We start from the raw sequence: 57,671 nt of genomic DNA on the forward strand, positions 1-57,671 counted from the left end.
CCTTCCCGGATGTGGAATCCCGCTCGATCGTGCGTGATCATCACCGGCAGGTTCACCACCAGCCAGGATGCGACGGCGCCGGCCACCGCCCGCCCGTACGCACGCCAGGCTCCCGCGCGCCAGCACAGCACCAGCAGCGGGCCGAGCAACAGCACCGGGTACAGCTTCGCCGCGGTGGCCAGCCCGATGAGGACACCGGCCGCAAGCGGGCGGCTGCGTGACCACATCAGCATCCCTGCGGCGGTCAGAGCGATCGCCAGCAGATCCCAGTTGATGGTCGCGGTGAGGGCAGCAGCCGGCGCCAGGGCGACCAGGAGGCCGTCCCAGGGGCGTCGCCGGTGGGTGCGGGTCACGCACACCGCGACGACAGCGGCGCAGACCATCAGCATGCCGGCATTGACCAGCCAGTAGAGCTGTTCGCGGTACTGGATATCCCCGCTGTGCGGTGTCATCCAGGAGGCGATCTCCATGAAGGCGCCGGTGAGTACGGGGTATTCGAGGTACTCCATATCACCGGGCAACCGGTCGAAATACGGGAGCAGCCCATCGGCGAAGCCCCGCCCCGCATAGAGATGGGGGATATCGGAGTAGCAGGCGTGGACGTACTGGCTCGTGGCGCCGAAGAACCAGCCACCGTTGTAGCAGGGCAGCTTCTGCACCATGCCCAGCGCGAACATGCCGATGGCGACGAGCGCGATGACCCGTACCGGCGTCAGCCGGCTGGTCCCGAGCAGTGCGCGCCGGCCGATCGGTCCGCCGATCAGCTCGCTGCCGGCCGCCGCCACCTCATCCCGCCTCGTCGGCCGTACCGGCTCGTCCCGTCGCACGCTCGTCATGGCCCCATCCTGCCGTACGACCCTGTGCAGAACACGGCGAAGCCCCCGCCCGGCGTGAGCCGGGCGGGGGCTTTATGGCTCCACGTTTCACGTGAAACAGCGTTTCACGTGAAACGGTCGGTCAGCCGCTCGGGCCGCCGAAGAGGCCTCCACCACCGTTCGCGTCCGTCGGGTCAGGTGTCGGACTCGTGCCTCCGGTGCCACCGCCCGGTCCACCCGGTCCGCCCGGTCCTCCACCGTTGGCCCCGCCGTTACCGGCTCCTCCGCCGTTCTTGCAGTTGATGTCCCAGGGAGAACATGTATCCGTCGGGCTCGGGCTGGGACTGTCCGACGGCGAAGCGGAATCACTGGGAGTCCCCGACGGAGTCTGCGAGGGCGTGTCCGACGGCGTCGGGGTCGGCGTCGGAGAGGGCATGCCGGCCTCGTCCACCCGTCGCCCGATGGGGGTAGCAGCCGGGAACGGCTCCGATGTGACGCCCTTCATCGCCTGCAACATGTACTCGGTCCACACCTCGGTGGGCAGTGCACCACCGTGGATCGAGTCAAAACCACCGACGCCGTTCATGGACAGCTGACGCGGATTCTGTGCGTCCTCACGGAACATGGTGACGGCTGTCGAAAGCTGCTTGGTGTAGCCGACGAACCAGGCCGACTTGTTTTCGTCGGTGGTGCCGGTCTTGCCCGCCGCCGGCATGTGCAGCCGCTTGGCCAAATTTCCCGTGCCGTTCTGGATGACGTTCTCCAGCACCTTGGTCACGTTGTTGGCGATGTTGGAAGCCATCGCCGTCTCCTGCTTGGGCTTGTCGAAGCCCGGCAGGTCTTCACCCTCGAACGTCACCTTGGTCACCGAATACGGCTCCACCTTCTGTCCCGACTGGGCGAAGGTCGCATAGGCATCGGCCATACGGATCGCGCTCGGAGTGGAGGTGCCCAGCGCGAAGGACGGGTTCAGGTTCTTGTCGAAGCTGGCCGGTGCGATGCCCGCGGCCTCCGCCATGTTGCGGACCTTTTTCATCCCGACGTCCATGCCGAGCTGCACGAAGGGGGTGTTGACGGACTGTTCCATCGCCTTCGTCAAGGGGATGTAGCCCCAAGGGTGGTTGCTCTCGTTCTCCTGATAAAAGGGCGAGTTGTCCCGCTTCGTAACAAAGCTGCCGTCGGCGTTCTTCACCTTCAGGTGGTCGTCGCCGTTGTAGCGACTGTCCGGTGAGATCGGCCCGCCACTCCTGGCCGTTCCGTACTTCATCCCCGCGGCGAGCACGAACGGCTTCCAGGTCGAGCCGACCGGTACACCGAAGGTGTCGGCGTTGTTGCTGAAGTGCCCCTTGTCGTAGCCCTCACCGCCGTACAGGGCGACGATCTTGCCGTCTCCCGGCACCACGGAGGCACCACCGAACTGGACGAATTTGTCCTTGGCGCGCTTCTTGGAATCGATATAGCGCTTGTTGACCTTCTTGACCGCGCCCTCGAGCGCATTGGTCTTCTTCGCGTCGAAGGTCGTTCGGATCGTGTAGCCACCCTTGTCGAACTGGGCCTCGCTGAGACCCGCGTGCTTCAGCACGTACTTCTTCGCGGTGTCCATCATGTAGCCGATCTGGCCGCTCTTGCTGGCCACCGGCTTCGGCAGGTGTGGCGTGGGGAAATGACCGCGGTACTTGTCCCGCTGCGTCTTCGACAGGAAGTGGTTCTCGACCTCGCGGTCAAGGATCCAGGACCACCGGGCCTTGGCACGCGCGGTGTTTGCCGCCCGCGTGGCTCCCGGACTGGTGCCGCCCGCGGGGTCATACAGGTCTGCGCCCTTGAGCACGGTGGCCAGGAAGGCACTCTGGTTCGCGTTGAGCTTGGCGGCGTCCACACCGTAGTACGCCTGAGCCGCTGCCTGGATTCCGTAGGCCCCGCGACCGTAGTAGCTGGTGTTCAGATACCCCTGAAGGATCTCGTCTTTGTTCTTCGACCAGCCGACCTTGATCGCGATAAACAGTTCCTTGAACTTGCGGTCAAGCGTCTGCTGCTGACTCAGCATCGCGTTCTTCACGTACTGCTGGGTAATGGTCGAGCCGCCCTGGGTCTCGCCGCCCTTGGCCATGTTGAACACCGCACGCGCGATGCCCATCGGGTCGACGCCCGAGTCCGTCCGGAACGAGGCGTTCTCCGCGGCGATCGCCGCATTCTGCATCGACGACGGAATTTCGGTGATCGTGACGTTCTGCCGGTTCGTCTCACCGTCGCGCGCCATGACCTTGCCATTGGCCCAGAGGTAGACATTGTTCTGCGACTTGGCGGCCAGGCTCTCGTCGGGAACCTGCACCAGCGCCAGCGCGACGCCGGAGGCACCGACGATCAGCCCCATGAAACCAACACACAGGGTCGCGACCTGCTTCCAGGACGGCACAAAGCGCCGCCACCCGACGCGGTTGGCACGCGGGTAGTCGATCAGACGCTTCTTGGCAGGCTTCCCGCTGCCGCGTCCGCGGCCTCCCTCGGGGCCATCGCCCCCGCCACCGCGACGACCTCCGCCACCACGGCCGCCGGCGCCGCCACCGGCAGCCGTCGCGGAGGCATCGGTCGCCCGCCGGCGGCCGCCGCGCTGGGCAGCTCTGCGGGCCTCGGCACGCCCTCCTTGCCGCGGCTCATGACCGGTCGGCTCGGAGTGGGAGGCAGGATCGGCAGCGGAGCCACGCGGAGAGGCGGCACGGCGCCCCGGTGGCTGCTGTGCGGCGCGTCGGGCCGCGGCACGTCCGCCACCCTGCGGCTGTGGCGGTTTGCGACGGTGCTCGCTCATGGAACGAATACTCCTCGGGCAGGCGCGCTATCTCGTCGCCTGAAGGCGGCAATTGTCTTCAGGTCCCCCCGATGCACAGCTCGCTCCTGAGGCGCGAGCCGCACTACACCGAGGATGGGGACGCCAGATATCGGCCCTCGGTTCCCGGCAGTCTGCATGCCGCACAGACTACGCACGGCCAAAACCTGCCCAGTGTTGAAATTCACTCCAAATCAGTCAGGTTGATGAGAACGATTCGGTGATGTGATGCCGTTCACCGTCCCCCCACTTGTTCAGCCCGGGGGACCGTTCTATCGTCTGGATGTATCGAGTCGATACATCAGCACGGCATAAAGAATGCACAGGACCAGGGAGGCGGAGGGTGAGCAGACGTTCCGGCATCCTCGAGTTCGCCGTCCTCGGCCTGCTCCGCGAATCCCCGATGCACGGCTATGAGCTGCGAAAACGGCTCAACACCTCGCTCGGGGTCTTCCGCGCGTTCAGCTACGGCACCCTCTACCCCTGCCTCAAGGCGCTGGTCGCGAGCGGCTGGCTCATCGAGGAGACGGAGGGCGCTACGGAGGGCGTAGCGGCCGCGGCGCTGACAGGGCGCCGGGCCAAGATCGTCTACCGATTGACCGCAGCGGGCAAAGAACACTTCGAGGAGCTGCTCGCCCACTCCGGACCGGATGCATGGGAGGACGAGCACTTCGGCGTCCGCTTCGCATTCTTCGGCCAGACATCTCGGGACGTAAGGATGCGAGTGCTGGAAGGCCGCCGTAGCCGGCTGGAGGAGCGCCTCGAGAAGATGCGTACCTCCCTGGCCAGGTCCCGCGAGCGGCTGGACGACTACACCCTCGAACTGCAGCGGCACGGCATGGAATCCGTGGAGCGCGAAGTCCGTTGGCTGAACGAGCTCATCGAGAGTGAGCGCGCCGGGCGTGACCAGCGCGCACCAGGTCCCGCAGCACAAGACCGGAAGAACCAGTCAGGCGATACGGGCGGCCTGCCCCGGCACCGGGGTGGTTCCCGGCCGGATCCGTCCGATGACACCACCACATGAGGCTCTGCTGTGCAGGTCCTCATCGAGAACACAGGGAGCAACCGGAATGGGTTCGGTTCGCGTAGCCATCGTCGGCGTGGGCAACTGCGCCGCCTCGCTGGTACAGGGCGTCGAGTACTACAAGGACGCCGACCCGAAGAGCCGCGTGCCCGGCCTCATGCACGTGCAGTTCGGCGACTACCACGTGCGTGACATCGAGTTCGTGGCGGCCTTTGACGTCGACGCCAAGAAGGTCGGGCTCGACCTCGCGGATGCCATCGGCGCCAGCGAGAACAACACCATCAAGATCTGCGACGTGCCCAACGCGGGCGTGACGGTCCAGCGTGGCCACACCCACGACGGCCTGGGCAAGTACTACCGCCAGACCATCGAGGAGTCCACCGAGGCCCCGGTCGACGTCGTCCAGATCCTCAAGGACAAGCAGGTCGACGTCCTGGTCTGCTACCTCCCTGTCGGCTCCGAGGACGCCGCGAAGTACTACGCCCAGTGCGCCATCGACGCCAAGGCCGCGTTCGTCAACGCCCTCCCGGTCTTCATCGCCGGCACCAAGGAGTGGGCGGACAAGTTCACCGAGGCCGGTGTCCCGATCGTCGGTGACGACATCAAGTCGCAGGTCGGCGCCACGATCACGCACCGCGTGATGGCCAAGCTGTTCGAGGACCGGGGCGTCGTCCTGGACCGCACGATGCAGCTGAACGTCGGCGGCAACATGGACTTCAAGAACATGCTCGAGCGCGAGCGCCTGGAGTCCAAGAAGATCTCCAAGACCCAGGCCGTCACCTCCCAGATCCGGGACCGTGAACTGGGCGAGGACAACGTCCACATCGGCCCCTCGGACTACGTGGCCTGGCTGGACGACCGCAAGTGGGCCTACGTCCGCCTCGAGGGCCGCGCCTTCGGTGATGTCCCGCTGAACCTGGAGTACAAGCTCGAGGTCTGGGACTCCCCGAACTCCGCGGGTGTCATCATCGACGCCCTGCGCGCCGCCAAGATCGCCAAGGACCGGGGCATCGGCGGCCCGATCCTCTCCGCGTCCTCGTACTTCATGAAGTCCCCGCCGGTGCAGTACTTCGACGACGAGGCACGGGAGAACGTCGAGAAGTTCATCAACGGCGAAGTCGAGCGCTGAGACGCCCGACGCACCTCGCCTGTGCAGGCCCCCGGTATTGCACCCGGGGGCCTGCGGGCTGTGTGAGGCTGTGCCTCATGCATGCTGTGCGCGACCTCCGCGTATTACTCCGGCTACGCGACTTCCGTTCGCTCCTTGCCGCACGGCTCCTTTCCCAGGCGGCCGACGGGGTGTTCCAGGTCGCGCTCGCCGCCTTTGTCGTCTTCTCGCCCGAGAAACAGACTTCCCCCGCGGCCATCGCCTCCGCCATGGCGATCCTCCTGCTCCCGTACTCCCTCCTCGGGCCGTTCACCGGGGTACTGCTCGACCGCTGGCGGCGGCGTCAGGTCCTGCTGTACGGCAATCTGCTGCGCACGGTGCTGGCGATGGCGACAGCGGCGCTGATCGCGTCACAGGCCCCCGACTGGCTCTTCTACGCCTCAGCCCTGTTCGTGACTGCCGTCAACCGCTTCGTCCTCGCGGGGCTCTCGGCCGCGCTCCCGCGTGTGGTCGACGGTGAAGAGCAGTTGGTCATGGCCAACTCCCTGGCCCCCACGGCCGGAACGCTCGCCGCCACCGCCGGCGGCGGGCTCGCGTTCGCCATCCGGCTGGCCGGCTCAGATGTGGACGCGTATGTCGTGCTGCTCGCCGCTTCCCTCTACTTCTGTTCAGCTCTCACCGCCCTGCGCATGGCACCGCAATTGCTCGGCCCCGATGCCGCACACCTCCCACCTCACCTGCGCGAGGCCCTGTTGAGCACCTTGCGGGGACTTGCGGACGGGCTGCGCCATCTCGCCGAGCGGCGCGCTCCGGCACGGGCGCTGACCGCGATGACCTTGATCCGTTTCTGTTACGGAGCCCTGACGGTCACGGTGCTGATGCTGTGCCGGTACTCCTGGTCCCGCACCGAGGCGGAGGGCTTGGCCCTGCTCGGGATCACGGTCGGGGTATCAGGGGCGGGCTTCTTCACAGCCGCTGTGATCACGCCCTGGGCCGTCGCGCGGCTCACCGCGTTCGGCTGGATCGCCTGCTGTGCCGCGATGGGCGCCGTGCTGGTGCCGTCTCTCGGGCTGTTCTTCCTGCCGGGTCCGATGCTGGCCGCCGCGTTCATGCTCGGCCTCGGCACCCAAGGGACCAAGATCGCCACCGACACCATCGTCCAGTCGACGGTCGACGACGGCTTCCGCGGCCGGATCTTCGCCATTTACGACGTTCTCTTCAATGCCGCCTTCGTCGGCGCCGCCGCGGTCGCCGCCCTCATGCTGCCGCCGGACGGACACTCCACCGCTCTGCTCGGTGTGGTGACCGTCCTCTACGCGGTGGTCACCGCGGCGTTGGTCCGCGTCGTGCGCAGCTGAGCTCACATCCGTCACCCCGAGGTGATCAGGGCTCTGCGGTGAGACGTCCGGACCGGATACCTTACGGACGTCCTACAGCAGCCTGTACACATCAATATCGGGGGAGATCCATGACGACGCCGCCTCAGGGCCAGCAGCCATACGGCCAGGCACCGTACGCACAGCCATACGGGCAACAGCCCTACGGACAGAACCCGTATCCGCAGGCACCGCCGGCGCCCCAGGCCCCCTACGGCCAGCCCCAGGGCGGATACGCCTACCCCCCACAGCCACAGGCTCCGTACGGACAGCCTCAGCCTGGATACCCCGCGCCGCCCCAGCAACCCTTCATGCAAGGCGGGGTCCCCGTACCGCCGCAGCAGCCCGCCAAGCGCCGCTCCCCCAAGTCGATCCTGAGGGTTATCGGAGCCGTCCTCGGTCTGATCTTCCTCGCAGTCGCCTGGATCAGCAGCATGGACGACGCGAGCAGCGCCGAGGTCGGCGATTGCGTGAAGAAGTCCAGCAGTTCGCTCGACGATGGCCTTTCAGTGGTGGATTGCGGCACCTCGGAGGCCCAGTACAAGGTGGCCGCGGTGCACGATGACACCTCGGACCCGTCCGTGTGCCCGGCAAATCAGTCCGCGTACACCAAGAACGTGCACCGACGCAGGGGATCCGACACCCACATGGTGCTCTGCCTGACCTCGGCGAAGTAGCGCGCGACAAGCGCCTGGGATGCGTCATGGGGCGGTGTTTCACGTGAAACACCGCCCCATGTTTCACGTGAAACGTAGGGTTCGCCGACCCCGGTTTCACGTGAAACATCAGCCCTGCGTGGCCCACCACTCCTTCAGAGCAGCGATCGCCGCGTCCCGCTCCATCGGCCCGCGCTCCAGCCGGAGCTCCAGCATCTGCTTGTAGGCCTTGCCGACCTCGGGCCCCGGGCGAATGCCCAGGATCTGCATGATGTCGTTGCCATCCAGGTCCGGGCGGATCGCCTCCAGCTCCTCCTCCTCCTGCAGCCGCGCAATGCGCTCCTCAAGCCCGTCGTAGGCGCGCGACAGGGCACTGGCCTTGCGCTTGTTGCGAGTAGTGCAGTCCGAGCGGGTCAGCTTGTGGAGCCGCTTCAGCTGCGGACCGGCGTCCCGTACATACCGCCGGACGGCGGAGTCCGTCCACTCGCCCGTCCCGTAACCGTGGAACCGCAGATGCAGCTCCACCAGACGCGAGACGTCCTTGACCATGTCGTTGGAGTACTTCAGGGCGGTCATCCGCTTCTTGGTCATCTTCGCGCCCACCACCTCGTGGTGGTGGAAGGAGACCCGACCGTCCTTCTCGAAGCGCCGCGTCCTGGGCTTGCCGATGTCGTGCAGGAGGGCCGCCAGCCGCAGCACAAGATCGGGGCCGTCCTCCTCGAGGTCGATCGCCTGCTCCAGGACCGTCAGCGAGTGCTCGTAGACGTCCTTGTGGCGGTGATGCTCGTCACTTTCCAGCCGCAGTGCGGGCAGCTCGGGCAGAACCTGGTCGGCCAGGCCCGCATCAACGAGCAGCCGCAATCCCTCGCGGGGGTGTGCCGACAGGATCAGCTTGTTCAGCTCGTCCCGTACGCGCTCCGCGGAGACGATCTCGATGCGGTCCGACATCGCCTTCATCGCGGCGACGACCTCCGGGGCCACCGTGAAGTCCAGCTGAGCGGCGAAGCGGGCCGCGCGCATCATCCGCAGCGGGTCATCGGAGAAGGACTCCTCAGGCGTCCCCGGCGTGCGCAGCACGCGCGCGGCCAGGTCCTCCAGGCCGTCGTGCGGGTCGACGAACTCCTTCTGCGGCAGCAGCACCGCCATGGCGTTCACCGTGAAGTCCCGACGCATCAGGTCTTGCTCGATGGAGTCGCCGTACGACACCTCGGGCTTGCGGGAGGTGCGGTCGTACGCCTCCGACCGGTAGGTCGTGACCTCGATGTCGAACGATTCCTTCTTGCAGCCGACCGTCCCGAAGGCGATGCCGACCTCCCAGACCGCGTCCGCCCACGGCCGGACGATCTTCAGAACGTCCTCGGGACGGGCATCGGTGGTGAAGTCGAGGTCATTGCCGAGCCGGCCCAGCAGCGCATCCCGGACCGAGCCGCCGACCAGGGCAAGTGTGAACCCGGCCTCCTGGAAGCGACGGGCCAGGTCATCCGCGACGGGGGACACCCTCAGCAGCTCGCTCACAGCGCGCCGCTGCACATGGTTCAACGCGTTCGTCGACAGCGGGGTCCGCTCGGCGGTCGGGGCGGGGAGGTCATTGTTGGCGTTCGGCACAACAAAACAGGGTACGTGGCCGCGCAGTGCAAAGCGTCACGTAATAAAGGGGACAGGCTGGGCCCGGTCAAAGGACAGGCTGGGCACACGGCCTCTGCGCCGAGATCATGTGGAGCAGTCCCTGGCACGCCGTCGCTGCGCGCCTCGTTACCATTCGTGGACGCACATTCCGAACGACCACTGACGACGACGAGGGACGGGCGAGCGCGTGGCCGAGGCGGCAGGGTTCCAGCGGACTGAACGGCCGCGTGGTCGATGGCTGCGAAGGACCGTGACACTGCTCACTGGGGTGCTCCTTCTCGTGGGGCTGCTCCAGGTTCCGCAGGCTTCCTCCGCCCAGGCGGCCCCGACCGGCTCCCGCACGGTCGACGTCACCATCGACTCGATGTCCCCGTCCGCTCCCTCCAAGAGCGACACGGTGACCGTCTCCGGCACGCTGACCAATGACAGCCGCAGCACGATCACGGATGCGCATGTCGGAATGCACCGTGGATCCGTGCTCGGAGGCCGTGGCTCCATCGAGAATGCGTCCCGTCGTACCGGCTATCTGCCAGGCACGGACGGTGAGGAGATCAAGGGGCACACCGAGAAGATCGGCAAGCTGGAACCCGGCGTCAGCCGTCCCTTCAGCCTCAGCGTGCCGGCCAAGGACCTCCACCTCGGCGATAACGGTGTGTACCAGCTCGGCATCTCTCTGTCAGGGAGCTCTCCGTCCGCACCCTCCGGGCAGGTCCTCGGCTTCGACCGGACGTTCCTGCCCTGGCAGACGGCCGGAGACGGGAAGAAGACGCAGCTCACCTACATGTGGCCGCTGATCTCCCGCACCCACCTCACCGCCGAGACCGACGCCGATGCCCAGCAGACACCGGTCTTCCGCAACGACGACCTCGCTGCCGAGCTCGCGCCCGGAGGCCGGCTGCAGCAGATGGTCGCGCTCGGCAAGAACCTCCCGGTGACCTTCGTCATCGATCCCGACCTCCTCGCGACCGTCGATGCCATGACCAAGTCGTACCGGGTGAACGGTCCGGACGGCCCGATGGGCAAGAACCAGGCGGTCGCCAAGCAGTGGCTGCACGACCTCGAAGAAGCGGTCAAGTCGCACCAGGTCGTCGCGCTGCCCTTTGCCGATCCTGATCTGGCCTCGCTCGCGCACCACGGCAAGAGCGTGCCCAGCGCACTCAGTCACCTCGGCCCGGCCACCGACCTTGCCGACAAGACCGTGGACACGATCCTCGGAGTCAAGCCGCGCACGGACTTCGCCTGGCCCGTCGACGGCGCGATCGACTCGTCCATCGTGGATGTCGCGACCTCGGCCGGCGCGCACAACGTGATCACTCGCAGCGACAGCCTGCGGGACGCCGACAGGCTGTCCTACACCCCGACGGCGGCCCGTCCCATCGGCGGCGGCAATACCGCCGTCGTCGCGGACGCGCAGCTCTCACGGGCCTTCGAGGGCGATATGTCGAAGGCCGGAAACTCCGCCCACGCGGTCCAGGAGTTCCTCGCACAGACCCAGATGATCAACCTTGAGGACCCGGGCCGGCAGCGCAGCATCGTCGTCGCGCCGCAGCGCATGCCGTCGGTCCGCCAGGCCCACGCCATGGCGACCGCACTGCGGAGCCTGGACGAGTCCGACAGCTGGACCCAGTCCCTGAACCTCGGCGGCGCGGCCAAGGCCAAGCCCGACCGTGCGGCCACCCGCCATGTGCCGAGTGGCGCCGCCTACCCGTCCTCGCTGCGCAGGCAGGAACTCCCCGTCAACGCCTTCCGGCAGATCCAGGGCACCCAGTCCGCCCTGGACGACTTCCAGGTGATCCTGGCCCAGCCGGAGCGCGTGGTGACCCCGTTCGGCAACGCGATGATGCGGGAGATGTCGACAGAGTGGCGGGGCGATGCCACCGGCGCCACAACGTACCGGCATTCCGTACGCAGCTACCTCGACGGTCTGACCAAGAAGGTCCGCCTGATCCAGAAGTCGGGGGCGACGCTCTCCGGGCGCAGCGCCACGATTCCGGTGACGGTGCAGAACAACCTGGTCCAAGGCGTCAAGGACATGACGCTGAAGCTGACGTCGTCCCAGCCCAACCGTCTGGACGCGGGGAAGTCGCAGCAGATCACGGTGGACGGCGGGCACAGCCAGTCGTTCAAGTTCGACACCACGGCGAACGCCAATGGCCGGGCATGGGTGACCGCCCAGCTCTACACGGCGGACGGGAAGCCCTACGGTGACCCGATGATGTTCCAGGTGAACGTCACGGAGATCACCGCAACGGTGATGCTCGTCATCGCGGGCGGCGTGCTGCTGCTCGTCCTTGCCGGTGTGCGGATCTACCTCCAGCGCAAGCAGGCGGCCGCCCGGCGGACCGACGACGGGTCCGACGGCGACGGCCCCGATGACGACACAGGCACGGACGGCGACAACGGCGGCACCGACGGCGACGAGCCGGAGCAGCCGAGTGACCCCACGCCGGACACCGGATCGGAAAGCTCCGACCCGTCCGGCTCAGGTGAGAAGGTGGACCGTTGATAGATGGCGGGGCCGGATGGCCGGCGACGGATGAGGTGGGGCAGCGATGAATGCGCCGTACGACGGTGACCGGGGCCGGGGCGCCAACGGCGACCCCACGGGACCGGTGCCTCCGACGCCCCCGCCGCCCGCGGAGCAGGACCCGTACGCCCAGGGCCCGTACGCCCAGGACCCCTACGTCCAGGACGCCTACCGCAACGACCCGCACCGCGCCCAGGACCCGACGGCTCAGGATCCGGTGACCGAGGCGCTCTACGACCGCGCCGCGCACCCCCCGCCGCCGCCCGGGCAGCCCGCGCATCCGCTCTACCAGCAGCCTGCTGCGGGCAGCCACCCTCCCGACCCGCAGCTGTGGGCCACACCCCCGGCGCCCGAGCCGCAGGGCCCGACCCGGAATCTCCCGTACGGCGATGCCGCGGCGACGACGCAGTTCGTGGGTGTGGACGACCTGATCACCCAGGCCGCCGACGAACGTCCGGAGCCTGACGCCTTCGCCCATCTCTTCCAGGACCAGCAGTCCTACGAGCCCCGGCACCCTGCTCCCGCGACGGCCGGCCCCTCGGCGCCCGGGGGGCCCGGACCAGAGGCCGTGCCGCAGCAGGCCGCACCGGAGCCGGCCCCCGTGGCGGCGGCCGGCAAGCCCTCCGGCGGCCGCGCCTCCGGCGTGCTCAAGTCCAGCGCGGTGATGGCCGCCGGCACGATGGTGTCGCGTCTCACCGGCTTCGTCCGCTCGGCACTGATCGTCGCGGCCCTCGGCGGTGCGGTGCTCGGTGACTCCTGGCAGGTCGCGTACCAGCTACCGACGATGATCTTCATCCTGACCATCGGCGGCGGTCTCAACTCCGTCTTCGTCCCGCAGTTGGTGCGCGCGATGAAGGAGGACGAGGACGGCGGCGAGGCCTACGCGAACCGGCTGCTGACGCTGGTCATCGTGGTACTCGGCGTGCTCACGGTCCTGGCGGTCGTGGCGGCGCCACTGCTGGTGAAACTGGTCTCCTTCGACATCTCCCGTGACCCGGCGGCCAACGAAGTCGCCGTGGCGTTCACCCGCTACTGCGTACCCACGATCTTCTTCATGGGTCTGCACGTCGTCATGGGACAGATCCTCAACGCCCGCGGCCGCTTCGGCGCGATGATGTGGACCCCCGTCCTCAACAACATCGTCATGATCGCCACCTTCGGCCTGTTCATCTGGGTCTACGGCACGGCGAAGACCTCGCACATCGGCGTCACCACCATCCCCGACGAGGGCATCCGGCTCCTGGGAATCGGCACCCTCCTCGGGCTCGTCGTCCAGGCCCTGGCGATGATCCCTTACCTGCGCGACGCCGAATTCAAGCTCCGGCTGCGCTTCGACTGGCGCGGCCACGGCCTGGGCAAGGCCGCCAAACTCGCCAAATGGACCGTGTTGTTCGTGCTCGCCAACCAGGCGGGCGTCCTTGTCGTCACCCAGCTCTCCACCTGGGCCGGCAACACCGCCAACGACCAGGGGCACCCGGGCACCGGCTTCATCTCGTACGCCAGCGCACAGCTGATCTGGAACATGCCGCAGGCGATCATCACCGTTTCCGTGATGGCGGCACTGCTGCCGCGGCTGGCACGGTCCGCGCACGACGGTGACACCGGCGCCGTCCGGGACGACATGTCGCAGGGCCTGCGCACCTCCGCCGTCGCGATCGTCCCGATCTCGTTCGGCTTCCTCTCCCTCGGCATCCCGTTGTGCACGCTGGTCTACGGCTCGTCCGGCGCCGGCATCCCGATGGGCTACATGCTGATGGCCTTCGGTGTGGGGCTGATCCCGTTCTCGGTGCAGTACGTCGTCCTGCGTGCCTTCTACGCGTACGAGGACACCCGCACGCCCTTCTACAACACGGTGATCGTCGCGGCCGTCAACGCCGCGGCCTCCGGGCTGTGCTTCCTGGTCCTGCCCGCCCGCTGGGCCGTGGTCGGCATGGCGGCCTCCTACGGCCTGGCGTACATCATCGGCGTGGGCGTGGCCTGGCGCCGTCTGAGCAAGCGCATGGACGGTGATCTCGACACCGCTCATGTCGTGCGGACCTACGCACGGCTGGCGGGCGCCAGCATCCCGGCCACGATCATCTCGGGAGCCGCGGTGTACGGAATCATGCAGGCGCTCGGCACCGGTGTCCTCGGGTCGCTGGCCGCTCTGATCGCCGGTGCCGCCGCACTTCTGGCCGTGTTCTACGTGGCTGCACGCAAAATGCGCATCGAGGAACTGAACGCCCTGGTCGGCATGGTCCGGTCGAAGCTTGGGCGTTGATTGAGCACAACCATCGACTGCCACCGTGTGTCGTGCATAGTGGCGGACTGTGGGCACAATTGTCTTGGCTCATTGAGCCTGCAACGGATGGGGAGGCAGGAACGACGGTGGCGGAACGGAGCACGGCTGCCGTCGACGTGGCTGACACAAGCGGTGAGGAACCGCTGACCGCCAAGGCGGGTAAGGCCACGGACGACGGTGCTAAGGCCGAAGAGGTATCCGGCAGGGAAAAAGACGCCGAGGGCACCGACGAGGAGCGTGCCGCGGCGATCGAAGCCCAGCCACCGGAACTGCACAGCGGCCACAAGCTTGCCAGACGCTACCGCCTCGAGGAGTGCGTCACCCGTCTGGACGGATTCAGCAGCTGGCGTGCGGTCGACGAGAAGCTGCGCCGCGCCGTCGGCGTGCACATCCTGCCGGCCGACCACCCCCGGGGCCGGCCGGTGCTGTCCGCCGCCCGTTCCTCGGCGCTGCTGGGTGACCCCCGGTTCGTCCAGGTCCTGGACGCCGTCGAGGAGAACGACCTCGTCTACGTGGTCCATGAGTGGCTGCCGGACGCCACCGAGCTCACCACGGTGCTCGCCAACGGGCCGCTGGAGCCGCACGACGCCTACCAGCTCGTCAGCCAGGTCTCCCAGGCCATGGCCGCCGCGCACCGCGAGGGCCTGTCCCATCTGCGGATCACCCCCGGCTCGGTGCTGCGCACGGAGTCCGGGCAGTACCGCATCCGTGGGCTGGCCGTCATGGCGGCGCTGCGCGGTATCACCTGCGAGCACCCGCAGCGCACGGACACCGAGGCGATCGGGGCGCTGCTCTACTCCGCGCTGACCCAGCGCTGGCCGTACGAGAACGACGCGCACGGCCTCACCGGCCTGCCCAAGGGCGTCGGGCTGATCGCACCCGACCAGGTGCGCGCCGGTGTGCACCGCGGGCTGTCCGAGCTCGCCATGCGCGCTTTGATCAACGACGGGGCCACGGCTTCCCGCCAGGAGCAGCCGTGCACCACCCCTGAGGAGCTGGCCAAGGCCGTGGCGGCCATGCCGCGTATCCGGCCTCCGGAGACCTCCTTCGCCACGCCTCCGCCGTATCAGCGCACGGGATACCAGCAGGGAAACTACCGGCAGCCGTCGGCACGCCCCGCTCAGGCGGGCCATGCGACCCAGCCGGTCGCTTCTCCGCCGCCTCCGCTGCAGAGCCGCACCGGCCGGGCGCTGAAGTGGTCCGTCTCCGCACTGCTGATCGCGGCGCTGGGGCTGGGCAGCTGGCAGCTGGCGGACACCCTGTTGAAGCGCGAGAAGGACCGGGACGATCCGGCCAACTCGCAGCCGAGCAGTGGCTCTGCCAAGAAGTCCCAGGGCAAGCCGATCAAGATCGTGGAGGCAGGGGAGTACTACCCCGACGGCCAGCCGCAGCACGCAAATCAGGCGCGGGACACGATCGACGGGAATCCCAGCACCTACTGGGGCAGCAGGGGCTATCGCGAAGGCCCTGACCTGAATCCGGCCTTCAAGAAGGGCGTCGGTCTCGTCTACGACCTCGGGTCGAAACAGCAGATAAGCGGCGCGTCGATCGGGCTTCACAACACCGGCGCATACACGATCGTGACGCTCTATGCCGCCGATTCGCTCTCCCCTTCGCAGCCGCTCAGCTCCATGCGCCGACTGGGAACGGACAAGACGTCGGGCTCGTCCGCCAAGGTCAAGCTGAAGCAGGCAAAGGCGCGCTACGTCGTGGTGTGGATCACCGCGATGCCGTATGCGCCGGGTGACGGCTACAGCAGCGCCGGGTACCGGCAAGGTGTGACAGAGGTGTCCTTCACCAGCTGAGCAGAGCGCAGGACGGCATGACTGTCCAGGACACGGTGTGGGGCTCCGGTCCGGTTTTCCGGCCGGAGCCCCACGCTCTTGGGCGCCGCTCCGTGCGGACCGTCCATGTGAGGACGGCGCAAATCGGCCACCCGCCTGCACACCGCCGCCTTTCGACAGCATTTACATTCCTGACCTGGCGGGCTTCAATTGGACCGAGATCAGGCAGCTACGGCCGGGGGGCCCGTGTCCACCGAGAGCGACAAGGCTTCGATACCAAGCGACGCCGATCTCCTTGCCCTGCACGTGAAGGGCGACCCCGACGCCTTCGGGGAGATAGTCCGCCGCCATCGCGACCGGCTCTGGGCGGTGGCACTGCGTACCCTCGGTGATCGCGAAGAGGCTGCCGACGCCGTGCAGGACGCCCTGGTCTCCGCCTATCGCGCGGCCCACACCTTCCGCGGGCAGTCCGCCGTCACGACCTGGCTGCACCGCATCACGGTCAACGCCTGCCTGGACCGAGCGCGTAAGGCCGCTTCGCGGCGTACCTCGCCCGTTGCCGAGACCGAGCGGCTGGAGCAGCTTCTCGAACCCGAGGAATCCGCCGCGGCACCCGCCGAGCGCCAGGACCTGCACCGTGAACTGCTCCGTGCCCTGCGCACTCTCCCCGAGGAACAGCGTGCTGCGCTCGTCCTCGTCGATATGCAGGGCTACCCCGTCGCCGAAGCCGCGGCGATCCTCGACATCCCCACCGGCACGGTGAAAAGCCGCTGTGCACGAGGCCGCGCCCGGCTCCTCCCCTTGGTCACCCATCTGCGCGCCGACAACGGGGGTAGCAAACCCACGAGCGGGGGAAGGAACCGGGCGCAGGGGACATCCGTCCCACCGACGGCAGGGCCGAACGACACAGGTGCCGTGAAGGGCGGAGGTGGGCGAGCGTGACGTCGATGACCGGCACGGATGAGCACCCCACAGGAGAGCACCCGGAAGTCTCCGAGCTCTCTGACCTCACCGACGGGCTGCTGTCCCCCTCTCGCAGCGCAGATGTGCGCCATCATCTCGCCGGCTGTCCGTTGTGTGATGACGTCTATGCGTCTTTGGAAGAGATCCGGGCACTGCTCGGCACCCTTCCCGGCCCGACCCGGATGCCGGCCGACGTGGCCGGCCGCATCGATGCCGCCCTTGCCGCCGAGGCACTGCTGGACGCCACCACGCCCGCCGCCGCGGCTCATGTTTCACGTGAAACAGCCACCACCCCGGTCGTGGTTTCACGTGAAACCGACAATGAGCCTCCCCACCGTGTAGGGCCGTCCACCCGGCCTGCCGGACGGCCCCGGGGGGCCTCCGGGCCGGGTCGGCAGTCGACCGGCGGCCGTTCGTCCCGTTCGCGGCGCTGGCCCCGGATTCTGCTCGGCACCGCAGCCGCCGCGGCGGTTTTCAGCTTCGGCGGCCTGCTCATCCAGAACGCCGCTGTCGACGGCTCCCAGGCAGGCCCCCATGACCGGGCCACCGCCACCCCGGAGAAGACCACAGAGGCAGCGGGCCTGACCGCCGCCACGCTTGGTTCGCATGTACACGACCTGCTGGCGTCAAAGGGCTCGCACAAGTCCCCGGACAACGGCACGCGCTCCTCTCCTGAGTCGACGCTGCGCGGCAGCGCGGACACCGTTCCGTCGTGTGTCCGCCTGGGCACCGGGCGGACGGAGGCACTGCTTGCGTCCAGCCACACCCGGTACCAGGGCAAGGACGCCTACCTCGTGGTGCTGCCGGATCCGGCCGATGCACAGCGCGTCTCCGCCTTTGTTGTCAGTTCCTCCTGCGTCTCTGCCACGCCACCGGCTCCCGGAAAGATTCTGCTGTCTCACTCGTACCAGCGAGACTGAGCGACCAGCAGTGCGCTGTGACACTCCGGGAATGCTCGCCCCGTAGGATCCGTTGGGTGGGGTGAGAGTTCCGAGAGCCCCAGCAAGCAGTCGGCAGAGACAAGGAAGACACCCGTGAGCGACGTCCGCAACGTGATCATCATTGGCTCCGGGCCCGCGGGCTACACCGCAGCGCTCTACACCGCCCGCGCGTCCCTGAAGCCGCTGGTCTTCGAAGGTGCCGTCACCGCCGGAGGCGCGCTGATGAACACCACTGACGTGGAGAACTTCCCCGGTTTCCGCGACGGCATCATGGGGCCGGACCTGATGGACAACATGCGCGCCCAGGCGGAGCGCTTCGGCGCCGAGCTGGTGCCGGACGACATCGTCTCGGTCGACCTCTCCGAGGAGATCAAGACCGTCACGGACACCGCCGGCAACGTGCACCGGGCGAAGACCGTGATCGTCAGCACCGGCTCCCAGCACCGCAAGCTCGGCCTTCCCCGTGAGGACGAGCTGTCCGGCCGTGGCGTCTCCTGGTGCGCCACCTGCGACGGGTTCTTCTTCAAGGACCAGGACATCGCCGTCATCGGTGGCGGCGACACCGCGATGGAGGAGGCCACCTTCCTCTCCCGCTTCGCCAAGTCGGTCACGGTCGTCCACCGCCGCGACACCCTGCGGGCCAGCAAGGCGATGCAGGAGCGTGCCTTCGCGGACCCGAAGATCAAGTTTGTGTGGGACAGCGACGTCGCCGAGATCCACGGTGAGAGCAAGCTCTCGGGTCTGACACTGCGCAACCGTAAGACCGGCGAGACCTCCGAGCTCCCCGTCACCGGCCTCTTCATCGCGATCGGCCACGACCCGCGTACCGAGCTGTTCAAGGGGCAGCTGAAGCTCGACGACGAGGGCTACCTCAAGGTCGATGCGCCCAGCACGCGGACCAACCTGACGGGCGTCTTCGGCGCCGGCGATGTCGTCGACCACACCTACCGCCAGGCGATCACCGCGGCCGGTACGGGCTGCTCCGCCGCCCTCGACGCCGAGCGGTTCCTCGCCGCGCTGTCGGACAGCGAGGCGGCCGAGCCGGACAAGACCGCCTCCGTCTGATTCGCGCACCCAGCTTTCCCACCACCCATCCAGTAAGGAGATTGCCATGGCCGGCGCCACGGTGACCGTCACGGACGACAACTTCGAAGAGGTCGTTCTCAAGAGCGACAAGCCTGTCCTTGTGGACTTCTGGGCCACCTGGTGCGGCCCGTGCCGCCAGGTCGCCCCGTCCCTGGAGGCAATTGCCGCCGAGCACGACGAGATCGTCATCGCCAAGCTGAACACCGACGAGAACCCGGCCACCACCGCCAAGTACGGCGTCATGTCGATCCCGACCATGAACGTCTACCAGGGCGGCGAGGTCGTGAAGACCATCGTTGGTGCCAAGCCGAAGGCGGCGATCGAGCGCGACCTGTCGGACTACCTCGCCTGAGTCACGCCACTCCGTTTCACGGGAAACGGGCCTGCCCCACCAAGGGGCGGGCCCGTTCTCTGTTTCACGGGAAACCGCATGCCCTACAACGGTCGCAGGGCCGGTTCCTTCTGCACGGCTCCCAGCAAGCGGTCGAGAGCCAGCTCGACATCTTCCTTCCACGAGATCGTGGTCCGCAGCTCAAGGCGCAGCCGGGGGAAGCGGGGATGGGGCCGTACGGTCTTGAAGCCGACCGCCAGAAGGTGATGGGCGGGCAGCACACACGCCGGCTCGCTCCAGCGGGCATCACCGAAGGCCTCGATGGCTTTGAAGCCGCGCTGGATGAGGTCCTTGGCGACCGTCTGGACCATCACGCGCCCCAGCCCCTGACCTTGGTATCCAGGGATCAGCCATGCCGTCAGCAACTGCACCGCGTCCGGTGAGACCGGGCTGGTGGGGAAGGCCGTGGAGCGCGGCACATACGCCGGCGGGGCGTACATCACGAACCCGACGGGCACCTCGTCGACATAGACCACCCGCCCGCAGGACCCCCACTCCAGCAGTACTGCCGAGATCCAGGCTTCCTTCTCCAGCTCCGGGCGTCCCGCCTTTACCGCGGCCTCGCCGCTGACGGGGTCGAGCTCCCAGAAGACACAGGAGCGGCAGCGCTTGGGAAGGTCCGGAAGGTTGTCCAACGTGAGCGGTACGAGCCGACGGCCCATGGAACCAGGTCCTCGCTTCCCTCGCCTGCCGCACCACGAAGCGCCGTCAGCGCCGCCTGCTCTCTGAGCAGACCACCGACGAATCCTCCGACAGCTGCGAGGCCGAACCCCGCTGCCAACAGTCCGGTGCGACTCACCGATTGCATGGCCCTCTCCTCGGTGTGAGGTCTCTCCACATGGATGCGTGCCATACCCGAACGCATCGTATCCACCCTTTACGGGCACGGGTACCGCAAGAGAGCAAAGGGCGGGCCGTGTTCCGGTATGAACTCCGGAACACGGCCCGCCCAGGAGCCGAGAGCATCAGCTCACTCTTCGTCGTCGTTCTCCTCGGCCAGCGACTGGCCCAGGACGCGCCCCTCACCAGGGGCGAGCGTGCCGAGGATGCGCTCCAGATCATCCATCGAGGCGAACTCGACGACGATCTTTCCCTTCTTCTGCCCCAGGTCGACCTTCACCCGGGTCTCGAAGCGATCGGACAGCCTCGATGCCAGACCCGTCAGCGCGGGAGACACCCGGGTGCCCGCCCGGGGCCCCTTGGCCTTGCTCGCGCTCTGGGGGGTCGACCCCATCAACGTGACGATCTCCTCGACGGAACGGACCGAGAGCCCCTCCGCCACGATGCGGCGCGCGAGATGGTCCTGCTCTTCCGAGTCCTCGACGGACAGCAGAGCGCGGGCATGTCCTGCGGAGAGCACACCTGCAGCGAGCCGCTTCTGCACGGACGGCGAGAGCTTCAGCAGCCGCAGCGTGTTGGAGACCTGCGGACGCGAACGCCCGATCCGGTCGGCCAGCTCGTCATGCGTGCACTTGAAGTCCTTCAGCAGCTGGTCGTAGGCGGCAGCCTCTTCCAGCGGGTTGAGCTGTGCCCGGTGGAGGTTCTCCAGAAGCGCATCGAGCAGCAGCTTCTCGTCGTCCGTGGCCCGCACGATCGCGGGAATCTTCTCCAGGCCCGCCTCACGGCACGCCCGCCAGCGGCGCTCACCCATGATGAGCTCATACCGCCCCGGTCCTGTCTGACGGACCACCACCGGCTGGAGCAGGCCCACCTCCTTGATGGAGGTGACCAGCTCGGCAAGGGCGTCCTCGTCGAAGACCTCACGCGGCTGGCGCGGGTTCGGCTTGATCGCGTCCAGTGGCACCTCGGCGAAGTGCGCGCCTGCCACTTCCGAGACACCGGCCGACGATGCCTCCGACCCTGCCGATGTCTCCGTTTCACGTGAAACAGCGTGCGTCGGCAGCGACGTCACCTTGGCGGCCGCCACTCCTCGCTCCGGGGCCAAGACCGGTGCGGACGACGATGACGCCGCTCCCTGTCCCGTGGGCCCGGCATGGTCCGTGCTCTGCGGTGCCGCGGGGATCAGCGCACCGAGCCCACGGCCCAGGCCTCTACGTCGTTCACTCACTGAGTCCCCTCCGAGATGCTGTGCTGTGCTTCATAGTTGACGCTGAGGCCCTGGCCCCCGGTCTGCGGGACCCCACGCAACGCGATCTCTCGGGCTGCTTCGAGATACGAAAGCGAGCCACTGGATCCCGGGTCATAGGTGAGCACCGTCTGCCCATAGCTGGGTGCCTCGGAGATGCGCACCGAGCGGGGAATGCTGGTACGGAGCACCTCGTGGCCGAAGTGACTGCGCACCTCGTCGGCGACCTGGGAGGCCAGCCGGGTGCGGCCGTCGTACATGGTGAGCAGGATCGTCGACACATGGAGCTTGGGGTTGAGATGCCCCCGCACCAGATCAACGTTCCGGAGCAGCTGGCCCAGCCCCTCCAGCGCGTAGTACTCGCACTGAATCGGGATCAGTACCTCGGCGCCGGCCACCAGAGCGTTGACCGTCAGCAGGCCGAGCGAGGGCGGGCAGTCGATGAAGATGTAGTCCAGCGGCTGTTCATACGCCTTGATCGCCCGGTCGAGCCGGCTCTCACGGGCCACCAGTGAGACCAGCTCGATCTCCGCACCGGCCAGATCGATCGTGGCGGGCGCGCAGAACAAGCCCTCCACGTCCACAACCGGCTGTACGACGTCGGAGAGTGGCTTGCTCTCCACGAGTACGTCGTAGATGGAGGGCACTTCGGAGTGGTGGTCGATGCCCAGCGCCGTTGACGCATTGCCCTGGGGGTCGAGATCGATCACCAGAACCCGGGCACCGTGCAGGGCCAAGGAGGCCGCCAGGTTCACCGTGGTCGTGGTCTTGCCGACCCCGCCCTTCTGGTTGGCAACCACCATGACCCGAGTCTGTTCAGGCCGGGGCAGCCCCTCACCCGCGCGGCCGAGTGCCTCCACCGCAAGCTGAGCTGCACGACCGATCGGGGTGTCGTCCATCGGGGGCGGCGTTTCACGTGAAACGTCGTCCCCGAACGACTCGCTACGGGGACCGGGGACCGGATCGGTCATCGGTCCCGCGATGTTGGCGTCGGACCGCAAGGATTCACTCTCCTCGACATCAGGCTCGCAATGTTCAGAGCCTGCCATGCTTTCGGTGTCGCGAACCAGTGAGGTCCGTTCTCCTGTGGACGAATCCACTTCTGTGGATACTTCCCTGACCCTTGTGGGTCTACGGTCGCGGGGCGCGGCGGCCGCACGACCACGGTCGATGATCCCTTGCAGTAGAGAACGACGTTTCACGTGAAACACGATGCCAGCGTCACGCCTGAATCGGCCGCGACACTCCGTCTTGTGTCGTTTTGATGGCATTGAGGGCTTTTGTCGTTTCCCTCTTCACGGAACGGCACCCCGAGGCATCCCTGCCGGTCTGTAGCGCTCCGGCACAGGGCGTCAGCGCCGGCGGCCCCTTGATGCCCGGCCCACCCGAGCCGCCTTGGCTCGCTTGGCCGCAAAGCGCACACCGCCGGGACTCTCACCCACCTCGACCCGTACCACGGTCGACGGCGGATCCACGATGCCCTCGCCCACGTGCACCACGGAGGTCTCCACGACGCCCAGCTTGCTCAGCGCCGCCCGGGCTCCCTTGAGCTCCTCCTCCGCGGCATCGCCCTTGAGCGCCAGCATCTCGCCGTAAGGGCGCAGCAGCGGAACGCCCCAGCCGGCCAGCCGGTCGAGCGGGGCGACGGCACGCGCCGTCACCACATGCACCTGGGGCAGCTTCCCCATCACCTCTTCGGCCCGCCCGCGCACGACCGTGACATGATCCAGCCCCAGCAGCTCGACGACTTCCTGAAGGAAGTTCGTACGCCGCAGCAGTGGCTCCAGCAGCGTGATCTTCAAATCCGGGCGCACCAGAGCCAGCGGGATACCGGGCAGTCCGGCCCCCGAGCCCACATCGCAGACCGAGACGCCCTCGGGCACGACCTCGGAGAGCACCGCGCAGTTCAACAGATGCCGCTCCCACAGCCGCGGCACCTCACGCGGGCCGATGAGCCCACGCTTCACCCCGGCGTCGGCGAGCAGTTCGCCGTACCGCACGGCCTCCGCAAAACGCTCGCCGAAAACCTCCTCCGCCGCCTTCGGCGCAGGAGGGAGCTCCGCTGCTGCCTCCGTCACGGGAACCGCCCTTCCTTTGGACTGCTTTTCCTGCCGGGAACCCGGGGTTACGCCCCCGGGATAACACAGAACGCTGACAACTTTTGGCCCCGCCTGCGAGCAGACGGGGCCAAAGAAAAACGGGAGCGCTGAGTGGTCAGGCCGGGAGAACAACCACTCGGCGCTGCGGCTCCTCGCCCTCGGACTCGCTCTGGAGTCCGGCCGCCGCCACCGCGTCGTGGACGACCTTGCGCTCGAACGGCGTCATGGGGTCGAGCTTCACCGGCTCACCGGTGCCCTTGACCTCTTCCGCGGCCTTCGCACCGATCTCCGCGAGCTCCTCGCGCTTACGCGCCCGGAAGCCGGCGATGTCCAGCATCAGACGGCTGCGGTCACCGGTTTCACGGTGCACGGCCAGCCGGGTCAGCTCCTGCAGGGCCTCCAGCACCTCACCGTCGCGGCCCACCAGCTTCTGCAGGTCACGGCCGGTCGAGTCACTGATGATCGACACAGCGGCACGGTCGGCCTCGACATCCATGTCGATGTCACCGTCGAGGTCGGCGATGTCCAGCAGACCCTCGAGGTAGTCGGCCGCGATCTCGCCTTCCTGCTCCAGGCGGGTCAGGGTGTCGGTGCCCTTGGTGGCAGGGGTCGTGTCCGTCACGAAAGGACTCCTTCTTACTTCTTGGACGGGTGCTTGGGGCGCTGCGGGCCCTTGCGCTGACCGGACTTGGTGGTGCGGGACCCGGAGGCGCCGCCCTTCTCCTTGTCCTCCTGCGCGTCCTTCTTCTCCAGCGACTGCTTCTTCGCAGCACCCTGTCCGGCGCCCGTGCCACCCGAAGCGGATCCGGCACGCGTACGGTTCTGCGCACCGTCGGCCGGTGCCGCGCCGCCGGTCTGCCGCTGGGACTTCGTCTGGCGCTTGGGCTGCTGGCGGTTGTGGCGCGCCTCCTCGGCGGCCTGCTTCGCCTCGACGACGGCCGGGTCCTCGACGATCTTGCCGGCGGCACGCAGCCGCTCCTGGCGCTCCGCGAAGGCCTTGCTGCCCGGGGTCGGGTTACGACGGATGACGAACATCTGCTGGCCCATGGTCCACACGTTGGTGGTCAGCCAGTAGACGAGAACACCGACGGGGAAGTTGATGCCGAAGACGGCGAACATGATGGGGAAGACGTACATCAGCATCTTCTGCTGCTGCATGAACGGCGTCTTCACCGTGAGGTCGACGTTCTTGGTCATCAGCTGGCGCTGCGTGTAGAACTGCGACGCCGACATCAGGACGATCATGATGATCGTGACCACGCGGACGTCGACCACGGAAGCACCGAGGCTCTGGATCTTCTCCGCGCTGTCCATGAACTTCGCCGCCAGCGGCGCACCGAAGATGTGCGCCTTCTGCGCGCTCTCCAGCAGCGGCTGGTCGATGACGCCGACCGTCTTGTTCTGCGCGATGTGGCTCAGGACCTGGTACAGCGAGATGAAGAACGGCGACTGGGCCAGAATCGGGAGACAGCTCGAGAGCGGGTTGGTGCCCGTCTCCTTGTAAAGCTTCATCATCTCTTCGGACTGGCGCTGCTTGTCGTTCTTGTAGCGCTCCTGGATCGCCTTCATCTTCGGCTGGAGCGCCTGCATGTTCCGCGTCGACTTGATCTGCTTCACAAAGAGCGGGATCAGGCAGATACGGATCAGCACCACCAGCGAGACGATGGACAGACCCCACGCCGCGCCACTGTTCTTGTCAAAGATGAGGCTGTAGAACGAGTGGAACTGGACGATGATCCAGGAAACAGCGATATAGAGGGGACCGAGGATCGTGTCCACGAATCAGGCTCCTTGGGCGTTGGGCTGAGTCTCGGGCTGGGCGACAGGCTCAGGGACGGTGGGCCCGCCCAGGCGGCTCCTCAGCCGCTGATGCCAAACCGGACGCTTCCGGGGAGGGACGTGGTCGACGCCACCGAGCGACCACGGATTGCATCGCAGGATGCGCCAGGCTGTCAGCGCAGTCCCTTTCACCGCACCGTGCCGGTCGATGGCCGTGTAGCCATAGTGCGAGCACGACGGGTAGTACTTGCAGACCGGTCCCAGCAAGGGGCTGATGGTCCACTGGTAGATCTTGATCAAAAGCAGCAGCGGGTACTTCACTGTGCGCTCCCTCCCGGGTCCCGTCCGGGGTTCCGGGGGCCCGCGGCGGAACCGCCGCCGGTCACGGCCCCCGGGGGATGGCAGCCTCTCGGCACCCCTCCCAGCAGCCGCTCAAGGGCGGCATCCAGGTCGCGGGCCAGCTGGTCGTGTTCCGCATCACCCGCGCAGGGCAGGGCCCGTACGACAACCAGGCTACCGGCGGGCAGCCGGTCCAGCCGGTCGCGCATCAGATGCCGAAGCCTGCGCTGGACCTTGTTGCGTACGACGGCGTTGCCCACTGCCTTGCTCACGACGAAACCCGCACGTGCCGGGGGAACACTTTCCCCCGACCCGTGCGGGTCCGTTGCACCGCTGCGGAAATGAACGACAAGGAGCGGGCGCCCGGCCCTGCGTCCCCGGCGTACCGCGGTCGCAAAGTCCTCGCGCCGCCTCAGCCGATTCTCGGTAGGCAGCACGTCATGGACCTAGGTTCAGGCTGCTCAGGCCGACAGGCGGGCGCGACCCTTGCCACGGCGGGACGCGAGAATCGCGCGGCCGGCGCGGGTCCGCATGCGCAGACGGAAGCCGTGGGTCTTCGCGCGGCGGCGGTTGTTCGGCTGGAAGGTGCGCTTGCTCACTCGGGGGCTCCAGGAATGCTTGTTGTCTCAAGGAGAGACAGATGTGGGGCGTCGACTGGCTGTCACCGTGCGCCCACGAGTAGCTCGCAACGCCTAAGTGCACCGCTACACGATCACTCGAGCGTGATCTTTGCCCATCGGAGGCAGGCGGCAGCAGCCATCGACAACTCGACCTGGTCACGGTACGCGCGGCTACGCCATCCGGTCAAACCGGCTCCTCGGCGGCACCGAGCAGCCTCTCGCCAGGACACACTATGCACAGCCTGTGGACAACAACTTGAATCCCCAGGCCCGCCCTGACTACCGTGGCTGAACTCCGATTCCTTCCCGCCCGTCCTGAGAATCACACATTCGTGGGACTGCTGAGAGAGCGTGCCCCGTGGCTGATGTACCTGCCGATCTTGCCGCAGTGTGGCCGCGCGTGCTCGACCATCTCCTTCGCGCGGAGGCCGACGGGCTCAAGCCCAAGGACCAGGACTGGCTCAAGCGCACCCAGCCGCTGGCGCTGGTCGCCGACACCGCGCTGCTCGCCGTCCCCAATGAGTTCGCCAAGGGCGTGCTGGAAGGCCGGCTGGCGCCGCTGATCGGGGAGGCTCTGAGCCATGAGTGCGGCCGCCCGATCCGGATCGCGATCACCGTTGACGACTCCTCCGAGGAGCCCCCGGCGCCGCCCGCGCCCCCGCACCAGTCCCCCCAGCACCAGTCGTCGCCTCAGCAGCACGCCCCGCACTCTCAGCAGTCGCATCAGGCACAGCAGCAACACGATGTCTACGACGGATACGAAGCGCGGCACGACAACCGCCACGAGAGCCGTCACGACAACCGGCACGACAACCGGCAGGGCTACGGGCACCAGGGCGAGGACCTGCCCGGCGTGCGCCCCGCCTATCCGGACTACCAGCAGCCCCGGCACGAGCCCGGCGGCTGGCCGCAGCACTCCTCCGGTATGGCCGGCGGCCCCGGCCCGCGCGATGACTACGGCTGGCAGCAGCAGCACCTCGGCGGCTACCCCGAGCGCGACCCCTACGCCTCCCCTTCGTCCCATGTGTCGCAGCATCAGCAGCGGCAGAACGACTACCGCGGGCAGGCGCCCGACCGCAGCGGGCCGCCGCAGCACTCCGACGCCCGCTCCCCTTACGACCCGCCGCGCCGCGACCTCTCCGAGCACCAGCCCGGCGGGCACAACGGCCGCTCGGGCGCTCCCGGCTCCGGCCCCGGCGCCGTGCTTCCGGCGCCCAGCGGTGCGCCCAGCCCGCTCGCCGCACAGCCCGCACCGGCGACCGGCCCCGGTGAGCCGACCGCGCGGCTGAACCCGAAGTACCTCTTCGACACCTTCGTCATCGGTGCCTCGAACCGCTTTGCGCACGCCGCCGCGGTCGCCGTCGCCGAGGCGCCGGCCAAGGCGTACAACCCGCTGTTCATCTACGGGGAGTCCGGACTCGGCAAGACCCATCTGCTGCATGCCATCGGGCACTACGCGCGGAGTCTGTACCCGGGCACCCGGGTGCGGTACGTGAGCTCGGAGGAGTTCACCAACGAGTTCATCAACTCCATCCGCGACGGCAAGGCGGACGCGTTCCGCAAGCGCTACCGCGACATGGACATCCTGCTGGTCGACGACATCCAGTTCCTGGCGAGCAAGGAGTCGACGCAGGAGGAGTTCTTCCACACCTTCAATACGCTGCACAACGCGAACAAGCAGATCGTGCTCTCCAGTGACCGGCCGCCCAAGCAACTGGTCACCCTGGAGGACCGGCTGCGCAACCGCTTCGAGTGGGGCCTGATCACCGACGTCCAGCCGCCCGAGCTGGAGACCCGGATCGCGATCCTGCGCAAGAAGGCGGTCCAGGAGCAGCTGAACGCGCCGCCGGAGGTGCTGGAGTTCATCGCCTCCCGTATCTCGCGCAACATCCGTGAGCTGGAGGGCGCGCTGATCCGGGTCACCGCGTTCGCCTCGCTCAACCGGCAGCCGGTGGACCTGGGGCTGACCGAGATCGTGCTCAAGGACCTGATCCCCGGGGGCGAGGACGCCGCGCCGGAGATCACCGCGACCGCGATCATGGCCTCGACGGCCGACTACTTCGGGCTGACCATCGACGACCTGTGCGGCTCGTCACGCAGCCGGGTGCTGGTGACCGCCCGCCAGATCGCCATGTATCTGTGCCGCGAGCTGACCGATCTCTCCCTGCCGAAGATCGGCGCGCAGTTCGGCGGCCGGGACCATACGACCGTGATGCACGCCGACCGCAAGATCCGCGCGCTGATGGCCGAGCGGCGCTCGATCTACAACCAGGTCACCGAGCTGACCAACCGCATCAAGAACGGCTGAGGCCGGCCACCGCTGCTCCACCGGCCACCGCAGGACGTCCCAGGGCGCTCCGGATCCGTTCCGGCAGCGCCCTTCGTCGTACGGGGCCGGCCGTTCGGCGAAGACCGTGCCTGCCCGGAGACCGAGCGTCCGTGTCTCCCCACGGGCCAAGCGCTCGTGTCTCTCCGCAGACGAAGTGCCCGCCTCTCTCCCCACCCGACCGTTGCCCGCGCCCTGTGTGCGCCCCCGAGCAAGGCTTCCGAGTGCTCCTGAACGCGTCACGCGCCGCTCCCGAGGCCGCCTCGCGACGCCCCCTGGCCCCTGTGGCGGCCCCCTCCGATCCGCCCCGCCGCCGTCCCAAACCTGTGGAGCGCGCCTGCCGTGTTCGATTCCGCGGCCGGTCACGGCCTCTCTCCACAGATTGGGCAAGAATCTTCCGTCCACATCCTGGGGAGGGGAAAGTTATCCCTGTGGGATCCACAGGCCGGTGTTCTGACGGGGCATCGGAGGAGGTCAGCCGCGTGTGGATTTGTGGCCAACCTTCCTCCACAGGGTGTGGACAGCGAATTCGTCCACAGGGAAGACCGCATCTTGTCCACCGCCCGCCCACAGGCAAGCCGCTGTTGTCCCCAACGATCACCGGCTTCTCCACATCGCTGTCCACTGTTCGGCAACACAACACCCGCCCTCACCGGGCCGAGTGAAAGCGGTCACACCAAGGTGATGGATTGGGCTGTGGGGAACGGGGGTAAAGCTGGGGACGGCGCTGGGGAGAACTACCCGTCCCCTGTGCATCGGGTGTGCAGAACTTCCGGCGGTCCACAGAGCCACCGGCTTTTCCACGACCGCCACCCACAGGGGCAGTGGACAAAAAATCCGCGTTGACCTGCGCAAAAACAGTTGTCCACGGTTTCCACAGCCCCTACTACTACGACCACGGATATCTACCGGGGAACTCGTTCGGAAACGGGGCCTGTGCACAAGTTGGCCGCCGGGCGTCCGGCACCGGTCGAGCCGACTTGACCCCGAGCCGCACCGACTGTCGGTGGCGTGCGTCAGACTGGTCTCCGGCAACCCAGCCGACGACGAAGGCCAGCAGGGCGAGAGCCAGCAACAGCAGGAGGCGGTTTCCGGTGAAGATCCGGGTGGAGCGCGATGTACTCGCGGAGGCAGTGGCCTGGGCGGCCAAGAGCCTCCCGGCCCGTCCGCCGGTGCCCGTCCTCGCGGGCCTGCTGCTGAAGGCGGAGGAGGGCGCGCTGAGCCTTTCCGGCTTCGACTACGAGGTCTCCGCGCGGGTCTCGGTGGAAGCAGAGGTGGAAGAGGAGGGCACGGTCCTCGTCTCCGGCCGGCTGCTCGCCGACATCTGCCGTGCGCTCCCCAACCGCCCGGTGGAGATTTCCACCGACGGTGTACGGGTGACCGTCGTCTGCGGCTCCTCGCGCTTCACCCTCCACACCCTTCCTGTGGAGGAGTACCCGTCCCTGCCGACGATGCCCACCGCCACCGGCACCGTCCCCGGTGAGGTCTTCGCCGCGGCCGCCGCCCAGGTCGCCATCGCCGCCGGCCGTGACGACACCCTTCCGGTGCTCACCGGCGTACGGATCGAGATCGAGGGCGACACCGTCACCCTGGCCTCCACCGACCGCTACCGCTTCGCGGTGCGCGAGTTCCTGTGGAAGCCGGAGAGCCCGGACGCCTCCGCGGTCGCGCTGGTCCCCGCCAAGACGCTGCTGGACACCGCCAAGTCCCTGAGCAGCGGCGACACCGTCACGCTCGCGCTGTCCGGCTCCGGCCAGGGCGAGGGCCTGATCGGTTTCGAGGGCGCCGGGCGGCGGACGACGACGCGTCTGCTGGAAGGCGACCTGCCGAAGTACCGCACCCTCTTCCCGACCGAGTTCAATTCGGTCGCCGTGATCGAGACCGCCCCGTTCGTCGAGGCCGTCAAGCGTGTGGCGCTGGTGGCCGAGCGGAACACCCCGGTCCGGCTGAGCTTCGAGCAGGGCGTGCTGATCCTGGAGGCCGGCTCCAGCGACGATGCACAGGCTGTGGAGCGGGTGGACGCCGACCTGGACGGCGACGACATCTCGATCGCCTTCAACCCGGGCTTCCTCCTGGAGGGCCTGTCGGCCATCGACTCCCCGGTGGCGCAGCTGTCCTTCACGACCTCGACCAAGCCCGCGCTGCTGAGCGGCCGGCCGGCCAAGGACGCCGAGGCGGACGACGCGTACAAGTACCTGATCATGCCGGTGCGGCTCTCGGGCTGACGGCCGGAGTGCAGGGGTGGCGGCTGTCCGGCGGACACCGGACGGCGCCCCGGCCGCGCGCCGTGCGGCGACCGGCTGACGGGCCCCTGATGAGCGGCTGAGCCCACAGGTGTGCGCGGACCTGCGGGCGTAGGCTCGGACCCGGGTACGAACAGCAACGACTACGTGCAAAGAGGGTCTGTGATGGAGCTCGGTCTCGTCGGTCTCGGCAAGATGGGCGGCAATATGCGCGAGCGCATTCGCCGCGCCGGCCACACCGTCATCGGATACGACCGCAACCCCGACGTGGCGGATGTCAACAGCCTTCAGGGGCTGGTGGACAAGCTCAAGGGGCCGCGGGTGGTCTGGGTCATGGTGCCGGCCGGTGCCGCCACCCAGTCCACGATCGACGAGCTGGCCGAGCTGCTGTCGCCGGGCGACATCGTCGTGGACGGCGGCAACTCCCGCTGGACCGACGACGAGAAGCACGCCGAGGAGCTGAAGGCCAAGGGCATCGGCTTCGTCGACTGCGGTGTCTCCGGCGGCGTCTGGGGCCTGGAGAACGGCTATGCGCTGATGTACGGCGGCGACAAGGACGATGTCGCCAAGGTGCAGCCCGTCTTCGATGCCCTCAAGCCCGAGGGCGAGTTCGGCTCGGTGCACGCCGGCAAGGTCGGCGCCGGCCACTTCGCGAAGATGGTCCACAACGGCATCGAGTACGCCATGATGCAGGCCTTCGCCGAGGGCTGGGAGCTGCTGGAGAAGGTCGACTCCGTCACCGACGTGCGCAGCATCTTCCGCTCCTGGCAGGAGGGCACGGTCATCCGCTCCTGGCTGCTCGACCTGGCCGTCAACGCCCTCGACGACGACGAGCACCTGGAGAAGCTGCGCGGCTACGCCGCCGACTCCGGCGAGGGCCGCTGGACGGTCGAGGCCGCGATCGACCACGCCGTGCCGCTGCCGGCGATCACGGCCTCGCTCTTCGCGCGCTTCGGGTCCCGGCAGGACGACTCCCCGCAGATGAAGATGATCGCCGCGCTGCGCAACCAGTTCGGTGGCCACGCGGTCGAGAACAAGAAGTAGCAAGAAGCAGTAACCACCGCAGCAACCGGTAGCAACCGCCGGGGGAGGTCGGCGCCCAGCCATGCACATCACGCATCTGTCCCTCGCCGACTTCCGCTCGTACGCCCGGGTCGAGGTTCCGCTCGACCCGGGCGTCACGGCTTTCGTGGGCCCCAACGGCCAGGGCAAGACCAACCTGGTCGAAGCGGTCGGCTATCTGGCCACGCTCGGCAGCCACCGGGTCTCCTCGGACGCCCCGCTGGTGCGGATGGGCGCCGAGCGGGCGGTCATCCGGGCCGCGGTCGTCCAGGGCGAGCGGCAGCAGCTGGTCGAGCTGGAGCTCAACCCGGGCAAGGCCAACCGCGCCAGGATCAACAGGTCGTCGCAGGTCAAGCCGCGGGACGTGCTGGGGATCGTCCGGACGGTGCTGTTCGCGCCGGAGGACCTGGCGCTGGTCAAGGGCGATCCGGGCGAGCGGCGGCGGTTCCTGGACGAGCTGATCACCGCGCGCTCGCCGCGGATGGCCGGGGTGCGCTCGGACTACGACCGCGTCCTCAAGCAGCGCAACACCCTGTTGAAGACCGCGGCGCTGGCGCGCAGGCACGGCGGGCGGCAGATGGACCTGTCGACGCTGGACGTGTGGGACCAGCATCTGGCCCGCGCGGGCGCCGAGCTGCTGGCGCAGCGGCTCGATCTGATCGCCGCGCTGCAGCCGCTCGCGGACAAGGCGTATGAGCAGCTGGCGCCGGGCGGCGGGCCGCTGGCCCTGGAGTACCGCGGCTCGGCGGGCGAGGCGATGGCCGCCGCCGCGAACCGCGAGGAGCTGTACGGCGTGCTGCTGGCGGCGCTCGGCGAGGCCCGTAAGGGAGAGATCGAGCGCGGGGTGACGCTGGTCGGCCCGCACCGCGACGATCTGGTGCTCAAGCTGGGGCAGCTCCCGGCGAAGGGGTACGCCAGCCATGGCGAGTCCTGGTCGTACGCGCTCGCGCTGCGACTGGCCTCGTACGACCTGCTGCGGGCCGAGGGCAATGAGCCGGTGCTGGTGCTCGACGACGTCTTCGCCGAGCTGGACGCGCGGCGCCGCGAGCGGCTGGCGGAGCTGGTGGCCCCGGGCGAGCAGGTGCTGGTGACGGCCGCGGTGGACGACGATGTGCCGGGTGCCCTGGCCGGGGCGCGCTATGCGGTGTCCGGCGGCGCCGCGGAGAAGGTGACCCCGTGAGCGAGGAGCAGGCCGGCCCGCCCAAGCCTTCCCCTGAGCTCTCCGGTGTGGATCTGGCCCGGCAGGCGCTGGTCGCCGCCAAGGAGCAGGCGCGTGCGCGGGGCGCAGCCGCGCAGCAGAAGAAGCAGGCCAGGCGCGGGGGGCTGCGCTCCGGCGCGCGGGCGGACGGCCGCGACCCGCTGCCGCTCGGTGCGGCGATCAACCGGCTGATCACGGAACGCGGCTGGGAGACCCCGGCCGCCGTCGGCGGGGTGATGGGGCGCTGGCCGCAGCTGGTCGGGCCCGAGGTGGCGCAGCACTGCGAGCCGCAGAAGTACGACGAGGACGCCCGGGTCCTGACCGTCCAGTGCGATTCGACGGCCTGGGCGACGCAGCTGCGGCTGCTGGCCCCGACGCTGGTCGCCCGCCTCAACGAGGACCTGGGCCACGGCACCGTAAAGGTGATCAAGGTGCTGGGTCCCGGGGGCCCCGCGCGCCGGTACGGATCGCTGCGGGCACCGGGCAGCAAGGGCCCCGGCGACACCTACGGATGACCCCTGTGACCTGCCTCTACGGGTGAGGCGGATGAGACTCCGCTCACGGTAGCCGCCGGTTGACAGTCCGAAGCGCTGAGTGCCCGTGTGAGCGTCCTGGGGCCCCGTCTCGGATATGGGGAGTCGGCGGACGCCAGTTCAGGGCGGCACATGACGACTCAGGTGCCTGCAAACCCCCATGAGTGTCAGCGCTACCGGTAGACTGATGGCAATCCCGCCCACTCGCGGAACATGTCGAACGACGCAGCCGCTCCCGCCTGTCTTCCCAGGGGTGAATCCCACAGGCGCGGAAGGGCTCGTGCTGTGCCAGAAAGGGCGCTTCGTGGCCGACTCCGGCGACCTCAACGAGAACAACACGGCTTCTACTGAAGAGGGGGTTCCTGCCGGCGCCATGGGCGACTCCGCGGTGGAGAAGTCGTATGACGCCAGTGCGATCACCGTCCTCGAAGGCCTGGACGCGGTCCGCAAGCGCCCTGGCATGTACATCGGCTCGACAGGCGAGCGCGGTCTGCACCATCTCGTGCAGGAGGTCGTCGACAACTCCGTCGACGAGGCGCTGGCGGGGCACGCCGACACCATCGAGGTCACGATCCTGGCCGACGGCGGTGTCCGCGTCGTCGACAACGGCCGCGGTATCCCGGTCGGCATCGTGCCGTCGGAGAACAAGCCGGCCGTCGAGGTCGTGATGACGGTGCTGCACGCCGGCGGCAAGTTCGGCGGCGGCGGCTACGCGGTCTCCGGTGGTCTGCACGGCGTGGGTGTCTCCGTCGTGAACGCGCTGTCGCAGCGGGTGGCGGTCGAGGTCCGCACGGAGGGCTACCGCTGGACGCAGGAGTACAAGCTCGGTGTGCCGACCGCGCCGCTGGCCAAGCACGAGCCGACCGACGAGTCCGGCACGGCGGTGACGTTCTGGGCCGACGGCGACATCTTCGAGACCACCACGTACAGCTTCGAGACGCTGTCGCGGCGCTTCCAGGAGATGGCGTTCCTCAACAAGGGTCTGACGATCGCGCTGACCGACGAGCGCCCGGACCATGTGGACGAGGAGGGCAAGCCGCTCTCGGTGCGGTACCACTACGAGGGCGGCATCGTCGACTTCGTGACGTACCTCAACTCGCGCAAGGGCGAGCTGGTGCACCCGACGGTGATCTCGGTGGACGCCGAGGACAAGGAGCGCCAGCTCTCGGTCGAGCTGGCGATGCAGTGGAACACCCAGTACAGCGAGGGTGTCTACAGCTTTGCGAACATCATCCACACGCACGAGGGCGGCACCCACGAAGAGGGCTTCCGCGCCGCGCTGACGGGTCTGATCAACCGCTATGCGCGCGACAAGAAGCTGCTGCGCGAGAAGGACGACAACCTCACGGGTGAGGACATCCGCGAGGGTCTGACGGCGATCATCTCGGTCAAGCTCGCCGAGCCGCAGTTCGAGGGCCAGACCAAGACCAAGCTGGGCAACACCGAGGTGAAGACCTTCGTCCAGAAGGTGGTCCACGAACACCTCAACGACTGGCTGGACCGCAACCCCAACGAGGCCGCGGACATCATCCGCAAGGGCATCCAGGCCGCGACCGCGCGCGTGGCCGCCCGCAAGGCACGCGATCTGACCCGCCGCAAGGGCCTGCTGGAGACGGCGTCGCTGCCGGGCAAGCTGAGCGACTGCCAGTCCAACGACCCCGAGAAGTGCGAGATCTTCATCGTCGAGGGTGACTCCGCCGGCGGCTCGGCCAAGTCCGGCCGTAACCCGGAGTACCAGGCGATCCTGCCGATCCGGGGCAAGATCCTCAACGTCGAGAAGGCCAGGGTCGACAAGATCCTGCAGAACAACGAGGTCCAGGCGCTGATCTCGGCGTTCGGCACGGGCGTGCACGAGGACTTCGACATCGACAAGCTCCGCTATCACAAGATCATCCTGATGGCGGACGCCGACGTCGACGGTCAGCACATCAACACCCTGCTGCTCACCTTCCTCTTCCGCTTCATGCGGCCGCTGGTCGAGGCGGGGCACGTCTACCTCTCCCGCCCGCCGCTGTACAAGATCAAGTGGGGCCGGGACGACTTCGAGTACGCCTACTCCGACCCGGAGCGGGACGCGCTGATCGAGCTCGGCAAGCAGAACGGCAAGCGGATCCGCGAGGACTCGATCCAGCGGTTCAAGGGTCTCGGTGAGATGAACGCCGAGGAGCTGCGGATCACGACCATGGACACCGACCACCGGGTCCTCGGTCAGGTCTCGCTGGACGACGCGGCCCGTGCGGACGACCTGTTCTCCGTGCTGATGGGCGAGGACGTCGAGGCGCGCCGCTCGTTCATCCAGCGCAACGCCAAGGACGTCCGCTTCCTCGACATCTGAGCCCTGTCGGCCCGTACAACAGCCGCAGCTCGAAAGGATTTTGAACCACCATGGCCGACGAGAACCCCCCTGTGACCCCGGACGGCGTGACCGCCGAGGGCGCGCCCGCCGCCATCGAAGGCGTCGGGATGCGTGTCGAGCCCGTCGGGCTCGAAACGGAGATGCAGCGCTCCTACCTCGACTACGCGATGTCCGTCATCGTCTCGCGTGCGCTGCCCGATGTGCGGGACGGCCTCAAGCCGGTGCACCGCCGCGTGCTGTACGCGATGTACGACGGCGGCTACCGCCCCGAGAAGGGCTTCTACAAGTGCGCCCGCGTCGTGGGCGACGTCATGGGTACGTACCACCCGCACGGCGACTCCTCGATCTATGACGCCCTGGTGCGTCTGGCGCAGCCGTGGTCGATGCGGATGCCGCTGGTGGACTCCAACGGCAACTTCGGCTCCCCGGGCAACGACCCGGCCGCGGCCATGCGGTACACCGAGTGCAAGATGAAGTCGCTGTCCATGGAGATGCTCCGGGACATCGACGAGGAGACCGTCGACTTCCAGGACAACTACGACGGCCGTAACCAGGAGCCGACGGTCCTGCCGGCGCGCTTCCCCAACCTGCTGATCAACGGCTCGGCCGGTATCGCGGTCGGCATGGCGACGAACATCCCGCCGCACAACCTGCGCGAGGTCGCGGCCGGTGCCCAGTGGGCGCTGGAGCACCCCGAGGCCTCCAGCGAGGAGCTGCTGGACGCGCTGATCGAGCGCATCAAGGGCCCCGACTTCCCCACCGGCGCCCTGGTCGTGGGCCGCAAGGGCATCGAGGAGGCCTACCGCACGGGCCGCGGGTCGATCACCATGCGCGCCGTGGTGGCGGTCGAGGAGATCCAGAACCGCCAGTGCCTGGTGGTCACCGAGCTGCCCTACCAGGTCAACCCGGACAACCTCGCGCAGAAGATCGCCGACCTGGTGAAGGACGGCAAGGTCGGCGGCATCGCGGACGTCCGCGACGAGACCTCCTCGCGTACGGGCCAGCGTCTGGTCATCGTGCTCAAGCGGGACGCGGTCGCCAAGGTCGTCCTCAACAACCTCTACAAGCACACCGATCTGCAGACCAACTTCGGCGCGAACATGCTGGCGCTGGTCGACGGGGTGCCGCGCACGCTCTCGCTGGACGCGTTCATCCGCAACTGGGTCACGCACCAGGTCGAGGTCATCGTCCGGCGGACGAAGTTCCGGCTGCGCAAGGCCGAGGAGCGGGCGCACATCCTGCGCGGTCTGCTCAAGGCGCTGGACGCGATCGACGAGGTCATCGCGCTGATCCGGCGCAGCGAGACGGTCGAGGTGGCGCGCGAGGGCCTGATGGGCCTGCTGACCATCGACGAGATCCAGGCGAACGCGATCCTGGAGATGCAGCTGCGCCGGCTGGCCGCCCTGGAGCGCCAGAAGATCACCGCCGAGCACGACGAGCTGCAGCGCAAGATCAGTGAGTACAACGCGATCCTGGCCTCCCCGGAGCGCCAGCGCCAGATCATCAGCGAGGAACTCGCCGCGATCGTCGAGAAGTTCGGCGACGACCGGCGCTCCAAGCTGGTGCCCTTCGAGGGCGACATGTCCATCGAGGACCTGATCGCCGAGGAGGACATCGTCGTCACGATCACCCGTGGCGGCTATGTGAAGCGGACGAAGACCGACGACTACCGCTCGCAGAAGCGCGGCGGCAAGGGCGTGCGGGGCACGAAGCTCAAGGAAGACGACATCGTCGACCACTTCTTCGTCTCCACCACCCACCACTGGCTGCTGTTCTTCACGAACAAGGGCCGGGTCTACCGTGCCAAGGCCTACGAGCTCCCCGACGCGGGCCGGGACGCGCGGGGGCAGCATGTGGCCAATCTCCTCGCCTTCCAGCCGGACGAGCAGATCGCGCAGATCCTGGCGATCCGCGACTACGAGGCCATGCCGTACCTGGTGCTCGCCACCAAGGCCGGCCTGGTGAAGAAGACGCCGCTCAAGGACTACGACTCGCCGCGCTCCGGCGGTGTCATCGCGATCAACCTGCGCGAGCAGGAGGACGGCACGGACGACGAGCTGATCGGCGCCGAGCTGGTCTCGGAGCACGACGACCTGCTGCTGATCAGCAAGAAGGCCCAGTCGATCCGGTTCACCGCGACGGACGAGGCGCTGCGCCCGATGGGCCGGGCCACCTCCGGTGTGAAGGGCATGAGCTTCCGCGAGGACGACGAACTGCTCTCGATGAACGTGGTCCGCGCGGGTACGTTCGTCTTCACCGCCACGGACGGCGGCTACGCCAAGCGCACCGCGGTCGACGAGTACCGCGTCCAGGGCCGCGGCGGCCTGGGGATCAAGGCCGCCAAGATCGTGGAGGACCGGGGGTCGCTGGTCGGAGCGCTGGTCGTCGAGGAGAGTGACGAGATCCTTGCGGTGACGCTCGGCGGTGGCGTGATCCGTACGCGGGTCAGCGGAGTCCGGGAGACCGGCCGTGACACCATGGGCGTCCAACTGATCAACCTGGGCAAGCGTGATGCCGTCGTCGGCATCGCATGGAACGCCGAGGCCGGTCGTGAAGCCGAAGAGGTCGACGGGGGCGAGGCGCCCGACGAGGCCGAAGCGGCCGAGGAGACCGTGCCCACGGAGGCCGAGGGCGAGCAGCCCGCGGCGGAGTAGCACGAGGAGTGAGTCGTGAGTGGAGCCACGGGCGCTGCGGCGGGTGGATCGGGAGCGAAGAAGGACTCCCCGTCCGGACCCGCAACCGTGACGGAGGACAGCGCCCGTGGCTCTGCCGTTTCTGACACCGGCCCCCGAGACGAGGGCTCACACCAGGGGGGACCCGTGACCGATACCCGTCAGCCGCAACCGCAGCCTCAGGGGCAGGCCCCTGAGGGCGGCTCCCAGCAGCCGTATCAGCCGCCTCAGGCGTACTCCACCGGCGGTGGGCAGGGCGGCGGGCAGGCGGTGCGCCGGCCGCGTACGGGCGCCGGCACGGTCCCGCGCACCCGCAAGGCCCGGCTGCGGGTGGCACGCGCCGATCCGTGGTCGGTCATGAAGGTCAGCTTTCTGCTCTCCATCGCGCTGGGCATCTGCACGGTCGTGGCCGCCGCCGTGCTGTGGATGGTCATGAACGCCATGGGCGTCTTCTCCACGGTCGGCGGGACGATCAGCGAGGCCACCGGCTCCGGCGACGGCGCCGGCTTCGATCTGCAGTCGCTCCTGTCGCTGCCGCGGGTGGTGCTGTTCACGTCGGTCATCGCGGTGATCGACGTGGTGCTGGCGACCGCGCTGGGCACGCTCGGGGCGTTCCTCTACAACCTGTCGGCGGGCTTCGTCGGCGGGGTGGAGCTCACTCTCGCCGAGGATGAGTGACCCCCTCACGAGAGGGCGTCCGGAAGGCTCCCGGAACCGATTTTGGGAACGCCTCTGAAGTGCGCTAATCTTTCGTTGCAGCGAGCGCGCGGCTATAGCTCAGACGGTTAGAGCGCTTCCCTGATAAGGAAGAGGCCCCAGGTTCAAGTCCTGGTAGCCGCACCGCACCGATCGGCCCGGCCGGGGAACTCCCCGGCCGGGCCGATTCGTTGTACGGAGGCGGAAGTTGGCTCGCGGCAGCGGCCTCGGACGAGGTGTTGCCGACCGCGGGCTAGGTAACCAATCGGTATCGGCCGGTGTGTATCATCGGCCGACATAGGTCCCCTACGTCAACGAAAGACGAGGTCGCGCGGTGAAGAAGCTTCTCCTGGTCGCACTGGCCGCCATCGGCGGGCTCCTCGTGTACCGCCAGATCCAGGCGGATCGCGCCGAGCAGGATCTGTGGACGGAGGCGACCGACTCCGTGCCCGCAGGTTCGGGTGTCTGAGACCCCCCACAGCACAGCACCACAGGTTCGTACGGACCCCGATTGCCCCTGGGTGATCGGGGTTTCGTGCGTCCTGGGGCAGGTGTGGCAGGTGGGGTAGGCGGGGCGTTCTGCGGTGGGGGTGGTGGCTGCCGAGGGGTGGCTTGATGTCGTTGTCGGGGCGGCACGGCACTCCTCGTGAGTTTGCTGTAGCACACTATTTACTTGCAGACGCAAATGGGTCCAGGGGTCGGACGTCGCACGGTGGTCGAGGGGGTGGATGTTTCACGTGGAACATCCGCTGAAGAAGGGCGTCACGTGGGCACGAGCGGAGCCGGGCCGATGCTCCCGGGTGATTCCCCGGCCTCGGCGGACGGCGCGCGGGGCGGCGGTGGAAGATGACCCACAGGATGTGTGGTGGCCGTCGCGGTCGGCGTGTGGGCTGCCGCCGCCGGCCGGTCTCGCGGCGGTCTGTGGACGGGCCCGCAGGAAGCCGCGGGCCGGCGCCGGGAATTCCGATCCGATGAGGGGTGGCTCGTGGTGACGGGGTGCACGACGAACAGGGGCATAGCCGCACTGGCGGCGCTCGCCGTGGTGGCGATCCTGCCGGGGGCGGTGGGTGTGGCCTCGGCCGAGACCGTCCCGGGTTACCGGACGGGGGACGGCGCCACGGCGACCAAGGGCAGTGCCAGTGCCGCGGATGCCCCGCAGCTCAAGCCCGGACTGCACACCGACTCCATCAAGCGCGGTGAGCAGAAGTACTACGCCGTGACCCTGGACGACAGGACCAGCGCGTACTTCTCGGCCGTCGCGGCGCCCCGGCCCGGGACCAAGGTCGCGGACTACGGCGACAAACTGACCGTCAATGTCCAGGACAGCGACGGCACGACCTGCGACACGGGCGCTCATCCGTCCTTCCGCGGCGGCGGTATGGCCTATCCGATCGCCGACTACGCCACCCGTCGTATCGGCGCCGACCGTACGGGGTGTCAGAAGGCGGGCCCGTACTACCTGGTGATCACCCGTGAGGGTTCGGCGGCGTCCGGCTCCGACGCCTGGCCGCTCGAACTGGACTACCTCGACGAGCCGCCGCTCAAGGGCACCACGCCCGCCCGGCCGGGCCAGGGGAGCTGGAGCACCGACACGCCCGCCCCGCGCACGGACACCACCAAGCGCAGCGCCAAGGGAGGCACCGGTTTCAACGACGCGGGCTCGGTCGAGTCCGGGGTGTGGAAGGACCGGATCACGCCGGGTGAGACCCGCTTCTACCGCGTACCGGTGGACTGGGGACAGCGGCTCAACCTGAGCGCGGAGCTGCCGAATGCGCCCTCCGGCTCCTCCGGTTTCCTCGCCCGGATGCTCGGGCTGGGGGTCTACAACCCGGCGCGTGGTGTGGTCGACGACCTCTCCTTCGTCGCGTACACCGGGAAGCCGGCCGCCGCGAAGGAATTCACCGCGCCGGTGGCGTACGGCAACCGCTTCCAGCCGGCCGGCCCGGTCAGCGCGATGCGGTTCGCCGGCTGGTACTACCTTGAGGTCAGCCTGCACCCCGATGCCGCGCGGTTCTTCCCCAAGGGCGCGGAACTCACCCTCCGGGTGGATGTCCGCGGCGCCGCCAAGGCCGGGCCCGGCTACGCCGAGCCGGCCGACACCTTCTCCGTCACGTCCGAGGACCATGAGTCGGCGCGGAAGGGCCAGACCGCACAGCAGGCGGCGAAGAGCGGCACCTTGATGACGGTGGCCTACGCGGGGATCGGCACGGGGGTGGTGCTGCTGGTGGGACTGGGCGCGTGGACGCTGGTGGCACGGCGGTCAGCAGCGGGTGCACCGACCGTGGCGGTTGGCCCTGGTGGCCCGGTCGGTCCTGGCGGCCCGGGCGGGCAGCCCTCACTGCCGGGTCAGCAGGGACAGCCGACACAGCCGACACAGCCGTCACCACCAGGACAGCCCGGGCAGCCGACACAGCCGACCCAACAGGCGCAGCAGAATACGCAGTTCGGGCCTCCACAGGGCTGGTAGCGGGAGTTTCAGGGGGCCGTCGGGCCCCGGCCGCCACCGGCCCGCGGCGTGGCCTCAGGCAGCCATCAGGGCCCAGACGCCGACCGCGATGCACAGCAGCGCCACGACCAGCACCGGGATCGCTACCTTCGGGGGCGGTCCCGGCTTCCGGTACGGGACGGGAGGCGCGGTGGCCGGCCCGGCGACGGGGGAACCGGCCGGGGGCCGTCCGGGGACCGGGTGCGGGCCCGCCGTGTAGGGGCGGGTCGCGGAGTGTTCGTGGTGGACGGCGGCCACGGGCCGGTACGCGGGCGCCGGAGGCGGAGGCGGGGACGGCGTCAGGGGCGGCCCGCCGGAGGCCGTGCCGGGGCCGGTCGGCGTGCCCTGGCCGGCCGGGGCGCCGTGGCCGGTGGGGACAGGGGTGTGGCCGGTAGCAGGACCGCCGTGCCCCGTGGGCGCAGTGCCCTGGCCGGTGGGCGTCATGCCGTGCCCGGTGTGCGTCATGCCCTGCCCGGTGGACGTCTCACCGTGGCCCAGGGGCGTCTCACCGTGGCCGGTGGGTCTCTCGCCGTGCCCCGTGGGCGGGCCGCCCGGAACCGGCAGCGGAGTCGGCGTCGGTGTCGGCGTCGGTGCCGACGGGGTGCTCGGCTCCGGCGGGGCGATATGGAAGCTTCCGGTGTCCGACATGGACACCTGCCCGGCGGCCGTGGTGCCCGCGGTGGCACCGGCCGTTGCGGGCCCGTCGGCCTCCCTGGTCCGCAGCGGCCCGTCCGCACCGAAGCCGGCCGGGAGCGGGCCGATGTGGTCGAAGACTTCGACGACATCGTCCTCGAGCGTCGTGTCGGGAAGCAGCTCCACCGTCGAGATGACCGCCTTACGCGCCCCCGTGGCCGTCCTGAACCGCGATTCCGGGTCGGGGTGCACCAGGGGCGCCAGCACCTGCCACAGCGGCTCCGGCACCCCCTCGGGCGCGTTCGGGATGCCGTGCGGGCCGAAGTGCCGGCCCAGGGCGTCGGCGTCCGGCTTGGTGCCGGTGATCAGATAGAGCGCGACCAGGCCGACCGCGAACAGGTCGGCGGGGAAGTCCGGTTCGGCGCCCTGCAGTTGCTCCGGCGCGAAGTATCCGGGCGTCCCGACCACGAGGTTGGCCTCGGTCAGCCGCGGCTCGCCCTTGCGCATCGCGATGCCGAAGTCCGACAGCCGCAGATGCGGGCGGCCGGTGCCGGTGGCTTCCAGAAGGATGTTCGCCGGTTTGATGTCACGGTGCACCACCCCCTCCGCGTGCACCGCGGTCAGCCCGGCCAGCAGCTGGTCCAGGAGCAGGCAGACGAACCGCGGCGGCAGCGGGCCGTAATCCCCGATCAGATGTGCCAGCGAGCCGCCGTTCACCAGATCCATGGTGAACAGCACCTTGTCGTCGTCCGCGGCCCAGCTCGCCGGGGCCAGCACATGCGGATGGTCGATCCGCAGTGCCTGTTCGCGGACGAAGCGCAGCAGGGTGTGCGCGTCGCTTTGCTGCAACACCTTGGCGGCAACGTAGCGGCGGCGCCGGGCGTCCCAGGCGCGCCAGACCGCGCCCACCCCACCCCGTCCGATCGGGTCGATCAGCTCATACCGACCGGCGAAGACCTCACCCATTGCGCCCCGTCCGCTTCTGAACTCGCAACGTCCCCAGTGGCTGGTGGCTAACTCTGGTGCGCCTCGTAGTGGGCGACCGCGTCCGCGGTACGACCGGCACCGTAGACCCGGAGGAACTCTGCCAGTTCGGGGTGAGCGGGGGCGAGGGTGTTCGCCGCATCGATGATGTCCCCGGCGTCGGAGACCGACCGCAGCAGCGACTGGATCTCCCGCACCACGCGCCGGACCGTGGTCGCCCCCGTCGACGACGTCTGCTGTGCGGTGTTGTTGAGCACCGAACCCCCCGCCGTCTTCTTGATCTCTTCCATGCGGTCGGTGGCCTCGGCGGCGCTGACGCTGCCGTCGGCGACCTGGCCGGCCAGATCCTGCAGCGCCTGCACCCGCTGCACCACGGCCGGGTTGCCTATCTTCGCGCGCTGCCCGCTCATCAGCTGCGAGAGCATCGGTGCCGACAGGCCGAGCACCGCGGCGAGCCGGGCCTGGTTGAGGCCGAGATCGTCGATGAGACGACGGAACAGCGCCCCCAGCGGCTCCCCGTACCAACTGCGCTGAAGTTCCCGGGCCCGCGCGGTGGCTTCCTGCTGTGCTGTGTCCATGCCGTCTCCCCTGTCTCCCCGGTCGCTTCGCTGCCGCGAATCTCGCGAAGCATCCTACGGAGAGCGACGGTGTGCGGCGATACCCGGTCGGGAAAGCGGTCGGACACCAGGTACCCTGGTGCGCGAAGGGGCCTTAGCTCAGTTGGTAGAGCGCTGTCTTTGCATGGCAGATGTCAGGGGTTCGACTCCCCTAGGCTCCACCCTTTGCACCCCCTCCGACCTGCGGAAACGCGGCCGGAGGGGGTGTTTTTTCGTGCCCTCGCCCCTCAGTCGAGCACCGGGAAGCGGCGCGGGGCCAGGAAGAGGGCGAGGACGGCGAGGGCCGCGGCCGCTGCGGCGCCGACGTAGACCCAGTCGACCGCCGTGGCGAGGGCGTCGCGCAGCGGTCCTGCGGCGGCGCCGGAGGTGGCGGAGGAGATCGAATCGAGGGGGCTGCCTTCGGTGGACGGGAGAGCGGAAGGGGTCTCCTGCAGACGGGAGTTGAGGATCGCATTGGCCAGGGCGCCGAAGACGGCGGCGCCGATGCTGGAGCCGAGCTGGCGGCAGAAGAGAAGCGAGGCCGTCGCCGTACCGCGTTCCGAGACGGTCACCGTCGACTGGACCCCGACGAGCAGGGGGAGCTGGGTGATGCCGAGGCAGGCGCCGAGGGCCAGCGAGATGAGGGCGGGGTACCAGGGGCTGTGGGTGCCGGAGAGGGCCGGGAAGGCCAGCAGGACGGGGCAGGCGACGGCCATGCCGGTCATCGCCGACTGGCGGAATCCGATGCGCCGGTAGACGTGCTGGCTGAAGGCCGCCGAGATCGGCCAGGCCACCGACATGACGGCCAGCACGAAGCCCGCCCGCAGGGGATCGAGGCCGAGCACGGACTGGGCGTAGGTGGGGAGGAAGACGGTCGGGGCGATGGTCATCACGCCGAGCGCCCCCATGGCCAGATTGGCGGCGGCGATGGTGCGGCGGCGCCATACCCAGCCCGGGAGGACGGGATCGGCCGCGCGCCGCTCCACCACGACCGTGACGGCCAGCAGGGCGGCGCCGGTGCCGAAGAGGGCGAGGGACGGCGCCGAGAGCCAGGGCCAGGCGTGTCCGCCCTGGACGATGGCGGTCAGCAGGGCGCAGCCGGTGAGGAAGAGGGCCAGTGCGCCGGCCCAGTCGGCACGCAGGCGCGTGGCGGCGCGCTCTCGGGGCGGCTCGCTCAGGCGGCGGGCCAGCAGGACGAGCGAGACCAGACCGAGCGGGACGTTGAGCAGGAAGATGAGGCGCCAGTCGGCCCAGGCGGTGATCAGGCCGCCGACGGCGGGGCCGAGAACGGCGGAGCCGGCCCACACCGAGGAGATGGCGGCCTGGATCCGCGGGCGTTCCTCCAGGGGGTACAGGTCGGCGGCGAGGGTCTGGACGGTGCTCTGGATCGCGCCTCCGCCGAAGCCCTGGACGATGCGGAAGACGATCAGCGCGGCCATGCTCCAGGAGGCCGCGCACAGCGCGGAGCCCGCCAGGAAGAGGGTGATGCCGAACAGCAGGACCGGCTTGCGCCCCAGGGTGTCGCTGAGCTTGCCGTAGACCGGCAGGGACACCGTGCCGGCGAGCAGATAGCCGGAGAAGAGCCAGGAGAAGTACGAGAACCCGCCGAGGTCGGCGACGATCCGCGGCACGGCCGTGGCCACCACCGCGCTGTCCAGGGCCGCCAGCGCCATCGCCGTCATCAGGGCGAGGACGAGGGCACGGCGGCCGGGCGGTGCGGCCGGACTGTCCGCCGTCCGCTGCGGGTCGGCGGTGTGGGGGCCTCCGGGGCGGCTCACCGTGCGCTCCCCGGGTGCTCCGGGCTGCCGGGGCGGTAGCTGCCGGTCATCAGGGGGACGCCGAGCAGTGGTTCCAGGCGGCTCAGCAGGTGCTCGGAGGTCCGCTCGACGGCCGTCGGGCCGGTGTCCTGGACGATGAACCGGGCCAGTGCCTGGCCCCGGGCCACCTCGCTGCCGGGGCCGGTGCGGTACTCGCCGAAGCCGATGACCTCCTTGACGCAGGGGTGCCCGTCCAGGGGCGCCAGGGTCGCGTCGGGGCCGAGCCGGCCGGCCTCGCGGGGGAGGACGACGCGGACCGCGGTGCAGCCGGCCCGGAAGGGCGGCGCGGCGACGTCGTCGGCCCCGGCGAGGACGTCCAGCAGCGCGGCGTAGACCTCCTGCCCGGTGGCGTGGCGGTAGGCGGCGGGCAGGCCTCCGCCCATGACCCGGGGGTTGAACTCGACCAGGACGGGCCCCCGCCGGGTGACCATGATCTCCAGGTGGAAGACGCCGATGTCGGCACCGATCGCCCGGCAGACCCGGCGGGCGTACTCCCAGCACGCGGGGGCCTGCTGTGCTTCCAGGCCGGCCGGGATGAAGGACCCCAGGGCGGTGACCTCGTCGCCCGCCCAGCGGTAGCGGCCGCTGATGCACAGCGGGAAGAACCGGCCGTCGCGGGCGCCGATCTCCACCGACACCAGCTCCCCCACCAGGAACTCCTCGATGAGGACGCCGCGCCGGAACTGGCCGCGCCAGTCCTCGGGAACCGCGTCGAGGCCGCGCTGCAGCCGCTGCCAGGCCGACCTGGCCTGGGCCGCGTCGTGGACGACACAGGCGAGCAGCCCGGCGGCCCCGGACGGTGGCTTGAACACCACGGGGTAGCCGATCCGCTCCGCCGCCGCCAGCGCCGCCGTCTCGTCGGTGGCGGTCGCGAAGTGTGCCGAGGCCAGGCCCGCGGCCTGCAGCGCCGCCCGGGTGCGGTCCTTGCGCCGGGCGGTGAGCACCGCCTGGGGTGAGGTGCCCCGCAGCCCCAGTGCCCGGCAGGCCGCGGCCACCGCCTCGGCGGACATCTCGTGCTGCGTGGTGACGAAGTCGATGGGGTGTGCGGCGTGGCACTCGGCCAGCGCCGCGGTCACCACGTCGTGGTCGGTGGTGACCAGCCCGTCGACGAGGTGGTCCACGGAGGAGATCAGGGCCAGGTTGGCCTCGGTGAGCGGGTACTGGGTGTGTGCGGACTGCAGATAAGTGACCCGGTGTCCCGCGCTCTTGGCCAGCCTGATGGCCTGCAGGGCAGGGGGGTTGGAGTCGACGAAGGCCAGGTGCATGCCATTCCCGGTGGGGCTGAGGGGGCTGAGGGGGCGGAGGGCGCGGGCGGTCAGCGGTAGTGGGTGATGCCGTCCTTGACGCGGTAGGCGTCGCGCTCGAAGAGCTGGAACGCGACCGCGTCGCGGTCGTCGAAGAGTGCGCCGGCCCTGGCCATGTTGCGCCGCAGGAATCCCCGGGCGTAGCTCTCCGGGTCCTCGTCGGTGAGCGCTTCCAGGTAGGCGCGGTGCTGGAGCACCGCCTCGACGGCGCGGTCCTCGGCGCCCGCGACCTCCACGGCGTGCGTGGGGTACGGGGAGCCGGCGACGCCCATCCACCGCACGCCTTCCCAGGGTTCGAGGCCGTCCTCGGTGAAGACGTAGCGGTTGCCGGCGTCGACGACGGCGTCCAGCGCGGCCCGGCCGACGACCCGGTGGTCCGAGGTGTTCCAGGAGACGCCGCGCCAGTGCTCGTGGTGGTTGACCGTGAGCACCATGTCCGGCCGGTGGCGGCGGATGGCGGTGGCGAACTCCCGGCGCAGCGCCAGGGAGTCGGTGATCAGCCCGTCCGGGTGGTCCAGGAAGTCCACCGAGGTCACCCCGGCGACCGCCGAGCTCGCGCGCTGCTCCCGTTCCCGCAGCGGCCTGGCCTTCTCCGGGTCGCAGCCGTCGATGCCCGCCTCGCCGCGGCTGGCCAGGACGTAGGCGATCTCCTTGCCGCTGTCGGTCCAGGTGATCACCGCCGGACCCATGGCGTACTCGATGTCGTCGGGGTGTGCCACCAGCGCCAGTCCGCGCGACCAGTCGGTGGGCATCTCCTCGAGCCGTGCCGTCATTGTTGCTCCCTGCTCTCGGCGTGGGTGCCGTTCTCGGCGTGGGTGCCGCTCCCGGCGGCGGTGGGGTGGCCGGCCAGTACGGCGTCGATGCGCCGCAGGCCCTCGGCCAGGACGTCCGGCTCCCGGGCGAAGGTGAGGCGGATGCCGTGCTCGGTGCCGAACACCTCGGCCGGCATCAGCAGCACGCGCTCCCGGCGCAGGACCTCGCGGCAGAACTCCAGCGAGGACGGCAGGCCGGGGGTGTGCAGCCAGGCGTACGGGGTGCCCTCCGGCTGCCACATCCGCAGTGTGCCGTGGTGCCGGGCGGCCCAGCGCTCCAGCGTCCGCAGGCCGTCGGTGATCAGCTGCCGGTAGCGCCGCACGTGCTCCTCGCGGCGCTCCAGGATCCCGGTGGCCAGCTGTTCCAGGACCACCGAGTTGGTGACGGTGGTGAAGTGCTTGTACTGCATGGCCGCGTCCACGACCTCGGGCGGGCCGCACATCCAGCCGACGCGCAGGCCCGGGACCCCGTAGACCTTCGAGACGCTGGAGACGGAGACGGCGTTTTCGTACGCCCCGACCCAGGAGTCGGTGCCGAGGTCGGCGACGTACTCCTCGTCGAGGATCAGATGGCCGCCGTGTCCTCGCAGCGCCTCGGCCAGTTCCTTGATGCCGTCGGCGGTGACCTTCCGGCCGGTCGGATTGCAGGGCGAGTTGAGCACCACGGCCCTCGTGCGGGGGCCGATCCTGCGCAGCGCCGCGGTGATGTCCGGGCGGCCGTCGGCGGTGGTGCCGACGGCGTCCACCCGGCATCCGGCCCGGGACAGCACCGGCTCCGCCTGCTGCCAGCCGGGGGTGAAGATCACGGCGTGGTCGCCCGCGGACAGCAGGGTGCGGTAGAGGAGGTAGAGGGCTTCCTGCCCGCCGTGGGTGATGCCGATGTGGGACGGGTCGCGGCCGTAGAGGCCGGCCACGAGGTGGCGCAGCCGGGCGGTCCCCCGGTTGTTGCCGTAGTCGAGGAGGCAGTCGGCGGGCAGGGCGTGGTCGGACAGGCGGCTGCCGCCCACATAGCTGTCGCCGAGGTCGATGTCGTAGTGGCCGTGGGCCTCGTCGAAGTACCACTGGCGCATGGTGATCTCGGTCATGAGGCCAGCCGCCTGCGGAATGCCGGGGTCCACCGGCCGGCCACGACGGGCCGGACCGGGCCGGTCAGGGTGACCTCGCCGGCGTCGGAGATGCCGACGGCGAGGTGGCCGCCGGGCATCTCGACGGTGACCTCGGGGCCGGTCAGCCCGAGGGCGTGGGCGGCGACGGCCGCCGCACAGGCGCTGCTGCCCGAGGCGAGCGTGTAGCCGGCGCCCCGCTCGTAGGCCTCGATGCGGATGCGGTCGGCGGCGCGTACCTCCATGAGCTGGACGTTGATCCGTCCGGGGAAGCGTGCGTGGCCGGCGAGGCCGGGGCCCAGGCGCCGGGCCAGCTTCTCGGTGACCTCGGTGCCGTCCAGCGGGAGGACGCAGTGCGGGTTGCCCAGGAAGACGCAGGTGGCCGTCCACTCGCCCTCCGCCGCGGCGAGGGTTTCGCGCAGCATCTCCCGGCGCGGACCGGTGGCACCGATCAGCTCGCTGTCCAGGGACGCCCGCCCCATGGAGACGCGGACGGGTGCCCCGTCGCCGGGGTGGCCACCGTCGGGGGAGGCGGCATCGGGTGCCTCCGGGCCGGGGGCCGGGTCCACCAGCTGCACGGTGACCGGCCCGGCCAGGGTGCGGACGGTGAACTCCGGCTCCCCGGTCCAGCCGTGGTCGCGGAGGTAACGGCCGAAGATACGCAGCCCGTTGCCGCTCTTCTCGCACTCGGTGCCGTCGGAGTTGAAGGTGCGCAGCCCGAACCCGTGCTTCTCGGGGAGCGGGCCGTAGAGCACTCCGTCGGCGCCGGGACCGTAGTGGCGGTCGCAGATCAGCCGGATGTTGTCCGGTGTCGGCGCCACCTGGCCGGCGGCCGGAGCGATCACCAAGTAGTCGTTGCCCAGGGCCTCGTACTTCACGAAGTCATGGCCGTCCGCCATGTCGTGGCGAGGGGGCGGCAAGGGGTGCGGCACGTCTACCCCCTCAGGCCTGTGCGCCGGCCGCGACGGGGGACCGGTCCCGCATGCGCCGCAGCAGCTCGTCGAGGTAGTCCTGTGAGGTGTTGAGCCTGATCATGGCTCCCAGGGCGATGTCCCGGCCGATCAGGGCGTCGCCGTCCACCAGCGGCGCCACGACGTTCTTGAACCAGCCGGAGGCGTGGCCGGCGTCGATGCCGATGTGCAGGTCGTGGTAGGTGATGCCGACTTCGTGCAGGCCCAGTCTGCGCCAGGTGTCGACCACACAGCGGAAGCGGCGGGGCGCCAGGTACTCCGTCACGCCGAAGTAGCCCACGGCCTTGTAGTAGTGGCGGCGGGCGAGCCCGAGGCAGGCGGAGAGGTTTCCGCAGATCCCGGCCTCCAGCAGGAAGCTGTCCCGGATGAAGGCCGGGTCGGCGCCGATGGAATCCAGAGCCTGGGAGAAGAGGCTGGTGTGGACCAGCTCGGCGTCGCCGTTGCCCATCTCGTCCCAGTAGTTGGCGGCTATCTCCATCTTCTCGCCACCGGTGCGGCCCATCTGCATCGAGGCGAGGATGTCGTCGAAGCGCGGGTCGAGGCTGGTCTCCTGGGCGAGCAGCAGCCGCAGGTCCTCCCGGGTGCCGCGCTGCTCGATGTGCTCGTGGTAGAGCGGGTGCCGGCCGGCCGGGTGCTCATTGACGAGGTTCTTCAGCCAGCGGACGTACTCCGTGCCGGACCGGGGGTAGCCGGTGACGGTCTCCTCGTCGATACGGGCGGTTTCCTCGCCCAGCATGGCCGCTTCCAGGATCGCGGCCACATCGCGCAGAAGGGGCGCGCGTTCGTGGTCGACCTCGGCGATGACCACGCCGGAGAAGTCCCGGTCGTAGATCAGGGCGAGGAGTTCGTGCATTTCGGCGAGCGCGGTGCGGTCCTTCCCGGCACCGGCACGCTCGGTGAGCTCCTTGCAGGCGGCGGCCAGTGCGCCGCGGAAGGCGTAGTTCTCGGTCAGCAGGGTCAGTTCGCCGGCGGTACAGGACTCCAGGGCGCGCACCGCGGACAGCGGGCCCTCGGCGAGCCGGGTTTTCCAGTCTTCAGGCATGCAGAATCAGCACAATCTTCTCGGTGTGGGTGGTGGGGGAGGCGGTGGCCGGGCTCAGCCGGCGTCCTCGGACAGGGCGGAGGAGTCGTGCTCGTCGCCGTACCACTTGTGCTGCCAGCGCGAGAAGGCGATGATCACGATGTCCCGGTGTCCGGGCTGGTCACCGGCCGCCACGACGTCGGTCACGTCGTGGGCGATGGCCTTGTCATCGAGGAGTACGGCCTGGCCCGCCTGGAGCGTCCCGCTCCAGAAGGGCTCGTCGGCGCCGGGCTTCCACAGCCGGGTCTCGCCGCCGCCCACGTTCTCCCGGCGCAGTACGGCGATCATCACGAACTCGTGGCCGTCGTGGTGCACGCCCTCGGGCGTCAGCGGCCCGGGGCGGCCGGCCTCGGCCCGGGTGCGGTTCTGGTGCACATTGATCTGCCAGTCCTCGCCGCGGTCGAGGCCGATACCGGCGATTCCCCGGGAGATCAGTCCGGTGAAGTCGGCCTGGAGGGGTTCGTAGACCCGGCGAATGCCGCCGGCGGCCTTGTTGAACTTCTTGTACGCCGTGTAGTCCCGGTGCGGCAGCAGCGCGAAGTTCCAGGCGTCGCCCTCGGCGGCGGACAGCCGGTACTGCGAGAAGCGTTTGAAGCGGGTGCCGTTGCCCATGTAGTCGTCGACCGGAAGGTCGTCGTAACTGTCCAGGAGCTTTGTGGGTACGGCGGGCAGATCGAAGACGGTGAATCCCTGGGTGCCGATCGGCATGGAGTGCTCCTTTGTGAGGAGGAGGGCGTCCTTGTGGGCGGGCCGTGCTCGGTGATCGTGGACTGTGCTCGGTGTGGGTGGGCGGGCACGGTCCGGTGGATGCGTCCGGGCAGCTTCTCTGCGGGGACGGACGGTCGGTGACGGGTGGTCAGGTGGTCAGGGGTGGTCAGTCGGCGGCGTGGGCGCCCGCGGGTCGCAGGGCGCGGGCCCATGCCTGGAGTTCGGGGTCGGCCAGGGAGGCCGGCAGCCAGTCGTGGTCCAGTTCCTGGCCGGCCAGCGAGGGCACGGTGACCAGGTGGAGCCCCGCGGCGCGGGCCGCGCGGATGCCCGTGTGGGAGTCCTCGAAGGCGACACAGGAAGCGGGGTCGGCGCCGAGCGCCCGGCAGGCGGTGAGGTACAGGTCGGGCGCGGGTTTGGGAGCCGCCACCTCGTCGGCCGCGAACGACAGCGGCAGCAGACCGGCCAGACCGGAGCTCTGCAGCGCGGTCTCCAGCAGCGACCTGGGGCTGTTGCTGGCGACGGCGACGGGCAGCCGTTCGGCACAGGCCCGGACCAGGTCAGCGGCCCCGGGCAGCGCGTCCACTCCGTCGGCCAGCTCCCGGCGCACGCCCTCCAGCAGCTCGGCGGAGAGCAGCGCACCTTCACCGGGACGCCCGAAGTATTCGGCCATCACCTCGCCGACGCCCTCCACGGTCTTACCGATGACAAGTTGCTTTTCGGCCAGGCCGAATTCGCGCCCGTGTGCGTGAAAGAGCGCGCTTTCCGCGCGTGACCAGCAGGTTTCGGTGTCCAAAAGGAGCCCGTCGCAGTCGAATACGATCGCTTCGAGCTCGGTGGGCAGCGGAAAAACGGCCGAATGAGCCTGGGTGCTGGCCAAAATTCCTCCATGTGGTGCCGGCCTGGGGTGGCGCTATACCGGTTTTCGAGCATGGGACAGCCGGTGATGGCCGAAAGCAAGCCACCACGCGCAGCATGGGGGAAAGTGGAATCACTGATTCCCACGGGAAAGCGGAATAGCAGCTTCCCAATGAATCCCCCCGTGCAGCGGTCCCCGGCGTCGGGACGCGCGAACGGAGGTCGTTCGCACGGCCGTTGGGGACACTCACCGCCCTGTTCGCGGGCATGAAGCCGCAATGAACTCCGGGCGGTTGATGTCGTTAACTCAAGCCAGAGTATCCCGTTTTGGGAAAAGAATGCTGTGTGTCGTGCGTCACAATCTCTGGTGATTGACACATTCAAGAAAGATCCGCTGTTCTATTCCCGTCAACGTCGGAAGGCGGGAATCCAGTCGGTTTCCAAACTGATGTTGTCCGGGCGGTCTTGAGTCCGAAAGGGCAAAGGCGTGGTGCTTTCGGGCGCCGCGTCGGTCCGCAAGGGCAATTCGGGATCACTGGATCCCGGGGATATCCGCACGATCCCACAGGGGGGTGAATCACCATGCGCAAGTACACCAAGCCGGAGGCCAAGAAGGTCAACCAGGGCACCGTTCTGGGCTCCGTGGTCTGAACCACGGCGGTCTGAACCGCAAAGGCGCCACACCTCAAGGTTGTGCCTTGAGGTGTGGCCCCTTCCCCGGTGCCGACCGTCATTCTCCTTCACTTCAGTGGGAGTTGCGCCGCTTTACGCGGTGTTTCCGCCTCGTGGCGGAGGAATCAGCACATGAATCGAGCGAGGTAACGATGTGTGGTCTGAGCGGAATCGCTCGCGTGGACGGAAGAGCGCTGGCCGGCGCCGCGGACTCCCAGCTCCAGCGAATGGTTCAGGCCATTGCCCACCGGGGCCCCGACGGTGAGGCCTACTACCGTTCGGGCCCGGTCGGATTCGGCTTCGTACGGTTGTCCTTGGTGGATGTGGCCGGCGGCGACCAGCCGCTGCGGACCGAGGACGACGACCTGGTGCTGATCGCCAATGGCGAGATCTACAACCACCAGGAGCTGGCCGCCACGCTCCCGAGCGGCACGCGGCTGCGGACCCGCTCGGACTGCGAGGTGCTGCTCCACCTCTACCGCCGTGACGGGCTGCGCTTCCTGGACAAGGTGCGCGGGATGTTCTCCCTCGCGCTCTACGACCGCACCCGGGGCCGGCTGCTGCTGGCCCGTGACCGCTTCGGCATCAAGCCCGTCTTCTACCACCACAGCGCCGAGCGGGTCGTCTTCGGCTCGGAGGTCAAGGCGCTCTTCGAGGACCCCGACTGCCCCCGTGAGCTGGACTGGGAGCGCGCGCTGCGCGACCAGGCCATGACGCGTGCGCCGGCGTTCGACGAGAGCCCGGCCCACTCGTGGTTCAAGGGCATCGAGCTCGCCCCGGCCGGCTGTGTGGTCTCCTTCGACCTGCGCTCCGGCGAGCGCTCGACCCACCGCTACTGGTCGTTCCCCGAGTTCGACCCCGCCGGCGGCGCGTCTGAGGAAGAGCTGGTGCGCCGCTACGGCGAGCTGCTGTCCTCCGCGGTGGCCGACTGCGAGATGGCCGATGTCGAGATCGGCCTCTTCCTCAGCGGCGGCATCGACTCCGCCGCGGTGGCCGCACTGGCCGCCGGAAAGCCCCAGACCTTCACCGCGCTGAACGGCAGCACCCTCGCCAACGGCGATTCCGAGTGGGGGCACCGTACGGCCCGGAATCTCGGACTGACGAATCATCAGATTCTTTTCCGCACCGATTCCGTCCCCGGTGTGGAGGAGTGGAAGCGGTTCCTGTGGCTGATGCAGACGCCGCTGGCCGGTCCCGAGGCGTTCTACAAGCACGAGATGTACCGCTACGTCCGTGACCGGACGCCGCATATCAAAGCCATGCTTCTGGGCGGCGGGGCCGATGAATTCAACGGCGGTTACTCCAAGGGCATCGCGGGCGGCGGTGAATGGCCCGATTTCCTGGACAACCTGGACCGTATGGCGGTCCGCCGGGACCAGTACCGCAGCCCCGAACTGGGTGCCTGGTGGGACGTCCCCGGCCTGCCGCTGGTCAAGTCCTCGGTGCTGCGCGACGCCGCCGGGCGCCCGGCCCACGAGCCGTACGAGGCGCTGTTCCGCTGGAAGTACCGCGATGTGCAGCAGTACAACTGCTGGCACGAGGACCGCTCGGCGGCCGGCAACGGCATCGAGGCCCGGGTGCCGTTCCTCGACCACCGCCTCATCGAGCTGGTGGCCGCGGTCCCCGGGCCGCTGCGCCCCCGCCTGATCTGGGACAAGCAGGTTCTGCGGCGTTCCCTGGCCGGCCACCTGCCCGACGAGCTGGTGCAGCGCCCCAAGGGCCCCTTCTTCTACGGGGAAGGCGTCCGGCACACCTACCGCGCCTTCGGCGCCATGCTCGCCCAGGACGGCGGCCGGCTGCTGGAGGAGGCGCTGAGCGGACCCGGCGCCCGGGAGTTCCTGGACGCGGACAACCTGCGGGCCACGCTGCGGCAGCTGCAGGCCAACCCCTCGTCCGGACATGTGGAGTTCCTGCTCTCGGCGGTCAACCTCGGCCTGCTGGAGCAGATGACCGCCTCGCTGCCCGCCCCGCACGTCCAGGTGGCCAAGGCCCCCGTGCCGCAGTCGGTCCCGGTGGGCGACTGGGACACCGACGCGGAGAAGATCGAGGCGGAGGTCGTACGGCGGCCCCCCGTCGACCCGCGGACCCGCGCGGCGGTCGCGGACAATGTGCTGCTGCTCAAGGACCCCGCCGAGCCGTCGGTCTGGTACGTGACCATCGACGGCGAGATCGAGTACGTCCTGGACGAGGACGAGCTGCCCGAGTGGCCCGCCGTGCTGCGGGCGCTGGACGGCGCGCGCACGATCGGCGAAGTGCTCGACGGGCTCGGGCACAGCCTGGAGGCCGTGCACGACGAGCTCGCCGACGCCATTGACCTGGGGATCGTGGTGACCGCGGAGGCGGCGCCATGACCACGGCTGCCGGCCGGGCGGGGAGCGACGGGAGCCGGCAACGCCGCTCCGTCCCCACCTTCGCACCGGCCGGCTGGCGGCCCGAGCCCCGGCAGCTGATGGCCGCCGCCACGGTGGCGGCCTTTGCCGTGGGGCTGTGGACCGTGGGCCCGTCCGCCCTGCGGGTGGTGGCCGCCTTGCTGGTGGCCGAAGCCGTGCTGATGGGCCTGCCGTGGCGGGTGCCGCGGGGCGGGCGCAGCGGCGCGAGCATCTGGGCGGAGACGCTGGCCGGTCTGGTGGCGCCCCTGGGCGCGCTGGTGCTCACCGCGTGCACGGCTCCCCCGTGGCTCACCCGGTCCGGGGAGTGGTGGTGGTTCGCCGTCGCGCTCGCCGTCGGCGCCGGGCTGGTCATGCTGAGCGGGCTGCGTCCGGCCGGGCTGTTCACCGGTGAACTCGCCTTCGTGCTGGGGCCCACGCCGCGCTCCCACGGCAGCGCCCGCGCCTTCGCGGGCGCGGTGGGCGCCGTCGGGGAGGAGATCCTGTTCCGCGCCCCCGTGCTGATGGTGGCGGACCCGGCGCTGCTGGGGCTGCTGGCGGCGACGGCCTTCGTGGCGCAGCACCACATCCAGCCGGGCGCCAACCGGCGCGGCACGGTCCGCTCCACGGCGGTGGAGATCGCCGGGGCCGTGGCGCTGCTCGCCCTGACCCTGGCCTCGCAGTCGGTCTACCCGGCCCTGCTCGCTCACCTCGTCAACAACATCCCTCAGATCGTCATCGAACTACAGCGTGAGAACGAGGACAGGAGCTGGTCGTGAAACCGGACTTGGACGGGTGCCTGGACGCACTCAGGCGCAAGGACCTGGCCCCCGACGACCCGGTCGCCGTCGTGGTGGTCGGCTCGCTCACCCGGGGCTGGGCACACGCCGCGAGCGACGTCGACCTCTACGTCCTCACCGACGCCCCGTGCCGGATGCCGGGGGCCCGGACGGTGGCGGTGCCGCTCACCCCGGACACCGTCACCTCGGTGGACTTCACCGACGGCGGCCGGCGGTACGAGGTGACGTACTGGACCGACGCCCAGGTCGGCCAGATGCTGGACAAGGTCACCTGGGACGCCTTTGATTCCGATGAATCCTCGCTGCGCATCCTCACCTCCCACGAGGAACTGTTCCTGGAGCGCCTGTCCGGCGGTATGGCGCTGACCGGCGCCGACTGGCTCAAGCGGCGCGCCGAGCAGCTGCACGACTCCGCCTACCGGGCGTTCGTGTCGACCCGCTCGCTGTCCGAGGCGGACGGCAAGGTCGAACAGGCGCTGGGCATGCTGGAGTCCGGCGACACCCACAGCGCGGTGCTCGCCGCCAAGGTCGCCTTCCAGCAGGCCACCGACGCCCTCCTGGACAGCCACGGCGTCTACGGCACCCACACGCCCAAGTGGCGCGCCCGCCGGGTGCAGGACGCCGGTCTCGACGTCCTGCCCTTCGAGCGGTACTGGGCCCTGGAGACCATGGCCGGCTTCGACCCGCAGCGCCCCGAGGACTGGGTGCGCCGGACCGTCGAGTTCTGCAAGGACCTGTCCCTGGAGGTGGAGATCTGATGGCAGCGCCTCATGCCTTCGGCCCCGAAGCGGTGCCGCGGCGCAGCATGACCGCCCGGATGCGCAAGTTCCGCGGCAAGCTCATCGTCGCCGGCGGCCCGCACGCCGTCGAGCTCGACGAGATCGGGACGTTCGTGTTCAAGCGGGTCGACGGCTCGACCACCGTCCAGGGCATCGCCGAGCAGCTTGCCGCCGAGTACGACGTCTCCGTGCAGGTGGCCGCCGAGGACATCGGCGAACTGCTCGCCGACCTCGCCGGCAGCGGCGTGGTGGAAGCGACCGCGCCGTGACCGTCACCGGTCCGGCGGCTGCTGCCGC

General features: G+C 69.1%; 46 protein-coding genes, 2 tRNA genes and 1 pseudogene (1 of these 49 cut by a window edge). 27 read left to right on the forward strand and 22 right to left on the reverse strand.

Translation table 11 applies throughout. The annotated features are described in order from the left end of the window. Positions 1–836 carry the 5' portion of a glycosyltransferase family 87 protein gene (locus OHS81_RS17560; protein ID WP_328385689.1) on the reverse strand. Its footprint begins 646 nt before the window's first position, so only the first 836 of its 1,482 coding nucleotides appear in the window; its start codon is at positions 834–836; its stop codon lies off the left edge, out of view. Between the two features lie 121 nt (positions 837–957). Then, positions 958–3,618 (reverse strand): transglycosylase domain-containing protein, encoded by a 2,661-nt coding sequence (locus OHS81_RS17565; RefSeq protein WP_328385690.1) that lies wholly within the window; start codon positions 3,616–3,618, stop codon positions 958–960. Positions 3,619–3,979: 361 nt separating this feature from the next. Between OHS81_RS17565 and OHS81_RS17570 the strand changes: the two genes are divergently transcribed. The 4 genes from OHS81_RS17570 (at position 3,980) to OHS81_RS17585 (ending at position 7,821) form a co-directional block, all read left to right on the forward strand. Continuing rightward, positions 3,980–4,660: a PadR family transcriptional regulator gene (locus OHS81_RS17570; RefSeq protein WP_328385691.1), complete on the forward strand. Its 681-nt coding sequence runs from the start codon at positions 3,980–3,982 to the stop codon at positions 4,658–4,660. Between the two features lie 46 nt (positions 4,661–4,706). After that, on the forward strand, positions 4,707–5,789 hold the full coding sequence (locus OHS81_RS17575; RefSeq protein ID WP_328385692.1) for an inositol-3-phosphate synthase: 1,083 nt from the start codon (positions 4,707–4,709) through the stop codon (positions 5,787–5,789). A 77-nt stretch (positions 5,790–5,866) separates the two neighbouring features. Further along, positions 5,867–7,126: an MFS transporter gene (locus OHS81_RS17580; RefSeq protein ID WP_328385693.1), complete on the forward strand. Its 1,260-nt coding sequence runs from the start codon at positions 5,867–5,869 to the stop codon at positions 7,124–7,126. 329 nt (positions 7,127–7,455) lie between these two features. After that, positions 7,456–7,821 (forward strand): LppU/SCO3897 family protein, encoded by a 366-nt coding sequence (locus tag OHS81_RS17585; RefSeq protein WP_328385694.1) that lies wholly within the window; start codon positions 7,456–7,458, stop codon positions 7,819–7,821. 108 nt (positions 7,822–7,929) lie between these two features. Here OHS81_RS17585 and OHS81_RS17590 read toward each other — a convergent pair whose 3' ends face one another. Continuing rightward, positions 7,930–9,405 carry a CCA tRNA nucleotidyltransferase gene (locus OHS81_RS17590; protein ID WP_328385695.1) on the reverse strand — a complete coding sequence of 492 codons (1,476 nt, stop codon included), beginning with the start codon at positions 9,403–9,405 and terminating at the stop codon, positions 7,930–7,932. A 271-nt stretch (positions 9,406–9,676) separates the two neighbouring features. Here OHS81_RS17590 and OHS81_RS17595 point away from each other — a divergent pair, with 271 nt between their 5' ends. From OHS81_RS17595 to trxA, 7 genes are all read left to right on the forward strand, one after another. Further along, positions 9,677–11,932: a DUF6049 family protein gene (locus OHS81_RS17595; protein ID WP_328385696.1), complete on the forward strand. Its 2,256-nt coding sequence runs from the start codon at positions 9,677–9,679 to the stop codon at positions 11,930–11,932. Positions 11,933–11,978: 46 nt separating this feature from the next. After that, positions 11,979–14,213, forward strand: coding sequence for a murein biosynthesis integral membrane protein MurJ (gene murJ / locus OHS81_RS17600; RefSeq protein ID WP_328385697.1), 2,235 nt, complete (start codon positions 11,979–11,981; stop codon positions 14,211–14,213). Between the two features lie 107 nt (positions 14,214–14,320). Further along, positions 14,321–16,039 carry a serine/threonine protein kinase gene (locus OHS81_RS17605; protein ID WP_328385698.1) on the forward strand — a complete coding sequence of 573 codons (1,719 nt, stop codon included), beginning with the start codon at positions 14,321–14,323 and terminating at the stop codon, positions 16,037–16,039. A 225-nt stretch (positions 16,040–16,264) separates the two neighbouring features. Then, positions 16,265–16,960, forward strand: a complete 696-nt coding sequence (gene sigM, locus OHS81_RS17610) for an RNA polymerase sigma factor SigM (protein WP_328385699.1) — start codon at positions 16,265–16,267, stop codon at positions 16,958–16,960. Beyond that, positions 16,957–17,901: an anti-sigma factor family protein gene (locus tag OHS81_RS17615; protein ID WP_443058717.1), complete on the forward strand. Its 945-nt coding sequence runs from the start codon at positions 16,957–16,959 to the stop codon at positions 17,899–17,901. Before sigM ends, OHS81_RS17615 begins: the two co-directional genes overlap by 4 nt. Positions 17,902–18,015: 114 nt before the next feature. After that, a complete protein-coding gene (gene trxB, locus OHS81_RS17620; protein WP_311622972.1) occupies positions 18,016–18,987 on the forward strand; it encodes a thioredoxin-disulfide reductase in 972 nt (323 codons plus the stop codon). A 46-nt stretch (positions 18,988–19,033) separates the two neighbouring features. Continuing rightward, complete coding sequence (trxA, locus tag OHS81_RS17625; protein ID WP_030075727.1) at positions 19,034–19,360, forward strand: thioredoxin; 327 nt, start codon at positions 19,034–19,036, stop codon at positions 19,358–19,360. A gap of 83 nt (positions 19,361–19,443) precedes the next feature. Here trxA and OHS81_RS17630 read toward each other — a convergent pair whose 3' ends face one another. From OHS81_RS17630 to rpmH, 9 genes and pseudogenes are all read right to left on the reverse strand, one after another. Next, positions 19,444–20,061 carry a GNAT family N-acetyltransferase gene (locus OHS81_RS17630; protein ID WP_129295315.1) on the reverse strand — a complete coding sequence of 206 codons (618 nt, stop codon included), beginning with the start codon at positions 20,059–20,061 and terminating at the stop codon, positions 19,444–19,446. 308 nt (positions 20,062–20,369) lie between these two features. Next, positions 20,370–21,467: a ParB/RepB/Spo0J family partition protein gene (locus tag OHS81_RS17635; RefSeq protein WP_328385700.1), complete on the reverse strand. Its 1,098-nt coding sequence runs from the start codon at positions 21,465–21,467 to the stop codon at positions 20,370–20,372. Beyond that, positions 21,464–22,534: an AAA family ATPase gene (locus OHS81_RS17640; protein WP_328385701.1), complete on the reverse strand. Its 1,071-nt coding sequence runs from the start codon at positions 22,532–22,534 to the stop codon at positions 21,464–21,466. The genes OHS81_RS17635 and OHS81_RS17640 overlap by 4 nt, the downstream gene beginning before the upstream one ends. 303 nt (positions 22,535–22,837) lie before the next feature. Beyond that, entirely contained in the window at positions 22,838–23,563 is a 726-nt protein-coding gene (gene rsmG, locus OHS81_RS17645; protein ID WP_088798842.1) for a 16S rRNA (guanine(527)-N(7))-methyltransferase RsmG, read from the reverse strand. Between the two features lie 136 nt (positions 23,564–23,699). Further along, positions 23,700–24,206 carry a Jag family protein gene (locus tag OHS81_RS17650; protein WP_328385702.1) on the reverse strand — a complete coding sequence of 169 codons (507 nt, stop codon included), beginning with the start codon at positions 24,204–24,206 and terminating at the stop codon, positions 23,700–23,702. Between the two features lie 14 nt (positions 24,207–24,220). Beyond that, positions 24,221–25,363, reverse strand: a complete 1,143-nt coding sequence (gene yidC, locus OHS81_RS17655; RefSeq protein ID WP_328385703.1) for a membrane protein insertase YidC — start codon at positions 25,361–25,363, stop codon at positions 24,221–24,223. 3 nt (positions 25,364–25,366) lie between these two features. Next, the gene (yidD, locus tag OHS81_RS17660; RefSeq protein WP_006604423.1) at positions 25,367–25,684 is read right to left on the reverse strand and encodes a membrane protein insertion efficiency factor YidD; all 318 of its coding nucleotides are present in this window, start codon (positions 25,682–25,684) and stop codon (positions 25,367–25,369) included. Positions 25,685–25,770: 86 nt separating this feature from the next. Then, positions 25,771–26,139: pseudogene (gene rnpA / locus OHS81_RS17665) on the reverse strand (ribonuclease P protein component); the annotation flags it as partial. A 24-nt stretch (positions 26,140–26,163) separates the two neighbouring features. After that, positions 26,164–26,301 carry a 50S ribosomal protein L34 gene (gene rpmH / locus OHS81_RS17670; protein ID WP_003949374.1) on the reverse strand — a complete coding sequence of 46 codons (138 nt, stop codon included), beginning with the start codon at positions 26,299–26,301 and terminating at the stop codon, positions 26,164–26,166. A gap of 379 nt (positions 26,302–26,680) precedes the next feature. On the opposite strand from rpmH, the gene dnaA reads away from it, so the two are divergent. The 11 genes from dnaA to OHS81_RS17725 all read left to right on the forward strand — a co-directional run bounded on the left by dnaA (position 26,681) and on the right by OHS81_RS17725 (position 41,875). Next, positions 26,681–28,630, forward strand: coding sequence for a chromosomal replication initiator protein DnaA (dnaA, locus tag OHS81_RS17675; RefSeq protein WP_328385705.1), 1,950 nt, complete (start codon positions 26,681–26,683; stop codon positions 28,628–28,630). Positions 28,631–29,742: 1,112 nt separating this feature from the next. Next, a complete protein-coding gene (gene dnaN / locus OHS81_RS17680) occupies positions 29,743–30,873 on the forward strand; it encodes a DNA polymerase III subunit beta (protein ID WP_328385706.1) in 1,131 nt (376 codons plus the stop codon). A 183-nt stretch (positions 30,874–31,056) separates the two neighbouring features. After that, positions 31,057–31,935: a phosphogluconate dehydrogenase (NAD(+)-dependent, decarboxylating) gene (gene gnd / locus OHS81_RS17685; RefSeq protein WP_328385707.1), complete on the forward strand. Its 879-nt coding sequence runs from the start codon at positions 31,057–31,059 to the stop codon at positions 31,933–31,935. A gap of 61 nt (positions 31,936–31,996) precedes the next feature. After that, positions 31,997–33,133, forward strand: coding sequence for a DNA replication/repair protein RecF (gene recF / locus OHS81_RS17690; RefSeq protein ID WP_328385708.1), 1,137 nt, complete (start codon positions 31,997–31,999; stop codon positions 33,131–33,133). Further along, positions 33,130–33,666, forward strand: a complete 537-nt coding sequence (locus tag OHS81_RS17695; RefSeq protein WP_328385709.1) for a DUF721 domain-containing protein — start codon at positions 33,130–33,132, stop codon at positions 33,664–33,666. Before recF ends, OHS81_RS17695 begins: the two co-directional genes overlap by 4 nt. Before the next feature lie 322 nt (positions 33,667–33,988). Further along, positions 33,989–36,019: a DNA topoisomerase (ATP-hydrolyzing) subunit B gene (gyrB, locus tag OHS81_RS17700; RefSeq protein WP_443058718.1), complete on the forward strand. Its 2,031-nt coding sequence runs from the start codon at positions 33,989–33,991 to the stop codon at positions 36,017–36,019. Between the two features lie 50 nt (positions 36,020–36,069). Then, on the forward strand, positions 36,070–38,694 hold the full coding sequence (gyrA, locus tag OHS81_RS17705) for a DNA gyrase subunit A (protein WP_328385710.1): 2,625 nt from the start codon (positions 36,070–36,072) through the stop codon (positions 38,692–38,694). A 15-nt stretch (positions 38,695–38,709) separates the two neighbouring features. After that, the gene (locus tag OHS81_RS17710) at positions 38,710–39,390 is read left to right on the forward strand and encodes a DUF3566 domain-containing protein (protein WP_328385711.1); all 681 of its coding nucleotides are present in this window, start codon (positions 38,710–38,712) and stop codon (positions 39,388–39,390) included. An 88-nt stretch (positions 39,391–39,478) separates the two neighbouring features. Continuing rightward, positions 39,479–39,552: transfer RNA gene (locus OHS81_RS17715), tRNA-Ile, on the forward strand. 190 nt (positions 39,553–39,742) lie between these two features. Then, a complete protein-coding gene (locus tag OHS81_RS17720) occupies positions 39,743–39,877 on the forward strand; it encodes a DLW-39 family protein (protein ID WP_003958712.1) in 135 nt (44 codons plus the stop codon). 516 nt (positions 39,878–40,393) lie between these two features. Beyond that, on the forward strand, positions 40,394–41,875 hold the full coding sequence (locus OHS81_RS17725) for a hypothetical protein (protein ID WP_328385712.1): 1,482 nt from the start codon (positions 40,394–40,396) through the stop codon (positions 41,873–41,875). A gap of 54 nt (positions 41,876–41,929) precedes the next feature. On the opposite strand, the gene OHS81_RS17730 is transcribed toward OHS81_RS17725, so the two are convergent. Further along, a complete protein-coding gene (locus OHS81_RS17730) occupies positions 41,930–43,492 on the reverse strand; it encodes a serine/threonine-protein kinase (RefSeq protein WP_328385713.1) in 1,563 nt (520 codons plus the stop codon). A 47-nt stretch (positions 43,493–43,539) separates the two neighbouring features. Next, positions 43,540–44,088 (reverse strand): helix-turn-helix domain-containing protein, encoded by a 549-nt coding sequence (locus OHS81_RS17735; protein ID WP_086718572.1) that lies wholly within the window; start codon positions 44,086–44,088, stop codon positions 43,540–43,542. Positions 44,089–44,215: 127 nt separating this feature from the next. Here OHS81_RS17735 and OHS81_RS17740 point away from each other — a divergent pair. Further along, positions 44,216–44,288: transfer RNA gene (locus OHS81_RS17740), tRNA-Ala, on the forward strand. Between the two features lie 66 nt (positions 44,289–44,354). On the opposite strand, the gene OHS81_RS17745 is transcribed toward OHS81_RS17740, so the two are convergent. The 8 genes from OHS81_RS17745 to OHS81_RS17780 form a co-directional block, all read right to left on the reverse strand. Continuing rightward, the gene (locus OHS81_RS17745; protein ID WP_328385714.1) at positions 44,355–45,884 is read right to left on the reverse strand and encodes an MFS transporter; all 1,530 of its coding nucleotides are present in this window, start codon (positions 45,882–45,884) and stop codon (positions 44,355–44,357) included. Then, positions 45,881–47,188 (reverse strand): ATP-grasp domain-containing protein, encoded by a 1,308-nt coding sequence (locus tag OHS81_RS17750; RefSeq protein ID WP_328385715.1) that lies wholly within the window; start codon positions 47,186–47,188, stop codon positions 45,881–45,883. Before OHS81_RS17750 ends, OHS81_RS17745 begins: the two co-directional genes overlap by 4 nt. 50 nt (positions 47,189–47,238) lie before the next feature. Beyond that, positions 47,239–48,000, reverse strand: coding sequence for a PIG-L deacetylase family protein (locus OHS81_RS17755; RefSeq protein ID WP_328385716.1), 762 nt, complete (start codon positions 47,998–48,000; stop codon positions 47,239–47,241). Next, positions 47,997–49,124 (reverse strand): pyridoxal phosphate-dependent aminotransferase, encoded by a 1,128-nt coding sequence (locus OHS81_RS17760; protein ID WP_328385717.1) that lies wholly within the window; start codon positions 49,122–49,124, stop codon positions 47,997–47,999. Before OHS81_RS17760 ends, OHS81_RS17755 begins: the two co-directional genes overlap by 4 nt. Beyond that, positions 49,121–50,074 carry a diaminopimelate epimerase gene (gene dapF, locus OHS81_RS17765; protein ID WP_328385718.1) on the reverse strand — a complete coding sequence of 318 codons (954 nt, stop codon included), beginning with the start codon at positions 50,072–50,074 and terminating at the stop codon, positions 49,121–49,123. Before dapF ends, OHS81_RS17760 begins: the two co-directional genes overlap by 4 nt. Positions 50,075–50,084: 10 nt before the next feature. Further along, complete coding sequence (locus OHS81_RS17770) at positions 50,085–51,155, reverse strand: iron-containing redox enzyme family protein (RefSeq protein ID WP_328385719.1); 1,071 nt, start codon at positions 51,153–51,155, stop codon at positions 50,085–50,087. 54 nt (positions 51,156–51,209) lie between these two features. Continuing rightward, complete coding sequence (locus OHS81_RS17775; RefSeq protein ID WP_328385720.1) at positions 51,210–51,902, reverse strand: 2OG-Fe dioxygenase family protein; 693 nt, start codon at positions 51,900–51,902, stop codon at positions 51,210–51,212. Positions 51,903–52,068: 166 nt separating this feature from the next. Beyond that, positions 52,069–52,779, reverse strand: coding sequence for an HAD family hydrolase (locus OHS81_RS17780; protein ID WP_328385721.1), 711 nt, complete (start codon positions 52,777–52,779; stop codon positions 52,069–52,071). 802 nt (positions 52,780–53,581) lie between these two features. Here OHS81_RS17780 and asnB point away from each other — a divergent pair. From asnB to OHS81_RS17800, 4 genes are read left to right on the forward strand one after another with little or no spacing between them, the layout of a single operon-like run. Continuing rightward, positions 53,582–55,780, forward strand: coding sequence for an asparagine synthase (glutamine-hydrolyzing) (gene asnB / locus OHS81_RS17785; RefSeq protein WP_328385722.1), 2,199 nt, complete (start codon positions 53,582–53,584; stop codon positions 55,778–55,780). Then, complete coding sequence (locus OHS81_RS17790; RefSeq protein ID WP_328385723.1) at positions 55,777–56,574, forward strand: CPBP family glutamic-type intramembrane protease; 798 nt, start codon at positions 55,777–55,779, stop codon at positions 56,572–56,574. The genes asnB and OHS81_RS17790 overlap by 4 nt, the downstream gene beginning before the upstream one ends. Then, complete coding sequence (locus OHS81_RS17795) at positions 56,571–57,353, forward strand: nucleotidyltransferase domain-containing protein (protein WP_328385724.1); 783 nt, start codon at positions 56,571–56,573, stop codon at positions 57,351–57,353. Before OHS81_RS17790 ends, OHS81_RS17795 begins: the two co-directional genes overlap by 4 nt. After that, positions 57,353–57,643: a PqqD family protein gene (locus tag OHS81_RS17800; RefSeq protein WP_328385725.1), complete on the forward strand. Its 291-nt coding sequence runs from the start codon at positions 57,353–57,355 to the stop codon at positions 57,641–57,643. The genes OHS81_RS17795 and OHS81_RS17800 overlap by 1 nt, the downstream gene beginning before the upstream one ends. Positions 57,644–57,671: the final 28 nt, after the last annotated feature.

The sequence above is a fragment of the Streptomyces sp. NBC_00400 genome (assembly GCF_036048035.1).
Taxonomy (GTDB): Bacteria; Actinomycetota; Actinomycetes; order Streptomycetales; family Streptomycetaceae; genus Streptomyces.

Excerpts from the sequence above, each read along its gene's own strand:
- OHS81_RS17565 (WP_328385690.1), bottom strand. The coding sequence starts at position 3,618 with ATGAGCGAGCACCGTCGCAAACCGCCACAGCCGCAGGGTGGCGGACGT.
- OHS81_RS17575 (WP_328385692.1), top strand. The coding sequence starts at position 4,707 with ATGGGTTCGGTTCGCGTAGCCATCGTCGGCGTGGGCAACTGCGCCGCC.
- OHS81_RS17580 (WP_328385693.1), top strand. The coding sequence starts at position 5,867 with ATGCATGCTGTGCGCGACCTCCGCGTATTACTCCGGCTACGCGACTTC.
- OHS81_RS17585 (WP_328385694.1), top strand. The coding sequence starts at position 7,456 with ATGCAAGGCGGGGTCCCCGTACCGCCGCAGCAGCCCGCCAAGCGCCGC.
- murJ (WP_328385697.1), top strand. The coding sequence starts at position 11,979 with ATGAATGCGCCGTACGACGGTGACCGGGGCCGGGGCGCCAACGGCGAC.
- trxA (WP_030075727.1), top strand. The coding sequence starts at position 19,034 with ATGGCCGGCGCCACGGTGACCGTCACGGACGACAACTTCGAAGAGGTC.
- OHS81_RS17630 (WP_129295315.1), bottom strand. The coding sequence starts at position 20,061 with ATGGGCCGTCGGCTCGTACCGCTCACGTTGGACAACCTTCCGGACCTT.
- OHS81_RS17640 (WP_328385701.1), bottom strand. The coding sequence starts at position 22,534 with ATGGCAGGCTCTGAACATTGCGAGCCTGATGTCGAGGAGAGTGAATCC.
- gnd (WP_328385707.1), top strand. The coding sequence starts at position 31,057 with ATGGAGCTCGGTCTCGTCGGTCTCGGCAAGATGGGCGGCAATATGCGC.
- recF (WP_328385708.1), top strand. The coding sequence starts at position 31,997 with ATGCACATCACGCATCTGTCCCTCGCCGACTTCCGCTCGTACGCCCGG.
- gyrA (WP_328385710.1), top strand. The coding sequence starts at position 36,070 with ATGGCCGACGAGAACCCCCCTGTGACCCCGGACGGCGTGACCGCCGAG.
- OHS81_RS17730 (WP_328385713.1), bottom strand. The coding sequence starts at position 43,492 with ATGGGTGAGGTCTTCGCCGGTCGGTATGAGCTGATCGACCCGATCGGA.
- OHS81_RS17735 (WP_086718572.1), bottom strand. The coding sequence starts at position 44,088 with ATGGACACAGCACAGCAGGAAGCCACCGCGCGGGCCCGGGAACTTCAG.
- OHS81_RS17750 (WP_328385715.1), bottom strand. The coding sequence starts at position 47,188 with ATGCACCTGGCCTTCGTCGACTCCAACCCCCCTGCCCTGCAGGCCATC.
- OHS81_RS17755 (WP_328385716.1), bottom strand. The coding sequence starts at position 48,000 with ATGACGGCACGGCTCGAGGAGATGCCCACCGACTGGTCGCGCGGACTG.
- OHS81_RS17760 (WP_328385717.1), bottom strand. The coding sequence starts at position 49,124 with ATGACCGAGATCACCATGCGCCAGTGGTACTTCGACGAGGCCCACGGC.
- OHS81_RS17770 (WP_328385719.1), bottom strand. The coding sequence starts at position 51,155 with ATGCCTGAAGACTGGAAAACCCGGCTCGCCGAGGGCCCGCTGTCCGCG.
- OHS81_RS17775 (WP_328385720.1), bottom strand. The coding sequence starts at position 51,902 with ATGCCGATCGGCACCCAGGGATTCACCGTCTTCGATCTGCCCGCCGTA.
- asnB (WP_328385722.1), top strand. The coding sequence starts at position 53,582 with ATGTGTGGTCTGAGCGGAATCGCTCGCGTGGACGGAAGAGCGCTGGCC.
- OHS81_RS17790 (WP_328385723.1), top strand. The coding sequence starts at position 55,777 with ATGACCACGGCTGCCGGCCGGGCGGGGAGCGACGGGAGCCGGCAACGC.
- OHS81_RS17800 (WP_328385725.1), top strand. The coding sequence starts at position 57,353 with ATGGCAGCGCCTCATGCCTTCGGCCCCGAAGCGGTGCCGCGGCGCAGC.